This is a genomic window from Dysgonomonas sp. UBA7630 (assembly GCF_002483985.1).
Taxonomy (GTDB): Bacteria; Bacteroidota; Bacteroidia; order Bacteroidales; family Dysgonomonadaceae; genus Dysgonomonas.
In genome coordinates this window covers 147,128-204,798 of record NZ_DLIY01000018.1, presented here as the reverse complement: position 1 = coordinate 204,798, position 57,671 = coordinate 147,128, and the positions used below count along the sequence as shown (strand labels likewise).

40 protein-coding genes (1 of these 40 cut by a window edge) are annotated in these 57,671 nt (G+C 37.9%); 16 read left to right on the top strand and 24 right to left on the bottom strand.

Features of this window, described 5'->3' with window-relative positions; all coding sequences use genetic code 11:
* From B3P17_RS07985 to B3P17_RS07965, 5 genes are all read right to left on the bottom strand, one after another.
* Window positions 1-88: the beginning of an undecaprenyl-phosphate glucose phosphotransferase gene (locus tag B3P17_RS07985; RefSeq protein WP_252637750.1), read on the bottom strand. It extends 1,322 nt beyond the left edge of the window; the window shows 88 of its 1,410 coding nt (coding positions 1-88); it begins with the start codon at window positions 86-88; its stop codon lies off the left edge, out of view.
* A gap of 49 nt (window positions 89-137) precedes the next feature.
* Window positions 138-1,037 carry a CPBP family intramembrane glutamic endopeptidase gene (locus B3P17_RS07980; RefSeq protein ID WP_252637751.1) on the bottom strand — a complete coding sequence of 300 codons (900 nt, stop codon included), beginning with the start codon at window positions 1,035-1,037 and terminating at the stop codon, window positions 138-140.
* A 4-nt stretch (window positions 1,038-1,041) separates the two neighbouring features.
* Window positions 1,042-1,899: an N-acetylmuramoyl-L-alanine amidase-like domain-containing protein gene (locus tag B3P17_RS07975; protein WP_252637752.1), complete on the bottom strand. Its 858-nt coding sequence runs from the start codon at window positions 1,897-1,899 to the stop codon at window positions 1,042-1,044.
* Window positions 1,900-2,052: 153 nt separating this feature from the next.
* A complete protein-coding gene (locus tag B3P17_RS07970; protein ID WP_006841719.1) occupies window positions 2,053-2,457 on the bottom strand; it encodes a DUF5856 family protein in 405 nt (134 codons plus the stop codon).
* Window positions 2,458-2,748: 291 nt separating this feature from the next.
* The gene (locus tag B3P17_RS07965) at window positions 2,749-3,705 is read right to left on the bottom strand and encodes a tyrosine-protein phosphatase (protein ID WP_252637753.1); all 957 of its coding nucleotides are present in this window, start codon (window positions 3,703-3,705) and stop codon (window positions 2,749-2,751) included.
* A gap of 228 nt (window positions 3,706-3,933) precedes the next feature.
* Here B3P17_RS07965 and B3P17_RS07960 point away from each other — a divergent pair, with 228 nt between their 5' ends.
* Window positions 3,934-4,995: a tyrosine-protein phosphatase gene (locus B3P17_RS07960; RefSeq protein WP_006841717.1), complete on the top strand. Its 1,062-nt coding sequence runs from the start codon at window positions 3,934-3,936 to the stop codon at window positions 4,993-4,995.
* Between the two features lie 81 nt (window positions 4,996-5,076).
* Here the strand turns inward: B3P17_RS07960 and B3P17_RS07955 are convergent, their stop codons facing one another.
* The 3 genes from B3P17_RS07955 to B3P17_RS07945 all read right to left on the bottom strand — a co-directional run bounded on the left by B3P17_RS07955 (window position 5,077) and on the right by B3P17_RS07945 (window position 8,417).
* Complete coding sequence (locus tag B3P17_RS07955) at window positions 5,077-6,384, bottom strand: alpha-L-fucosidase (RefSeq protein ID WP_252637754.1); 1,308 nt, start codon at window positions 6,382-6,384, stop codon at window positions 5,077-5,079.
* A 197-nt stretch (window positions 6,385-6,581) separates the two neighbouring features.
* A complete protein-coding gene (locus tag B3P17_RS07950; protein WP_252637755.1) occupies window positions 6,582-7,445 on the bottom strand; it encodes an AraC family transcriptional regulator in 864 nt (287 codons plus the stop codon).
* A 258-nt stretch (window positions 7,446-7,703) separates the two neighbouring features.
* Window positions 7,704-8,417, bottom strand: coding sequence for a hypothetical protein (locus B3P17_RS07945; protein ID WP_252637756.1), 714 nt, complete (start codon window positions 8,415-8,417; stop codon window positions 7,704-7,706).
* Between the two features lie 281 nt (window positions 8,418-8,698).
* Here B3P17_RS07945 and B3P17_RS07940 point away from each other — a divergent pair, with 281 nt between their 5' ends.
* Entirely contained in the window at window positions 8,699-12,277 is a 3,579-nt protein-coding gene (locus B3P17_RS07940; RefSeq protein WP_252637757.1) for a glycoside hydrolase family 2 TIM barrel-domain containing protein, read from the top strand.
* Between the two features lie 576 nt (window positions 12,278-12,853).
* Here B3P17_RS07940 and B3P17_RS07935 read toward each other — a convergent pair.
* Both B3P17_RS07935 and B3P17_RS07930 read right to left on the bottom strand, forming a co-directional pair.
* Window positions 12,854-14,242, bottom strand: a complete 1,389-nt coding sequence (locus tag B3P17_RS07935; RefSeq protein WP_252637758.1) for an alpha-L-fucosidase — start codon at window positions 14,240-14,242, stop codon at window positions 12,854-12,856.
* A gap of 182 nt (window positions 14,243-14,424) precedes the next feature.
* The gene (locus B3P17_RS07930) at window positions 14,425-17,643 is read right to left on the bottom strand and encodes a VIT domain-containing protein (RefSeq protein WP_252637759.1); all 3,219 of its coding nucleotides are present in this window, start codon (window positions 17,641-17,643) and stop codon (window positions 14,425-14,427) included.
* Between the two features lie 323 nt (window positions 17,644-17,966).
* On the opposite strand from B3P17_RS07930, the gene B3P17_RS07925 reads away from it, so the two are divergent.
* The 7 genes from B3P17_RS07925 (at window position 17,967) to B3P17_RS07895 (ending at window position 31,219) form a co-directional block, all read left to right on the top strand.
* Window positions 17,967-19,613, top strand: coding sequence for a DUF6377 domain-containing protein (locus B3P17_RS07925; RefSeq protein WP_291104911.1), 1,647 nt, complete (start codon window positions 17,967-17,969; stop codon window positions 19,611-19,613).
* Window positions 19,614-19,919: 306 nt separating this feature from the next.
* Window positions 19,920-22,961, top strand: a complete 3,042-nt coding sequence (locus tag B3P17_RS07920; protein WP_291104908.1) for a SusC/RagA family TonB-linked outer membrane protein — start codon at window positions 19,920-19,922, stop codon at window positions 22,959-22,961.
* Entirely contained in the window at window positions 22,930-24,456 is a 1,527-nt protein-coding gene (locus B3P17_RS07915) for a RagB/SusD family nutrient uptake outer membrane protein (protein WP_291104905.1), read from the top strand. The genes B3P17_RS07920 and B3P17_RS07915 overlap by 32 nt, the downstream gene beginning before the upstream one ends.
* A gap of 24 nt (window positions 24,457-24,480) precedes the next feature.
* Entirely contained in the window at window positions 24,481-25,848 is a 1,368-nt protein-coding gene (locus B3P17_RS07910) for a DUF5016 domain-containing protein (RefSeq protein WP_291104902.1), read from the top strand.
* 71 nt (window positions 25,849-25,919) lie between these two features.
* Window positions 25,920-27,368, top strand: coding sequence for a glycoside hydrolase family 30 protein (locus B3P17_RS07905; protein ID WP_252637764.1), 1,449 nt, complete (start codon window positions 25,920-25,922; stop codon window positions 27,366-27,368).
* A gap of 74 nt (window positions 27,369-27,442) precedes the next feature.
* The gene (locus B3P17_RS07900; protein ID WP_252637765.1) at window positions 27,443-28,897 is read left to right on the top strand and encodes a glycoside hydrolase family 30 protein; all 1,455 of its coding nucleotides are present in this window, start codon (window positions 27,443-27,445) and stop codon (window positions 28,895-28,897) included.
* Between the two features lie 135 nt (window positions 28,898-29,032).
* Window positions 29,033-31,219, top strand: a complete 2,187-nt coding sequence (locus B3P17_RS07895; protein ID WP_252637875.1) for a glycoside hydrolase family 3 C-terminal domain-containing protein — start codon at window positions 29,033-29,035, stop codon at window positions 31,217-31,219.
* A 498-nt stretch (window positions 31,220-31,717) separates the two neighbouring features.
* On the opposite strand, the gene B3P17_RS07890 is transcribed toward B3P17_RS07895, so the two are convergent.
* Complete coding sequence (locus B3P17_RS07890; RefSeq protein WP_252637766.1) at window positions 31,718-33,511, bottom strand: helix-turn-helix domain-containing protein; 1,794 nt, start codon at window positions 33,509-33,511, stop codon at window positions 31,718-31,720.
* Between the two features lie 220 nt (window positions 33,512-33,731).
* Here B3P17_RS07890 and B3P17_RS07885 point away from each other — a divergent pair, with 220 nt between their 5' ends.
* The 3 genes from B3P17_RS07885 to uvrA all read left to right on the top strand — a co-directional run bounded on the left by B3P17_RS07885 (window position 33,732) and on the right by uvrA (window position 37,934).
* On the top strand, window positions 33,732-34,322 hold the full coding sequence (locus B3P17_RS07885) for a bifunctional nuclease family protein (protein WP_252637767.1): 591 nt from the start codon (window positions 33,732-33,734) through the stop codon (window positions 34,320-34,322).
* 203 nt (window positions 34,323-34,525) lie between these two features.
* Complete coding sequence (locus B3P17_RS07880; protein WP_252637768.1) at window positions 34,526-35,011, top strand: DUF5004 domain-containing protein; 486 nt, start codon at window positions 34,526-34,528, stop codon at window positions 35,009-35,011.
* A gap of 130 nt (window positions 35,012-35,141) precedes the next feature.
* Window positions 35,142-37,934: an excinuclease ABC subunit UvrA gene (uvrA, locus tag B3P17_RS07875; RefSeq protein ID WP_252637769.1), complete on the top strand. Its 2,793-nt coding sequence runs from the start codon at window positions 35,142-35,144 to the stop codon at window positions 37,932-37,934.
* Window positions 37,935-37,979: 45 nt separating this feature from the next.
* Here the strand turns inward: uvrA and B3P17_RS07870 are convergent, their stop codons facing one another.
* Complete coding sequence (locus B3P17_RS07870; RefSeq protein ID WP_291104895.1) at window positions 37,980-42,521, bottom strand: translocation/assembly module TamB domain-containing protein; 4,542 nt, start codon at window positions 42,519-42,521, stop codon at window positions 37,980-37,982.
* A 7-nt stretch (window positions 42,522-42,528) separates the two neighbouring features.
* On the bottom strand, window positions 42,529-42,888 hold the full coding sequence (locus tag B3P17_RS07865; RefSeq protein ID WP_252637771.1) for an arsenate reductase family protein: 360 nt from the start codon (window positions 42,886-42,888) through the stop codon (window positions 42,529-42,531).
* Between the two features lie 134 nt (window positions 42,889-43,022).
* Between B3P17_RS07865 and B3P17_RS07860 the strand changes: the two genes are divergently transcribed.
* Genes B3P17_RS07860 through B3P17_RS07845 form a run of 4 tightly spaced genes read left to right on the top strand, consistent with a single transcriptional unit; the run spans window position 43,023 to window position 46,229 of the window.
* On the top strand, window positions 43,023-43,895 hold the full coding sequence (locus B3P17_RS07860) for a YicC/YloC family endoribonuclease (protein WP_135105432.1): 873 nt from the start codon (window positions 43,023-43,025) through the stop codon (window positions 43,893-43,895).
* Window positions 43,896-43,910: 15 nt separating this feature from the next.
* Window positions 43,911-44,474: a guanylate kinase gene (gene gmk, locus B3P17_RS07855; protein ID WP_252637772.1), complete on the top strand. Its 564-nt coding sequence runs from the start codon at window positions 43,911-43,913 to the stop codon at window positions 44,472-44,474.
* Entirely contained in the window at window positions 44,471-45,064 is a 594-nt protein-coding gene (gene nadD, locus B3P17_RS07850; RefSeq protein ID WP_252637773.1) for a nicotinate (nicotinamide) nucleotide adenylyltransferase, read from the top strand. The genes gmk and nadD overlap by 4 nt, the downstream gene beginning before the upstream one ends.
* Complete coding sequence (locus tag B3P17_RS07845; protein WP_252637774.1) at window positions 45,054-46,229, top strand: M24 family metallopeptidase; 1,176 nt, start codon at window positions 45,054-45,056, stop codon at window positions 46,227-46,229. The genes nadD and B3P17_RS07845 overlap by 11 nt, the downstream gene beginning before the upstream one ends.
* A gap of 88 nt (window positions 46,230-46,317) precedes the next feature.
* Here B3P17_RS07845 and B3P17_RS07840 read toward each other — a convergent pair whose 3' ends face one another.
* The 11 genes from B3P17_RS07840 to B3P17_RS07790 all read right to left on the bottom strand — a co-directional run bounded on the left by B3P17_RS07840 (window position 46,318) and on the right by B3P17_RS07790 (window position 57,504).
* Window positions 46,318-46,674 (bottom strand): hypothetical protein, encoded by a 357-nt coding sequence (locus B3P17_RS07840; protein WP_252637775.1) that lies wholly within the window; start codon window positions 46,672-46,674, stop codon window positions 46,318-46,320.
* 48 nt (window positions 46,675-46,722) lie between these two features.
* The gene (locus B3P17_RS07835; protein ID WP_135105427.1) at window positions 46,723-47,280 is read right to left on the bottom strand and encodes an RNA polymerase sigma factor; all 558 of its coding nucleotides are present in this window, start codon (window positions 47,278-47,280) and stop codon (window positions 46,723-46,725) included.
* Window positions 47,281-47,282: 2 nt separating this feature from the next.
* Window positions 47,283-47,654, bottom strand: a complete 372-nt coding sequence (locus B3P17_RS07830; RefSeq protein ID WP_245530974.1) for a DUF6249 domain-containing protein — start codon at window positions 47,652-47,654, stop codon at window positions 47,283-47,285.
* A 420-nt stretch (window positions 47,655-48,074) separates the two neighbouring features.
* The gene (locus B3P17_RS07825) at window positions 48,075-49,262 is read right to left on the bottom strand and encodes an aminopeptidase C (protein ID WP_252637776.1); all 1,188 of its coding nucleotides are present in this window, start codon (window positions 49,260-49,262) and stop codon (window positions 48,075-48,077) included.
* A gap of 72 nt (window positions 49,263-49,334) precedes the next feature.
* On the bottom strand, window positions 49,335-51,401 hold the full coding sequence (locus tag B3P17_RS07820; RefSeq protein ID WP_252637777.1) for an HD family phosphohydrolase: 2,067 nt from the start codon (window positions 51,399-51,401) through the stop codon (window positions 49,335-49,337).
* A 76-nt stretch (window positions 51,402-51,477) separates the two neighbouring features.
* Window positions 51,478-52,719: a 3-deoxy-D-manno-octulosonic acid transferase gene (locus B3P17_RS07815; protein ID WP_252637778.1), complete on the bottom strand. Its 1,242-nt coding sequence runs from the start codon at window positions 52,717-52,719 to the stop codon at window positions 51,478-51,480.
* A gap of 7 nt (window positions 52,720-52,726) precedes the next feature.
* Window positions 52,727-54,241, bottom strand: a complete 1,515-nt coding sequence (gltX, locus tag B3P17_RS07810; RefSeq protein ID WP_252637779.1) for a glutamate--tRNA ligase — start codon at window positions 54,239-54,241, stop codon at window positions 52,727-52,729.
* Between the two features lie 148 nt (window positions 54,242-54,389).
* Window positions 54,390-55,082 carry a GIN domain-containing protein gene (locus B3P17_RS07805; RefSeq protein ID WP_252637780.1) on the bottom strand — a complete coding sequence of 231 codons (693 nt, stop codon included), beginning with the start codon at window positions 55,080-55,082 and terminating at the stop codon, window positions 54,390-54,392.
* Window positions 55,083-55,095: 13 nt separating this feature from the next.
* Window positions 55,096-56,400 (bottom strand): DUF4097 family beta strand repeat-containing protein, encoded by a 1,305-nt coding sequence (locus B3P17_RS07800; protein ID WP_291104881.1) that lies wholly within the window; start codon window positions 56,398-56,400, stop codon window positions 55,096-55,098.
* A 12-nt stretch (window positions 56,401-56,412) separates the two neighbouring features.
* Window positions 56,413-56,958 (bottom strand): hypothetical protein, encoded by a 546-nt coding sequence (locus tag B3P17_RS07795; RefSeq protein WP_252637782.1) that lies wholly within the window; start codon window positions 56,956-56,958, stop codon window positions 56,413-56,415.
* 15 nt (window positions 56,959-56,973) lie between these two features.
* Window positions 56,974-57,504: an RNA polymerase sigma factor gene (locus B3P17_RS07790; RefSeq protein ID WP_006841683.1), complete on the bottom strand. Its 531-nt coding sequence runs from the start codon at window positions 57,502-57,504 to the stop codon at window positions 56,974-56,976.
* Window positions 57,505-57,671: the final 167 nt, after the last annotated feature.

Here is a 57,671-nt window from a genome sequence, read left to right as displayed (position 1 = left end):
AAAATATGTTGATAAGAAGTAAATCGCCAATGCGAATTATCCAATCAATCATAAATCCATATCCGTCTTTTCCTTCTGTTACATTCATAGCAGTATACAAATATAAAGATGCAAATATAACTATTTGTCACTAAAACTTAACGTAATTCCGCATTTTCAGGAGTCTTATATCGCTTCTTGTACATAAATATTATAAGGATAACAGTAAAAATAAGGCTAAGTATCGTAATCCACATATTTTTCTCCAAAGAGTAAACACTCAAATCTTCGTATTGAGGTGTTCCATAATATACAAATGCGAGTACAACTCCTATTACATTATTTACAGTATGTACCACAACCGGAATCCAGATTGTCCCTGACCAAACAAACATATAGCCTAGAACAGCTCCGAGTAACACACGTGGTATAAATCCATAAAACTGAAAATGCATTGCACTAAAAACGATCGCAGCTATCCAAACGGCAAAATGTTGATTCTTTACTATTTTTTGTATAATCTGCTGCAAACACCCTCTAAAAAAGAGCTCTTCACCGAGCCCGGCAACCACTGCAATAATTAATAAATTTAGGATAAGCCCGGCCATTGATTTATCGAGGAATAAAAGACCTGTCGTTTTTTCTGCCGCCAGCTCATTCTCTTTCATCCAAGCCTGAATAGCAGACATCGATTCGGGTAATACGATCTGCTGATTATAGTATCCAATAAAATTGATAAGAGGCTGTATTACGACTATTAAACAAACTCCTAATAGTAGAAAAGTAAGATTGTAAGATTCATCTATTTTCAGATATTCTTTAGTATTGCTCTGTGATAAAAAAGCAAATACCAGCGAAGGTATGATAAAGAAAAATGCAGTCTGGACTGTCAATGCCATCCTTGTGATCTTTACAGATTGGTTCAATTCGTCCAAGTGTCCACTAAGAGAAATTATTAAAGTTGTTAATATTAGCCCTGAGAAAGCTAAGAAAATAAAAAAGAAAAGTTGGGCCCAACCACCCATTCCGTATAATAAGCCTTTGTTATTTTGCTCCATTTTATTAATTATTGATCCTGAGTATACTTATTCCTGAACAGCTTTTTGAGTCGGCACAATACTCAACCAAAGTCTTCTTCTCTATCACAACCTGCTTCTGCTTACTCGACGCATGTATAAAGTGAAGTTCTCCGTTTTGCCAATATGCAATACCTATATGAGAATAGTCGAGACCTTGAAGTGAGGTCGCAAATACAACAATATCACCACTCTCTATTTTTTCTTTATTTTTAGATATAGATTCAACAGGAATGATTCTATAATTATCCCTGTTATTCACTGTTCTTTCTATTTCTTTCATTTTTGAGACATTTGCCTCATTATCTTTCAGGTGCTTATACGATTGAGGATGTCCCGACATAAAACTCAGCGGATGATTTATAATTTTACCTCCTATATCTGTACTGATATTTCTTAATAAGTTGTTTCTTTCATTTTCATATATCCAATCACTTGTATAATGAAGACGAGAAGTATAGCCTTTAATTTCTCCACCACGATAACGCATATTGATTAAACAAGAACAGTAATTCTCGAAAGAACTATCTCCTGATTTTATGACACGTGTGAGAGCAATACAATTTTCGACAAAAGTAGTACAGTCCAGCTCTCTAAGATTTATAATGAGAGTTTCGTTGTCTGAAGCCTCCAGAGTAGATGCAACATAAGGCTTGCCAAGGAGGAACTTAGCAGTTTTTACCAATAGCTCATTAAAGAGAAGATCTTTCTGCGGTTTAAACTGTTCAATGTAGCGAACAAAGATTAAAGAGTCTTCTTTCTGATATATTACACCATTTTCTCCCTTCATTTGAAAAGAAAGTATGATTAAAAGAGACAAAGCAAAAAATCTATAGAATTTCATAGCCTACCATTTAATACTTAGGTATAGTTTTTACCTATTTGCAAATATATGAAATTAAAGATGTTCGTTTTCTCTTTTAAATGAAAAAACGGAAGTCTATTATTCTAGACTCCCGTTTTCAATATTATTATCATTGCGGAAACTATTGATCAATTATTGGAGACGTTTTAGGCGATAAAGCAATTGCTGTATAGCTTCTTGATAATCATCTATAATTGCCTGTGTAAAAGCTTCTGCAAACAACTCTCTCTGAGATTCAGTATATTTGAAAAACTCCTCGGCATGTTTTACTATGTCTGCAGGATTAGCTGTTTCAGGAATTACAATATCTAAATCGCCCTTTACTGCATAAGATGTTTCTACAAGACGATCTGTAACGTCAAGAAGGTCTTCCAAGGCTTGGTCTAATGCAATGTGTTGCGCATAGCTGCCCTTGCCTGTAACGTGCCAATGATAAAGTTTTAAACTATTGTTGAAAGAAAACATCTTTCCAACAAATTTTGCAATATCAGCATTTACTGATACATTCTTTTTTTCTTTTAATGTTGAAGTACTCATGATGATAAAATTTATTTATTAATATTGTTTTTATATAGACAAATATAATAACAAAAAGAGAGAATTCCAAATATATATAATTGAATATCTAGATACTGACATAGACGTCACCTATGATCGTTCTCTCGATACAAGTAATGCATTGCATATTATAAAACGATATAATGCAACTCTTTGTTTATTCTTTTAAGCCTATTATGGTGCTGAATGTTTAAAAAAACATAATTCAGGAAGATATTGATATATTACCCCTAGAGTGGATATGACTTTATATCAAATGCGGGAAGAACGTTAGTCTAGGTAAAGTCGTCTCATCTTTATAAGATCTACCTTCAATTCCTTAGTAAGGAAATTCATGATAGTCCCATAATCTCGTTTTATCTGGTTAATACCGGCTTGCAAAAACATACGCTTCGCTGTAAAAATAGGTTCCGCTCGTGGATACTTGGCAATGAATGCATCGTATTTATCACTCAGGTATATTTTAGAAGAAAGGTAATCTTGCATAATGGTTTCTTCATCAACTCCCAATGCGTATAGAACAAGAGCTGCTGCCATACCCGCCCTATCCTTACCTGCAGAGCAGTGAAAAACTAATGGAGCACTCAGATTATTCTGTATAATAGCAAAGAAGATCCGATAAGCTCGCACACATGCAGGGTCACTTACTAGCAGACGATTCATGTGCTTCATGTGGCTATCTATATTTGTTTTCAGAAGATTCGCTTGTATTCCCTCACTACTTAGGTTACCGGGAGTAATGGCAATGGGATACGTAAATTGTACTGTCGATGGTAAATTATCTCGATAACGTTTGGTTTCAGCTTGTGCCCTAAAGTCTACAACGGATATGATAGGAATACTTGCCAAATAAGCGACATCGCCCTCAGTCAGGCTGGACAATTCATCTGCACGAAACAATTTACCCCATTTAGTATATCTACCGTCTTTGGTCTTGAAGCCGCCTAAGTCCCGAAAATTATAACACCCTTCCATCGGAAGATGGCGTTCAGACATATTTAGAATTTCGCCATTGTTATGCAGCTCAAAATAGATACGAATGGATGTGCTCACATTCAAAGGATATATCCCACTACCATTACCGATAAGTATTGGCTCTTTATGGTTTATACTATCGAATGAATCGCCGGCGTATAAGGACCAATTACCTTCAGTTTCGAGTCTGAAACTTGCGGCTTTAGTATACTTATCACGTATTATTTGCGCCTTTAATATAGCCGTATCCATTGATTCCTTAAAGTTTCATTTCTTGATAATGATAGCAAATGCTAAAGAGGATTTTTATAAAACCATGACAAATATACAGAATTAGTTGAAATATTGCTAACTGCCCGATTAAAACAGAGAATATGTAAAAAAAGATAAATGTTTACAAAAAAGACACAAAGTGTTGATAAGGATTTACAACTAATGTATCTTTGTTGAAATACAACAGTGTGATAAATAGTTATTTTCATGAAGATTAAGCTAATAAGTTCGTTAATAAGCATACTATTTTTATACAACTGCTCCCCTAACCCAACGACGGTGACAGTAATGTGTGAACAGGATCGTAAAGGAAATTACATCCTGAAATGGGAGTTGTATCCCGAAGTAGACAACACACCTGTTGAAATATTCGTTTCGGATAATGATAGCTCTTTTCCTTCAAATGCAAAACTGATAACCAACTCGAATGACTACATTGCCGTTATAAAGAATGAATCGGACACTGTTGAAAAACGAAAATATTTCCGCATAAAGGTTGCAGGGGTACTCTCTGAGGTTGTTACAAACCGATTCTTTGAAATGGATAGCATTCAAAACTTCAGAGACATTGGCGGATACATCACAAACGATAACAAACGTGTGCGATGGGGTAAGATATTCCGTTCGGGAAACTTCTTCCGCATGACTACTCACGACAGTTTAGAGATGAGCAGTCTAGGAATAAAAACCGTCATCGACCTCAGGTCGGAGGATATAATGAAGAAGAATATAGAAAGATATACAGCCTTCAAGAACATCCGTATCCCTATCGCTTATAATGGATACAACTCTATATCACAAAAGGTGATGGAAGGCCGGTTTCTTCGTGGTGACGCTATTATATATACACAGGATACATACAAGGATATGATCAATAACTTCGCCAGTCAGTATGCAGAATTCTTCGACTACCTGTGCGATGAAAACAATTACCCGATCGCTTTTCATTGCTACTTAGGCAAAGACCAGTCGGGGCTGGCTACATTCTTCCTGCTCAGAGCGCTCGATGTACCTATGGATATAATAGAAGACGACTATATGGCTTCAGATATGGTGATCGACCGCACAAAGCTGGTAAGAAATGCTGATAGCCTTTCAGAGTCGCGGCAAGAAGCTTTCACAATGCTTTCAAGAACAGATTTAGCATACTTGAAATATGGTATCTCCTGCATCAGAGAGAAACGGGGATCGGTAGAAGACTACATGCTCCATGAATTGAAGCTGACTCCCGAGAAGAGGAAAAAGCTGAAAGCAATATTACTGCACTAAACGAAACAATAGACTTATATAATAACGAGACTTGGATGCAACGACAAATCCAAGTCTCGTTTTTGTATTTGCTATAGCGTGTTATTTTACCTCTACTTCTATAATCGAACTTATATCATCCAGCTTACCATCGATTGTAAATGTTACATCTCCGGTCTTTTTATCTCTATTCCAAACAAGCTTGGAGTCTACATTCAGCCATTTTGCCGACTTTATGTTAGGAATGTTTAATGTAATGGACGGAGTATCTTTCTCCAGAATGTGAATATAATAGGTCTTGCCCTTATTGGTTATTGCTCCCCACGATTGAGGGAGGGTAAAACCTTGCTTCGTTCCATATATAGTATATCCATACTTATCCATCCATTCTCCCATTTGCTGAAGCCTTTCTACACATTCCGTCTGAATCTTTCCATTCGGCATTGGACCTACATTCAACAACAGGTTTGCACCTGTCCCGGCTGTACGGATAAGCAAATGCAAAAGTTCCTTTGTCGATTTATATTTATCATCAGTAATATCAAATCCCCAAGATCCATTTATGGTCTGACATGTTTCCAACGGAAGTTTAGACACCTCTTGTCCACTCAGCCCTCCTTTATTTTCGCCCGGCACATCACGCTCAAATATCTGATAGCTCTCACCCTCAAAAGGAGGTAAGTGATGATTGTTTGCGATCAAACATTCTGGCTGTAGGCGATGGATCAGTTCATATATTTCAGGGTAATGCCAATCAACATAAGTAGACTGATCTGTTCTATTCTCATGTTCTGTCTGATCCCAATGACCATCAAACCAGATACCGGCTATTGGACCATAGTTCGTTAACAACTCGGTCAACTGCGCTTTCATAAAATTAATATAGCTGTTCCAATCACTTTTTTCTGTACGTCCCGATCCTTTTCCTGTACGTCCTGTCTCATACTGATAGTCGGAACGCATCCAATCCAGAATCGAATAATATAATACAAGCTTCATACCTTGCTTATGGCACTCATCAGCTAGCTGCCTAACAATATCCTTGCCATAAGGGGTATTCATTATGTTCCAATCCGACTGCTTGGTATCCCAGTTGCTGAAACTATCATGATGACGCGAGGTAAACGCAATATATTTCATCCCTGCGCCTTTAGCTATCTGAACCCACTCTGCTGCATTAAATTCCTGCGGATTAAAGAAATCTTGGAGTCGCTTATATTCATTTGTTTTTATCGGGCGGTTGTTCATCACCCATTCGCCATCACCTAGCACGCTATAAGGTCCAAAATGGACGAACATCCCAAAACGGGCATCTTCAAACCACTTAACATCGGGTTTTACGGCTTTCGATTGTGCCGACAAATTTGCCATAACGAATATTAAAGCAAGGGATAAAAAATACTTTTTCATTTTGTTTTTATTTTAGACATTAAGGTCAATTCTCAATTTAATTAATATGAGCTTTTTATATACCTGAGGTAGATACAAAAATAAACAATTAGCGTGTCACCCACTTCTACTTTTCCGATAAACCAATAGTACAAATTCGATATTATCTATTACCTATATTTCTCAATATAGTATAAAAGCGATCGGCAAGCGTTTGATTATAAATTGTTATATGTCTCTCTGTATTCGCTCGGAGTCTTTCCTATATGATGCTTAAAAACCCTGTTGAAATAAGAGATATTATCCAAAGACAGTTCCATCGCCACATCCCTTATTGGCATATCGGTAGTAAGCAGAAGTAGTTGAGCCTTTTCTATCTTTTTCATGTTCACATATCTGAGGGGTGTGCAGTTCATTTCTTTCTTAAATACCCGAATCAAATGATCTTCGGAAACACAAGCTACATTTGCAAGCTCGGCCAATGTAATATCCTTGCCTGTATTTTCGTGTATATATCGGAGTGTATTACTAATGCGTATGTCCTTATTATCCGATTTTGTTTTAGCTAATGTGAAAAATCTGGATATAAGCTGATACAAAATTCCTTGCGTTTCGTATCTCGAGTGTATCGACATCTTGCTGTTATCTGCCACATACTGATCAAATGTACGAGGGTTATCATACAGTTTGGGATCATAATGCCTTAAATGCCTTCCCGGATTGATTTCAAGCAATCGTTTGTTCAACATTAAGCCTAATGAGTCGGATTTAACTTCTATCGGAAAATCGTATTGATCGAATATCGATTCCTTTCTCACTGTTTCTTCATAAAAGTGAATATAGTAAAGCGAAAAGAAGCTATCGCACTCATTGTCGTGCATTGTAAACGGAGGAACAAGATATAGATGATCCGGTTTCAGAGAAAATGGCTCTCCGTTGATGTATGTGATCGCTTTGCCGCCGGTTACATAATATATACGGGCAAAAGGACTATACACTGACTTCCAGTTCCAGTTTGCATTTAGCTCCGAATAACCGACATTCAGCAATATAAATTTAGGTCTTTCTGCTGTTTTAGACATACAGGTTGTCGTTTTTATTTCCCGATTTTATGCAAAGATATTCATTTATTAGGAGAAATTTTCAGTATAAGCGAATGTAAACTTTTAATAAGTACTAAAAAGGATTTATATTCGTCTTTTTGGGATTACCCCAGCATGCTACAATCTTTCTATTAACTAATTAAAAAAAAAGAATCACGTATTTGTTGCATTAGAAGAAACGCTATATTGCTCTTTTTACGCTGTGGTCTGAGAAAAAGGTGACAAAAGTGACACTTTTCAGTCCGGTCGTATTATGTCACCTTCTTTTACTTCGCTCCTTTTCACTTTTCGGTACAGATGGGGCGGAGGGAGGCAATAATCCCTGATAAATACATATTCCGATTCTTCTTTCTCTTGGGTTACTGTTTCGTCCTCATCTTCAATCAGTGCATCCTGCAAATTATCAGAATCAGACACCGTTTCGGTTGGTTCAGAAATAAGCTCTTCCCTTTCTATTTTCTTTTCGCACGATGCACCACTCATCAGTTTTTCCCGCAGCTCATTCAAACTATCCTTAGTCTTCGGGTCTTGCACTATTATCGTTAAGGGTTGGCTGTGCTCTTTGTTCTCTTCTTCCTTTGTTTCGTTGTGCGACAATACCAGCCTGATAGCGTGTGTGTCGGGGGCATATTCTTTTTGCCTAACTACCCGGGTTTTCAGTACTAGTTTGTCGGGATTCTCTTTGTCAGGCACATAGGTCGTTCGCACTTCGGTGAGGGTATAGCCTTCCAGCTTTTTCCTTAACGATCGGCGGGCAGTAATTGCCAACGCCTCATCCCTGCTTTCCATTGCTGCTTCAATTGCCTTTCTAAACGCGGGTTTCTTGTCTCTCCATTCATAGAATGATTTGCGGGTTATTTTCAAGCGTTTGCAAATCTCTGTGATCGAATAGGTATCTTCTTCTATCAGCGAGACAATCTTTTCTGCCAGTCTTTCTGTATACTTTGCCATATCTGTTATAATTAGTTGTTTATAATAGATAATTATTTAGNNGAATAAGCACGAAAGAGGTAGGAGCAGTGGCTTGTCCCTGCCCGTTAGTCTGCCGGCGACCACAAGGGATCGCTCCTACAGTTGCCCAAAAAAAATAATTAGCTGACGATAGAATATACAATATACAGGGAATGTAAGGCAACAGTTAGTATTATTATGAATATAAATATTATCTTTAACATTCGAAAAAACACCCTTAAAGTATCAGAAAACAGAAATTTATTAAAAAATTAAAGCGAATGCGAATTATTTATTTTTGTTTTTTCCTGAGTATGTTAATATGCCCCAGACTCTACTCTCAGGAAATAAACCCAAACATCTTATACAAGATTGTTAGCCCTTCAGGTTTTGTAGTAGATAACAGAGACGTGCACGACAATGCAGCATCTCTTTATTTGTCCAAAAATGAAAAGAGCAGCCAAGGGCAAGTGTGGAAAATAGAAAAGTTGACAAACGGTTCTTACATGATCTCCAACCCCTTTATTTACAAAAGTATTGACAACAACAATACGACAACAGGGAATGGGAATCCAATCATTCAGTGGGACAGCAACAAATCGAACGTAAATCAGCAATGGCTATTGAATGTAACAGGTACAGGAGCTTTTGCCATCATTCATAAAGCAAGCCAAATGGCACTGGCTTTCACCGGAGAGGATGCTGTCGGCACACAGTTGTCGCAACTTCCAAACTCTTCCCAAACATGGAGGCTGGTTCCTACGAATATAAAACCGCCTAAAGAGGAAAAGTTAAAACCAAGTAAAAACGACTGGGAGAATGAAACAATCTTTGCAATAAACAAAGAACCCGGACATGTAACCTATATTCCCTTCCCTTCTGTAGAAAGCCTTAAAAAAGATAAAAGCTTTGATAAACCGTGGGAAGAACCGTCATCCTCCTTATATTTATCGCTGAATGGTGATTGGAAATTTAATTGGGTAAAAAAACCTTCGGAACGCCCTAAAGATTTCTACAAGACAAACTATGATGTTTCGTCTTGGAAAGAAATACCTGTGCCTTCCAACTGGGAAATGCACGGATACGGAACACCCATCTATACGAATATAACTTATCCATTCAAGAATAATCCTCCATTTATACAACCGCAAAAAGGGTACACCAACGAGATAGAGGTAAACCCCGTAGGATCGTATCGCCGTGATTTTTCTATTCCGGCAGATTGGGATGGCAAAGAAATCATCTTACACTTCGATGGTGTATATAGTGGAATATATGTATGGATCAACGGTAAAAAAGTAGGTTATAGCCAAGGCGCAAACAATGTTGCCGAATTTAACATTACAAGTTACGTTAAAGCAGGCACAAACACCATTGCAGCCGAAGTTTATCGCTGGACGGATGGAAGCTATATAGAAGATCAGGATATGTTCCGCCTGAGTGGAATTCATCGTCCGGTGTACTTATATGCAACACCTAAAGTACATGTACGTGACTACTTCTTACAGTCAGATTTTAAAGGTGATGATTACAGCTCTGCACTTTTCAAAGTGAAAGCTTCGATAAAAAATTATGATAAAAAAGCATCTCAAGCGACGACTCTAGGTGTATCACTTTTAGATACCAAAGGCAAAGAGGTAGCAAACATCACACAACCTGTTGGATCATTGAAGGCAAACCAAGAACAGGAGTATGATATACAGGCAAGTGTTACGAACCCGTCGCTATGGTCTGCCGAAAAGCCGAACCTTTATACTGCAATCATTATCCTGAAAGACAATAACGGGAATGTATTGGAAGCAATGTCCTCGAAGTTTGGATTCAGGAAAATAGAAATGAAGAACAAACGTGTTTATATCAACAATGAACAGGTTTTCTTTAAAGGAACAAACAGGCACGACATTCACCCTAAATTCGGAAAAGCTGTGCCTGTAGAATCGATGATACAGGACATCGTAATGATGAAGCAACATAATCTGAATACAATACGCACGAGCCACTACCCTAACGACCCAAGGATGTATGCCTTGTACGACTACTATGGACTGTATGTAATGGATGAGGCTGACCTCGAGAATCATGGCAATCATTCGATAAGTGGTATGCCTAGTTGGATTCCGGCATATAAAGACCGAATAGAAAGAGTGATACAACGAGACAAGAACCATCCTTCGGTGATCTTCTGGTCTTTGGGCAATGAAGGGGGGAATGGAGACAACTTCGATGAGATGTATAAAGTAGCTAAGCTGCTCGATCCATCACGCCCCGTTCACTACGAAGGCAAGAATGAAGCAGCCGATATAGACTCTCACATGTATCCCGATTTGGCACGTATGGCTGCCTTTGACCAAAGAGATACTGACAAACCTTACTTCTTGTGCGAATATGTTCACTCGATGGGGAATGCACCGGGCAATATCGCCGAATATTGGGATTATATAGAAAACAAATCGCAACGTATGATAGGTGGATGCGTTTGGGACTGGGTAGATCAGGGATTGAACATGTACGGAAAACCTGACAATCAATATTACCTAGGAGGTGATTTTGGAGACAAGCCAAATGACTTTGATTTTGTATGTAATGGATTAACAACTCCCGATCGTAGAGTTACAGCAAAACTACTGGAGATAAAGAAAATATATCAATACATCAAATTCCGTGAACTATCGTTGAATACAGGCAAAATTGAGATTGAAAATAAGTATGACTTTACCAATCTGAATGAGTTTAATATAAAATGGGAAGTTCTTAAAGATGGTGTTAAATCCGAATCGGGAACAATACCTTCGATAGACTTAGCACCGAATCAAAAAACAATAATCACTGTGCCATATAATAAAAATATGGATGCAGGAAGCGAGTATCTATTGAATATATATTTCACGCTAAAGAACGATACGAATTGGGAAAAAGCAGGCTATGAAATGGCATCAGCACAGTTTGCCCTGAACGGCAGACAGCCGATCTCTTCGGTTGACACATCATCTATGAGTGACGTGCAAGTGAGCACACAAGGCGATAACCTTGTAATAGGCGGACGTAATTTCAAGACTGCATTCAACTCACAAACAGGTATAATGACTTCTCTTCAATATGGAGGAAAGGAAATGATACACAACCAAAGCGGATTTAACCTGAACTGGTATCGTAGTGTGAATAACGACAAATACACCGATCAGAACTATTATACCACAGAGAATGACAAACCGATGTTCAGTTATCAACTGTCGCCGGACAAAAAATCTGTAACTATTCTGTCTGCCACTACGGCTACAATAAAAAGCCCGAAAGAAGTGCGAATTCCATATACTGTAAAGTATACGATCTACGGAGATGGAACAATTGATGTAGATGCGAATTTCACGTCTCCTTCTGCAGGTTCATTTGTTCACCGCTTGGGCTTGCAAGTCGTATTGCCAGAGGGAATGGAAAATGTTCGTTATTATGGACGTGGCCCTCACGAAAACTATTGGGACAGAAAACTTTCTGCATACATAGGGCAATATCAGACCACCGCAAAAGGAATGGAGCAAGAGCACTATGTGAGATCACAAAGCATGGGTAATAGGGAAGATGTAAGATGGGTTACCATCACAGACCAAAATAAGAAAGGGATTAAAATACAATCGAAAGACAGGTTAGGATTTAGTGCACTGCACTTCACCGATCAGGCGTTGTGGGAAGCCGTGCATGATTTCAAATTGGATGAGATCCGCAAACCCGAAGTTTATTTAAGTCTGGATTGTATACAACAGGGTCTAGGTAACGCAAGTTGCGGACCTCTGCCACTGCCGCAATACATGATTCCGGCTAATCAGAACCTAGGTTATTCGTTCAGAATACAAGGAGTAGAATAAGCAAACATTAACAGAATAGCAAAGGCTTGTAGTGAAAATTCATTACAAGCCTTTTTGTTTGGGGGTATGACATACTGTGAATACTCTATAAAATATTTGTAAATCTGCATTTTAAATCTTATATTTACTCTTAACCTAAATTAAAAACGATTCTAAAGAAAGGATTGCGTATGAATATACTTCTCGTTTGATCATTAAGAAAATACAATTTCTTATAGTTTGTAACATATTAAATGCCACTGATTATGGAAAGGTATAAGAAATATAGAACAATACAGAAAGCTTCATACATCGTGTTTTTCCTTTATTTGCTAATTCTGGCTTTAAGTAATTTCAGCTTTAACGGAAATGTAGAATATATTCCGTACTTTATAATTATCCCGTTTGTCGTTTATTGTATAACAATGATAACAACTGAAATTCTGATATATAAAGAAAGAGAGGCTTTTTTTGACACAAAACAGAGCCAGCTGAGCAAAACAAATTTCAGGAATGATAGAATAGACACATCTACTTTATCGAAAATATAGATATAAACGAAAGAGGAGATTTTTTAAAAATTTCCTCTTTTTCAATTTATCTTCGTTCGTTATAAACTCCAAATTCTGCTATAGTTGGAGAGCCCTTAGATTCCGCTATTGATATGCGGACTTTATTTCCCCATACCTTATCAAACCTATGAACTTTAATCACATCCGATTTTACTCCTGAAAAAATAGTCTGCCATTTTCCATTATGGAGGTATTCCAATTTATAGGATTGTATATCGTTCTTGTTATTTTTCTCAGTTATTGTAATCATATTGAATGGTTGCTCATTGTTTCCCAGTTCTATCTCCAACCATGGTTTGCTTACCAATGGATTTGACTCCCATCCTGTTTTGAAATTATCATCATTCGCAAAATCCATGAGCTGCATATCCCAGCTCCAACTCGAAGTTGCCGGCTTAAACTTTGCTATATTCGAAGAGATAATCGGAGCTTCATTCTTAGGCAAGTTATTTAATGCTCCTTCATTTTTCCACAATTTACCTATCCGGCGAAAAGCGGCAACAGCATTATCGTCGATCAATCCATCCCTGTTCGGAGCTGCGTTAAGAATAAAGTTGCAATAGACCTTATTGAATGGGATTATATTGTCATTAACCAATTTCACCGGATCTTTTACTGGCGTTTTAGGAAAATCTTCTTTCCAAAACCAAGCCGAATTTATTGGAAGACAAGACAGAGCCGGCAGAGAATTGCTGTCTTTAGAAATATGCTGACCAGCACCTTGTTCATACGATTTTATATCTGTATAAAATAGTGCTTGAGTAGGATACTTTGCTGCATTCAGATCCATCACAAGACAATTGGGTTGCAAAGACTTGATGAGATAGTATATATCTTCGAAAGGTATTTCGTCGTAAGAAATGCGTGACCACGGAGCATCCCACCCGTCGATTATCAGGGCTTTTATTTCTCCATAATTGGTAAGAAGTTCTGTCAACTGAGCTTTTACCATGTCTATATGCTTAGTACTAATAAAGCCCGGACGTAATTTATGGTGTGTGTCAAGAATCGAGTAATACAACATTACTTCAAGGCCTTCTTTTCTGAAAGCATCTACGTATTCCTTTACAACATCGCGCTTCAATGGGCTATTCATCACGTTATAGTCTGTAGTCTTGGTATCCCAAATACAAAAGCCGCTATGATGTTTGGTGGTAAGGCATCCATAAGTCATGTTGGCTTCTTTTGCGGTTTTAGCCCATTGATTACAGTCTAACTTTCGAGGATTAAAAATTGAGGGTGAAGCATCAGGATCGGCCCAATCATCGCTCATAAAGGTAGGGATATTGAAATGGATAAACATTCCAAAACGCAGGTTTATAAACTCTTGTTGGAGATCGGGTAATGATTTTACTTGAGAATAGCCGGACAAAATAAAAAACAGGCTAAGAATTAATAATGGGCATTTTTTCATAATAAATAAAGGGTTTTAATTTATGCGAATATAGCTATTTTGAAAGATGATGAAACAGAAAATAATATAGAAAATATATGTAATTATTTATTTCATTAATGAAGGGAGGAAGACTCATCTTAGAATCATAATCTCCACCCCCTTCAAAACAATATATATGTTATAAACTATAACATGTATCTTCAAAACTCAACTTCTCCTACATTTATCACCTCTTTATTCTGAGACAAACGTAAAGTAATTGTCTTCTTCTTTTCCTCACCCGTTGCATAATATGTGTAGATATCCAAATAAACTGTAGTTGGTCCTATAACGGTTTGCTCTTGTGAACCATAATAATTTGCCTGAATCATGTATTTTCCTTTGACGGCTTTTCTTATCATAAACTCTTCTGGCCCATATCCTCCGGTAAAATCACATGACATAAGACCACCTGTTTTAGTAAACCTATATTTATAATAGCACTTTTCACCATAAGGGTCTGTTACCCACAAATCCATATCGCTATCATCTGTATCCCAATTGAGAACTACGCGTATATCCATAGGCATGCTATATATCAATCTTTCATCTACATTCAATAAATTCAACGTCACTTTTTTACGATTTGCTTCAGCAATCACCTGATTCATTTCTTCAACGGCAATCACCTCTATTTCAGGAAATCTATCATCCCAACTTCCTTCTACTATTTTGTACAACATATCTACAGCCTCTTGATATTGATTATTCTGAGCATAAGCCAAACCTAAATCTCGATAAGATTGAGGTTCCTCAGGGCGTAGCCTTAATACTGTCTTAAATTGTTCTATGGCATACTCATTATAGCCAAGCTGTTTCAGGCGATAACCCAAGACTCGTAATAGTCTATAATTTTCTGCTTCCAACTCTGCCAGATTTGATAGAATTATTAAGGCTTTTTCTTTCAACCCTCTTTCTTCAAACAACGAAGCTACTTCTAAGAAGAAAGAAGGCGTTGTTTTATATTCCTCCTTAATAGCCAGATAGGCCGGATATAAATCTTCATCCGATTTCGATTTTAATTTGGCTATATATGGAGCATTCGATTTCCACGTTTTTAGTTCTATTGCAGCTTTCACATCTTCACTTTGATATCCTTGGTTGGAAATTCCGTTTTCAGTATTCTCTATCCCTATTTCATTGCCTGCTCCTGTGTCCTCTGTTATTTGAACACCTTGCATCCTGCCTTGCAAAGCGTTAGAGAGTGACTGTAGCTCATCTGCAGAGACAGTACTTACAGAGCCTGTCTCATCTACTCTTCTTTCTATACCATAACCTACTACTACCTCTTCGAGCATCATCTGGCTATCTTCAAGAATAGCATTTGCAACATTGTTCTCTATTTTTACGGCCTTCGGCTCATACCCAATAAATTTAAATACCAATATATCCCCATTCCGTGCATTAATAGAATATTTTCCATCTAGATCGGTTATTGATCCGGTATCTGTTCCTTGTACTATTACCGTAGCACCTATAATAGGCACACCGGAAGAATCTACAACAACACCTCTCACCGAGCCACTTTGAACATTTAGAAAAGGGGAGGCTATTGAGCGCGGCTTAGATACTACTTTTTCAGGTTGTTGAGTAAAATCTTTTTCGAACCATGTTTTCCTACCGTTAAAAAGGGAGATTACTCCGTTTATTTGTCTTTCTCTGGCTGCTTTTTCATCGTTTTCTATCTGCATTACACTCTTATTATACTCTTCAAGCAATTCGGCTGGAGGCACAATCCTGTATTGTATATAATCAGAAAGATTTTCGAGAACAATCAATGATGTATTACGAGTAACAATATTATATCTCTTTCCAAGTTCTTCGATTTCTTCCTTATTTCTATCAAATAACATATCCAGCTGAGTTATTTTCTTTTCAGCCCACACTCGCTCTACTATATTTCCATAATTAGCCACATCTCGGGAATCTATAGTTAGAGTTTTTGTATATGTAATTTTATCACCTATTCCAAAATTAAGATTAATAGAAGCTTTTGCGGCTTTCAATTTTCCTGTTACCGAAAACCCCGATTCGGAATTTAGAATAAGAGTTGACGCTGTAAAGTCACTAATTTCTTTTTTATTATAGAGAGCGGATATCAGTCTGAAGTTTTGATTCAACAGTAACTTTACGGCATCAGACGGAGCCTGTTGTAAAAGATTTATATATTTTCCTCCACTGGCAGTTGCCAAGTACGTCAACAGACTATGGTCTGCACTTAAAGAAGAACAAACGACAGAGATTGGTGTACCACCTATCTGTTGTATCTGTTCTCCAAAGTTGCTTAACCCGTCAGAGAATAAAAATATCTCATCCGCATTCACATCTGCAAAATCCAAAGCTCCTAACCGAGTAGCTCCATCATAAGAAACCTTCTCTAATGTTTCTCTAAGGGCGTTCCAATTTCCATTCCGAATATTGAAAGTCTGAGCCTTACCCAGAAAACAGTTAAAAGTATGAAGATCTACAGTAACATTTCCTATTTCTTTAAAATAGCCGGACAGCATATTAGCCTCCAAATCAAAGTTCCGTCTATCCATCGACGATGACGCATCCCAATACAAGGCAATACGCTTTGGCACCTCTCGAGATTGTTCTTTCAGCGGGGGGAAAACCTGAGAATAAAAAATAGTTTCACCGCTAATAATACCTTTTTCAAGAAAAGTAAGAGCATCGTTTTTTACAGCAACAGAAAACACGAGTTGTCCTTTTCCTTTATACTTTTGAGCAGAATAAGATGCCTGATAAACATCTCCCTCATTACTAAAAGTAAAGCCTCCCCAAGGTGTTTTATCTATTTTTGGTTGGGTTTCTTTTCCAAATACCGTAATATGAAGATTAAATTTATCAAGCTCGTTATTTCCGTATTCTACGGGAAGAAAGAAACGATAATTATCACCTGTTTTCGGCAATTCTTGTTCATAAGCAATCACAACCTTTCTTGTCCCTCGGGCAAACAAAGGATATACCCTTGTTTTAAAATTATTTCCCTGTGTTTTTTCCAACAATCCGGGGTCTACCCCTCGTCTGACTATCGATTCAAACACTTCCTGCCCTTTAGCTTTCTCTACAACGACTCCTTCTCTGAGCTTTCCATTTATATCGAGAGCAAACCGCGAAATATTTTGTCCTTCTGCCAAGGGAAATTGTAATTCGCCTTCCAATACACGTTTATTGGGATTATAGAGAGTCATTTCAACTGTAGTAACAGCAAGTGGACCTACTACTTTTATATCTATGTTTACGTTCGATATACGAATCGGCAATTCGGTTGCTTGCAGATCCTTCACTTGTATTGTAGGACTACCAGGATTTACCTGTTGGGCTAAACAATAGATGCCTATCCATATAAAAGTGATTAACAAGAGATACTTTTTCATAGTGTTCAGATATTTATTTGTTTTCATAGTCAGAATATCGTTTTATCAATAGACAAATCTTAAACTAAATGCCCCTATAATATTACATAATAATTCGCAAACAAAGTCAATCTATAGTCGATATAATACTATAATATCCTGTCATGCTTACTTATTCGGGATAAAAAAGATGCAAACAAATTCTTATTTGTACTTATAGCTCATAATTTTTATCTTTTTTGAATAAATGAAAAAATTAAATAAAATATATTGATACATTTTTTTGATTAACTTCGCACTATTAAGTAAAAAAGTCTGATCCTGTTTCATAAGCTCTTTATGATATGAGAAAACTCCCAATCATCCTATTTTTATATTCTCTTGCTACTATCGTGTCTGCAAACGATATAGGGAACAGTTATATTAATGAACTGAATAAAGCAATAAATAACAAAAAATACTATGATGAAAAGAAAGAGCAAAAGATAAATAGCCTTAAACAGCTCTTACACATATCAGATCTCTCTCTTGCTCAAGAATATGATATAAATTTCAAACTGTCGAAAGAATACAGGAAATACAGAATGGATTCGGCGGTTTACTATATGGAAAAGAATCACGATATAGCGAAGAAGTTAAATAGCATGGACGTTATCAACGAAACCAATCTAAACTTGTCGCTATTATACTCTGCAACAGGCATGTACCTCGAAGCAAAGGATATATTAAATCATATTGACAGACAATCATTATCCGAAAAATTAGTTCCTCTTTACTTTGAATCCAATAGTCAGTTTTATGGACACTATGCCCAAAGCAATGACAGGCACGCTTATTTTCAGATAAATGAAGCTTACAGAGACTCACTGCTTACAGCTTTAGACCCCAATTCTGTAAGGTATCGGATAACCTATGCCGAGAAGATATTCTATCAGGGACAAATAGAAATTGCCGAAAACCGGCTTCTAAAACTCATGGATGAGATAGCGGAAGATGATCCAGATTATGCCTTTGTCGCATATCTATTGGGTAAAGTCTACGAGAATAAAAAGAAACAAGACCTGCAAAAAAAATATTTTGCTCTTTCAGCTCTATCGGATATTAAAAACTCAATAAAAGATAACGCTTCCTTGCAAAGTCTGGCGTTGGTTTACTATGAAGAAGGAGACATAGATCAGGCTTATAAATTTACCAAGTCGTCTATCGATGACGCTGTTTTTTGCAATGTAAGATTCAGGACGATAGGTATTTCAGAGTTTTATTCAATTATCAATACAGCCTATCAGGCGAAAGAGGCAAAACAAAAAAGTAAACTGCAATTATACCTTATACTTATTAGTATCCTCACGGTATTCCTTATCGTTGCTGTGATATATGTATACAAACAAATGAAGAGAGTTTCGCGAATAAGGAAAGAATTGTATCGAGCGAATGTAAAGCTGATCGACTTGAATCAGGGAATTACGGATACCAACAAGCAGCTCAAAGAGGTAAATATTCAGCTATCTGAATCAAATCATATAAAAGAGGAATATATTGCGCACTTCTTCGATTTGTGCTCAACATACATCACCAAACTGGAGGATTATCGTAAGTCTCTGAATAAGAAAGCTGCGAATAATCAGCTGGATGATTTGTTCAAAACACTAAAGTCAACAGCATTTGTTGATAATGAGCTGGAAGAATTATATAAGAATTTTGATAATATATTCTTAAGTCTTTATCCCACATTTGTAGAAGACTTTAATACCCTTCTTATAAGCGAAGAGCAAGTAATTCTTAAGCCCGGAGAATTACTCAATACCGAATTGCGGATATTTGCCCTGATCCGTTTAGGAATAACAGATAGTGTAAAGATTGCAAGCTTCCTTCGCTATTCATTGAGCACCATCTATAACTACCGCACCAAGGCCCGCAATAAAGCCGCTGTATCGCGTGACGAGTTTGAAAACTTAGTGATGAGAATTGGCATAATACAGAAAAACAGATAAGTTAAAACACCTTAAGATCACTACTTTTTAAGCCTACAGAACAAACCTCAATACACTGTAATACAGAAACATAAATATATCGAAACACTACTTTTTTGGTTCAAAAAAAAGTTACAGGCATTTATACCCATAATTTTGAGATAATTAATACCGGAAAATAAATATTTCCTAATCAATAATCTAAATTTTTATAATACCATGGCATGACTCTCAGTTATAACCTCTAATCTGTACATTTTACAGTAGTATTAGTATACACTATTATGTAACCAAAAATCCAAAATCACATTTAAACCTAAAGAAATCATGAAATGTAATAAAAAACGAACAAGTAAACAATTCTTGTATAAGATTTGTCTAATTTTTGCTTTGTTGGTTTCCGGTACAGTAATGGCTCAAGATGTAGTAAGCATCTCGGGTATTGTTACCGACCAAACCGGAGAACCTATTATCGGAGCTAGTGTAGCTGTGAAAGGCACTACTACCGGAACAATGGCTGATGTTGACGGAAAATATTCTATTTCTGCACCAAACAACGCTACACTTGTATTCTCTTATGTGGGAATGAAGACTAAAGAAATTGCAGTAGCGGGCAAAACAACTATCAATGTCACTTTAGAAGAAGCATTACAAAATCTGGACGAAGTTGTTGTTATCGGTTACGGAACTCAGCGTAAAGCCGACCTCACCACATCTGTAGCCAGCGTATCTGCCGACGAATGGGCAGACAGACCAATTATATCGGCACAACAAGCTCTTCAAGGAAAAGCAGCCGGTGTACAAGTAATACAACCATCAGGAAAACCCGGAGTAGGGATACAAGTTCGCGTGCGTGGAGCATCTTCACTTAATGCAGGCAATGACCCGATCTATGTTGTAGATGGTATCATAACGAATGACATTACCAATATTTCTCCAACTGACATTGAGAGCATGCAGATATTAAAAGACGCTTCATCTGCTGCTATCTACGGTAGCCGTGCAGCAAACGGTGTTGTTCTTATTACAACCAAAAGAGGAGCAAAAGGAAGAACTCAGATAGACGTGAATATGTATGCAGGGTTCTCAAATGTTACAAAAAAAATAAAAACACTCAATACAAATCAGTACTATGATTTGATGAGTGAAATCGGCATAAGTGTAGACCGCACAAATCAGAATTATACAGACTGGGCCAAAGAAATGTATGGAACAGGTATTCAACAAAACTATCAGGTTTCTATTTCGGGCAGCACAGATAAAACCAATTATTATGTATCGGGAGGCTACCAAAAAGAAGAAGGTATTATTTCTCCTGCCGACTATGACAGGTACTCTTTCAGAAGTAATCTTTCTACCGAAGTTAAGCCTTGGTTCAAAATCGCATCAAACCTAAGTTTTGCTCGTAATTCACGCATGGATGCAACAGACAATGCAAACTCTGGTCGTGGCGGTGTTATTATGTCTATACTCAACACACCTCCATTTATGCCTATATGGGATCCTGAAAAACCAGATCAATATTCGACAAATCCATTCCAATCGTCATGGGAAAATCCTTATGCGCAAGCAAACACTTATGACAAGAACGAAGAATACCGTTTTATGGGTAATCTGGAATTAGATTTTACCCTAGCAGAAGGACTACATTTCAAGCCTAGATTTTCAGTAGACTATACTTCACATACTTGGGATAAATTTATCGATCCGATTAAAACTCAATATGGTCGTCAAGCAAATGGACGTGGAGAACATGCAGATGATGGTTATTTGACATGGCAGAGTGAAAATATTTTGTCCTACAGCAAAAAGTTCAATGACAAACATAATTTCTCTGCTTTAGGAGGTATTACTATGCAACGCTACAGACACAACAACTCTTACATGTCTGTAGAGGATTTTGTAAAAGGTACTACTTTCAAAACAATGACTCTGAATATGGCGAACAAAATAAATAATGCTTATACATCTAAAGAAGGTAACTCCCTAACGTCTTATCTTGCCAGAGTACAATACGACTATGAAAGCCGTTATTTATTCACTGCAAATTTCCGTGCGGATGGATCTTCAAAACTTTATCATAAATGGGCATACTTCCCGTCACTATCTGCCGGATGGCGTTTCTCTAGTGAGAAGTTCTTTGCACCTCTAACCTCAGTCGTTGACGATGCTAAATTAAGAATCGGATGGGGACGCAATGGTAATCAAGGAGGAATTGGCAATTACGATTTATATGATACATTTGAAATAGTTAAACAAGAAGCTACAGGACAAGGTCCTGCTTTAAAGCCTGGAAGACTAGGTAACCGTGACCTGAAATGGGAAGTTACGACTCAATATAATGCAGGATTAGATCTGTCTTTATTTAATTCTCGCTTAACAGCTGAATTTGACGCTTATTACAAAAAAACAACAGACCTATTGTTATATATCACAATACCGTCTACCATAGGAGGAGCAACACTACCGATGCGTAATGACGGAGAAATGGTAAATAAGGGTTTCGAGTTTAACCTGAATGGACAGATACTAACAGGTGGATTTAAGTGGGATGCAAACTTGAATATGTCATTTAATAAAAATAAGCTTACTAAACTAGGTTTAACTCCTCAGTTTACTACTGGCTATATAGAGAGTACTGGTGATGATGTAATCATGATTAAAGAAGGATTACCTTTGGGTGCATTCTATGGATACGTTGCAGAAGGAGTTAATCCGGACACAGGAAACATTATCTATAAAGACCTCAATAACAATGGAGTTGCAGGCGTAGACAACGACGGAGTGATTGATTCAGGAGACAGAACAATTATTGGTAATGCACAGCCTGATTTCACATTCGGATTTACACATAACTTCTCTTGGAAGAATTTCACTCTGAGTGCATTCTTCAATGGATCTTATGGCAATGATATTTTCAACGCCTCTAGAATTGATTCGGAAGGAATGTTCGATTCCAAAAATCAAACAACAACTGTACTTAATAGATGGGTTCGTCCGGGTATGATTACAGACGTACCAAGAGCAGGAGCTCTTACCAATTCATTAAACTCTTCACGCTTTGTTGAAGATGGTTCATTTATTCGATTGAAATCCCTGACTTTATCTTATGCATTCAATCAAAAAACGTTGAGACCATTGGGTCTATCTAAGCTGAGTGTATATGGAACAGTAAATAATTTGTTTACATTGACAAAATACAGAGGATACGATCCTGAACTAAGCTGGACAAATAAAGATAATGCAGCACAATTAGGTATAGATTATGGAACTTACCCACAGGCTCGTACTTTTATTTTTGGTCTTAATTTAANNCACATTCTAAAAACTAAATACGATGAAATACAATATAAAGAATATATTATTTAGGGCTATTATATGTATGGTATTTATCCCATTTATCTCATGCGATAGCTTCCTTGATGAATCTTCGACAACGGTTACAAATGAAAACACAGGAGGAGGAGGTAAAGATAATGCGACACAATATACCACAGCCACTCAGATGGAACAGTTGTTAGCAGGTGCATACAGTGATTATGCTAACGAATTTTGGCAACTAGACTGGTATATAATGAATGATGCTCAATCGGATAACGCTTATGCCGGTGAACCGAAAGAGATGACCATGCAATTTGATGAGCTTAGAGTTTCAGCTTCGAATGGTGGTGTAAAGCGCGACTGGGGATATCTATATTCTCAAATATCGAAGGCAAATACAATTATAGAGTGGATTCCTAAAATTAAAGATACAGCTCTAACAGAGCAACGTAGAGGCCAAATAGCAGGTGACGCTCATTTTATGAGAGCATTGTGTTATTTTAATCTTGTTCGCATATATGGAAGCGTACCTTTAATTACACAGTATGTACCTGAAATAAGCATTAGCAATATTGATACTATATACCCATTGTTGTATCCTAAACAAGAAACTGTAGAAAATATCTATACCCAGATTGTAAATGACTTGGCATATGCCGAAGCAAACGTGATGGATTATTCAGCAAACAAGTTTAAAATTACCAAAGCTCTTGTACATCTTATACAAGCACAAGTATATGCTACCAAAGACGGCTTTGAAAATACAGACTGGAACAAAGTAAAACAGTACGCCAAAGCGGTTGTAGACGATACTCGTTATGGATTAATGGATAATTACGATGACTTGTTCGCCGTTGCCGAAACACCTTCTAACGGAGTACTTCCTAGTGTGAATCTGGTAAATGAACATTGCAAGGAATCCATCTTCGAAGTAGATTACAATAGCTGGTCTACTTTAGGAAACTGGGGAGCCCAGATGTTCTACGGCATCGACTGGAAAAAATTCAATACGCCAAGTCAGGATTTGTACAAAGCATTCACTTCTGCGGGAGATGTAGTACGTAGAGATGCATCTATCATGTTTGGAGATGTTACAGGTAAATGGACAGACAAGTATTGGCCTTCTAACAAATATCCTTATTGCTATAAACTCAGATCTCAAGAGGCCGGCAATATCGTTATATTCCGTCTTCCGGAAGCAATATTATTATTAGCCGAAGCAGAAAATGAGCTAGGTAACATAGGTGAAGCAAAAAATCTGGTAAATAAAATCAGAAAACGTGTCGACTTGGCTGACACACCGGCTAATACGAAAGATGCTATGCGTCTAGCAATAGAAAATGAGAACCGTTTTGAGTTTGCTTTCGAAGGAAAACGCTGGATGGATCTTAAACGCAGAGGTCGTTTTATTCAGGTAATGAGATCCGCTTCCGACCATCAGAACGCTTATGCATCTCGTCTGAATGAAAATAAACTTGTGTGGCCGATTCCTCAAAGCGAACTAGACCTGAATGTTAATCTTGTTCAAAACCCTGGCTATTAATCTATAAATTAAATGCAGAAAAATATGAAATCTATATATAAAGCAATTATGTGCGGATTGTGCTCATGTATTCTCCTCGCCTCATGTGAGGAAGAAGATACAAGAAAAGTATTTCCGCATTCAACACCGGTAATTGAGTCGGCGGCAATCAATCCATCTACATTTTCTTATGGGGATTCTGTTACTATCACGGCGAAAGTTTCTGATCCTACGACTCCTCTTTCGACATTGGAAATGAAAATGATAGTGAATGACGTGCTTGTTGCACAGCAATCAATACGCACTGCTGGTAATAGCACCGAGGTATCTTCTAAATTTAAGGTGGCCTATACAAGCGAGCTGCCAGAAGACGCAAGCGTTGAAGTTCTTTTAACCCTAACCAATGTTGAAGGAGATCAAACGACAGGTACTATCACAGGAGTAAAAGGAAAAAGGACTTATTATAGCAAATTATATCTTGTACTGGATAATGGACAGGTAATTACCTTAACTCCTGAAGCTTTGAAATCTGATAAGTACAAATCATCTGAACTTAAGCTCAAGGCAAATAGTATCCGTTACAGAATAGCGGAGAAAATTACTACAGATAATCAGATCGATTTCTCAGGACATGTATGGGGAAGTAAATCAGGAGCCGTTCAATTGGTAGATGAAACCGGTGACTATATTACTACTGCGAACACAAGTATTGACTATATTACAAATATTGTATTTGACAACTATAAGTTTACAACAAGCTTAGCCGGAGATAAATACAATCCGAATGACCTTGTAATAGATAACTTTGGCAATGTAACAGCGAGTGGTGAAGCATTTAAGAAACTATCACGCACGTTTGAGAAAGATCAGGAAATAAACCTATTCGCCGATCTTGCTTCTACAGATATTGTATATGATCTCAATTACTTTGTACGTACAGCTGACGATAAGATCAAATTTATTGGCGACACAGGGAGCTATGATCTGTATTATAGCGAAACTCGCAAAGTAGCCATAATAGATCCTTCGGTAAGAGAATATCCAAACGTATTGCTTGCCGCCGGAGAAGGCCTTGGTTATCCGTCGAAAGTGAAACCCGGAGCACATACAGCATGGGACTTCAACGCCCCATTGCAAGCTATTGTTTTCCGTAAAGTGGCAGCAGACACATATCAGGCTGTAGTCTACTTCGATGCATCTAAAGCAAACTTCAAACCATTTGAAAACAGATCTTGGGCTAATGAGAAGAAATCAACAAACTTCACGATGCCTTCTATCTTGGCCAAAGATACAGATTTAGGGAAGACTGATGGTAACTGGTATGCTGCAGAAGGAGCGGTATCAGGCAACTATAAAATAACGATCAATCTGGCAACTAAGGTAGTTACAGCAGAGAGTGTAACTCTTCCTTAAATTAAGCACAACTTAGATCCTTATTGGCCTGTACGAAAAACGTACAGGCCAATAATAAAAGATAAAAAAACATGAAAAAATATTTAATACCTGTATTATCTCTACTTCTGGCTATAGCATGCACCGATCATAATACCGATCCGGGATCAACAGATGATGATCAGAATGGGCCTACGGAGAATAATGACGTAAGAATGTGGCTGACTACTCAATCGAAAGTTTATATGATGAAAGAGCTTCCGATCAAGTATTCGAATGACATTACAGACGTTGTATTGCGCCTCGATCCCACTGTGAAATATCAAACAATAGATGGATTTGGTGGTGGTCTTACAGGCTCATCGGCATATCTCCTCCAACAAATGAGTTCCGAAGCTCGGGCAAAGGTACTTAAAGAGCTTTTCGATCCGAAAGAAGGTGCAGGGTTAGAGAGCTTGCGACTATGCATTGGAGCTTCAGACTTTTCAATGGCACTATATACATATTGTGATAAAGAAGGGATAGAAAACTTTGCAATTCCTGAAATTGACAGGCGTGATTTATTGCCTGTATTGAAAGAGATATTGGCTATTAATCCTAAAATTAAGCTGATAGCAAGCCCATGGTCACCTCCAGCATGGATGAAGAGTAGTGGACAATTAAATAAAGGCAAACTTAAAGGACCTGAAGTATATGATGCTTACGCTACCTATTTTGTAAAATATGTAGAGGCAATGAAAGCTGAGGGAATTACAATTGATGCTATTACATTGCAAAACGAAGCCGATTTCGAATCAGGCGTTCACCCTTCTATGAAAATGACATGGCAGGAACAAGCAGAAATAATAGGAAAATATCTCGGCCCTAAATTCAAAACGGCGGGTATTACAACTAAAATATTAATACTAGATCACAACTTCGACATTTACAACTACGCAATCAACGTATTACGAGATGCTACCGCAAATCAATATATCGCCGGAACAGCATTTCATGGTTATGCAGGGAATCCATCGGCTATCAATCCTGTTAAAGCAGAATTTCCTGATAAAAGTATATATGAAACAGAATTATCGGGAGGAGGATGGAATACAGGTACAGAAATGGAAACCCTATTCTATTATCTTACAGACTTTCTTGTACCATGTATACAAAACGGATCTAGCAACTATATGATGTTCAACGTTGCGCTTAATTCGCAACATGGACCCGTTACTCCGGGAGGAGTCTTTTGTGAAGATTGTAGAGGAATTGTAACCATAGATGGAGATATATATAAGAAAGAACTCGAATATTATCTATTGGGGCACTTTGGTAAGGTATGCCGAAGCGGAGCAAAAATGATTAGTACTTCATTTCTTGGGACACTTCCTGATGGAGTTACAGCTACTGCTTTCTTAAATCCTGATGGCACCAAAGGCCTTGTGATTGTGAATAAATCGGGCAATAGTATTAATCTTACAGTAAAAGATCAAGCAACAAGCAAACGGTTCGTGTATAACGTTCCGAATTTGGCTATTGCGTCATTTATATTGAAATAAGATTGTTTGGTGGAGTCTGTATAGAATTCATTCTATGCAGACTCCTTTTTGAAATTTGAATAATTTAAATGCTCATGAAAAAAATTGTTTACGCAGCACTTTTCTGTTCTATCCTATTCTCTTGTACCGAGAAGAAGGAGTATGTAGAAATATACACTACTACGGCAGATAAAGAAAAGACAATGCAAAAAGACTCGGTAGCGTTTTCTGCTAAATCAGACGCAAAAGCTACTGACAATATAATAACACTATATCCTGAAGAGAAATATCAGGAAATGGACGGTTTTGGTGCAGCCATAACCGGGTCAAGTTGTTATAATCTTTTAAAGATGACAGCAGAGGACAGAACTACACTACTGAAAGAAACATTCGATCCGGTGAATGGGTACGGATACAGCTATATCCGCATATCACTGGGGGCTTCGGACTTTTCGTTAGACGAATACACATATTGTGACAAACCGGGAATAGAAAATTTCGCTATGCATGAATATGACAAACGAGATCTGTTTCCAATTCTGAAAGAAATAAAGGCGATTAATCCGGCTGTGAAAATTATGGCCTCTCCTTGGTCTTGCCCTAAATGGATGAAGGTAAACAACCTGCAAGAGCTAAAACCTTTCGACTCTTGGACAAGCGGACAGTTAAATCCTAAATATTATCAAGATTATGCTGCCTACTTTGTAAAATATATTCAGGCAATGGAAGCAGAAGGCTTCAAGATAGATGCTGTAACAATACAAAATGAGCCGTTGAACAGAGGTAATTCCATGTCTCTATATATGACTTGGCAGGAGCAACGAGACTTTGTAAAATCTGCACTAGGCCCGGCCTTTGAAAAAGCAGGCATAAAAACTAAAATATTGGTGTATGATCATAATTACAACTACGATGAAGATAAAGCCGAAAACTTCGATCAGAAACAATATCCACTGAAAATATATGAAGACGCGGATGCTGCAAAATATATCGATGGTGCTGCTTTTCATGCCTATGGAGGTGATAAAGAGGAGTTGCTGAAGATTCACAACGGACGTCCTGACAAGAATTTATATTTCACAGAAATGTCAATCGGGCTTTGGGGTGAAGGATATTCATTTGCAAAAGACTTAATGTGGAACATGCGTGAGGTTTGTATCGGTACGATCAACAACTATAACAAAGCAGTTATCATGTGGAACTATATGCTTGACGACAAGCATGGCCCCGACCGTCCGGGCGGATGTGATATTTGTTTGGGTTGCATCACGATAGACTCTAACGATTATAAAACAACAGACAAAAATAGTCATTACTATACAATGGCTCATCTGTCAAAGGTTATAAAACCGGGTAGCCATCGCATTAAGTCGGAAGGACAAACAGTAGAAGGGATCTATTATTCGGCATTTGAAAATCCGGACAAAACCTATTCTATCGTATTGCTAAATGACGCCCCTGCACAGCGCACTGTTACTGTACAACTTGGGAACAAATCATTCAGCTACAATGTACCGGCGAGTTCTGTAATTTCGTGCATTTGGAAATGAATCGGTTCAAATATTAAAAGCTGAATAATAAAAAGATTATATTTGCGACCAATTTTTGCAAAAAGAAGAAAATACTAAATTATTAATTACATACTTATGCTGAAAAGAGGAAAAACGCTGTTAGGCATCCTAATCATGGGAGCTATAAGCTTAAATATGATAGGGCAAAACAAAACACCTATCTATTTAGATGAAACAAAACCTATTGAACAACGAGTTGAAGATGCACTCTCCAGAATGACTCTGGAAGAAAAAGTCGCCATGTGCCATGCACAATCTAAATTCAGTTCGGCAGGAGTTCCCCGTTTAGGCATTCCTGAGAATTGGGCAACAGATGGACCTCACGGTATTCGCCCCGAAGTTTTGTGGGATGAATGGGATCAGGCCGGATGGACTAACGATTCGTGTATCGCTTTTCCGGCTCTTACATGCCTGGCTGCAACATGGAGCAAAGATATGTCTGCGCTGTATGGAAAAAGCATCGGAGAAGAAGCTCGATATCGTAACAAGAATATACTACTTGGCCCGGGAGTAAATATCTACCGTACGCCACTCAATGGAAGAAACTTCGAGTATATGGGAGAAGATCCTTATCTGGCTTCACATATGGTAGTGCCTTATATACAGGGAGTACAGGCCAATGGAGTAGCAGCATGTGTAAAACATTATGCTCTCAACAATCAGGAAATAGATCGTCATACAGTAAATGTAAATGTAGATGATCGTGCACTATACGAGATATATCTTCCGGCTTTCAAAGCGGCTGTACAAGAAGGAAAAGCTTGGGCTATAATGGGTGCATACAACAGATATAAAGGACAATGGGCTTGCCACAATCAATATTTACTGAACGACATTTTACGAGGAGAATGGGGCTTTGATGGAGTGGTTGTATCCGACTGGGGTGGAGTAAACAGCACAAAGGAAGCTATTTATCATGGTCTGGATATGGAATTCGGTTCGTGGACTGATGGACTGAGTGAAGGGGCAAGCAATGCCTATGACAACTATTACCTGGCAAAACCATTCTTGAAACTATTACAATCGGGAGAAGTAAAGGTAGAAGAAGTAGACAAAAAAGTTCGTAATATTCTTCGTCTTGCATTCCGTACTACAATGAACACAAAACGTCCTTGGGGCTCTTTTGGAACGCCGGAGCATGCAGCGGCAGGACGCAAAATAGCAGAAGAAGGAATTGTATTGTTGAAGAACAACAACGGGGTATTACCAATCGACCTGAATAAAACGAAAAAAATACTCGTAGTTGGAGAAAACGCAATTAAGCCAATGACAGTAGGAGGAGGCAGCTCTTCATTAAAAGCTAAATATGAAATTTCTCCACTGGACGGAATCATCAATCGTGTGGGAGCACAAGCGGAAGTTATATACGCTCGTGGCTATGTAGGTGACCCTACAAGCGAATACAACGGCGTAAAGCTAAAGAGAGACCTTCACGACTCACGCTCAGCAAGCGAACTGATAGCAGAAGCAACAAGCCTTGCCAAGACGGCTGATCTGGTTATATTTATCGGAGGATTAAACAAAAGTGACAGACAGGATAGTGAAGGCAATGACCGCGAATCATTGAGCCTCTCTTATGGTCAGGACAAAGTAATTTCAGAACTGGCAAAGGCAAACAAAAACTTTGTTGTTGTAAATATTTCGGGTAATGCTGTAGCAATGCCTTGGATAAACGAAGTTCCGACTATTGTTCAAACATGGTATAACGGTACTGAATCAGGTACGGCTTTGGCTTCAATTCTTACAGGTGATGCAAACCCTTCGGGAAAACTGCCTTTCACATTCCCTGTGAAGCTCGAAGACAACGGAGCTCATAAGCTAGGCGACTATCCGGGTGTAGACAAAGAAGCTACTTATAAAGAAAGTATCTTCGTGGGATATCGTTGGATCGATAAAGAAAAAATCAAACCTTTATTCCCTTTCGGACACGGACTTAGCTATACTACTTTCGAGTACGGAAAAGTATCTGCCGATAAGAAAGAAATGACAGCAGACGGAAAAATTACATTCTCTGTAAATGTAAAAAATACAGGAAGCAGAGACGGAGCAGAAATAGTGCAATTGTATATTAGCGATCTGAAATCATCTCTTCCCCGCCCTGTAAAAGAACTTAAAGGTTTTGAGAAAATAAACCTGAAAGCAGGAGAAGAAAAAACCGTGACTTTCACTATCGACAAGTCAGCCCTAAGCTTCTTTGATGCGGATAAACATGACTGGGTTGCCGAAAATGGAGACTTTGAAGCAATCATCGGAGCATCTTCAACAGATATAAAATCGAAGGTAGGATTTAAACTAAAATAAAATTCTTACATAACGACAGAAAAGCACAGGTCAAATGATCTGTGCTTTTTTCTTTTTGTATAAAAGCACGCAAAAGCCTAGCATCAAATAAAACACTAGTAATAAGCATAATAAATATAAGTATTTATAAATATTTACAGATTGCCTCACATTTTGCCATATAATCCTAATAGTCAAAGTATGTTGGGAACTTACATAAGAAGCTCAAGCATATGTATATATAATGCCTCATATAAACTCTGAAAAAATGAAAGGGCAAATCTTTTTCGATTTGCCCCTCATACTGAGTTTGTTTTGTAAAGTGTGTTGTGTAATTGAGAATAATAATTCAATTAACGAAGGTTGGGACCTCTGTTATGGAATTTAATAATATCAAAGGTAAGTTATAAATTCAACACATTGGTTAATATTTATAATTCCTTACCACAAGATGCATAAATGCATAATAAACAACAACTTATAAGCAAATATAAGATTATTAGACAGACCTTTAGAGGCTTATACAGTAGGTTTATTACTTCTAAAGTCAGAGGGAGAAAGCCCCGTTATTTTCTTAAAGGATTGATAAAAAGATGTGCGGTTATTAAACCCGACATCAAAGGCTATAGCATCAATAGAAATGACATCAGACTTTTCATTTGATAAAATCTTTATAGCTTCTTTTACTCTGTATTCGTTGATATAGGTATTAAAATTTTTCCCTGTAGTTTGGTTAATTGCTTTCGACAAATAATTTCTATTTATACTCATTTGTTTAGCCATTAAGTCTAAAGTCAAATCAGCATTTTTAAAAATCTTTTCTTTCGAAACTAGTTCATGTACTTCTTTCATCAAAGCAACATCTTCTTGTGTAGGTTGCTCCTCTTCTATCGCTTTTTCTTCTGATTTGTCTTCTTCCTCTAATACATCCGCAGACTCATAAGTAGCATAAGGCAACATCTCGCTTGCCCACTCTTGGTTTTTATATACCAGAGCTCTATATGCCATCCTATTTCTATGATACAATACGATAGAAACGATAAGTCCAACCGAAATAATCAGTATAATTATGCTTCCATACAATATTTTGTATTTAAAAGCATCTTCCTTGGCTTTCATATCCTCATTCATTACCCGAGCCTTGGTCTCATATAAGTCTTGTTCAGCCTTTAGAAGTATCAGGCTACTATACTTATCCTGAAAATATTTATTAATCATCAGCGTAGAATCAAAAAAAGCAAGTGCCAGCTCTTTATTCCCCACTTTGGAATAATAACAACACATCAGAGGATACAATGATTGATAAAGATCTGTGTTTTCGGTTCTTCGTATAAAAAGCTGAGTAGAATCTATTAAGGTCTTCGTTTTTTTAAAATCATTCTTCAAAAGGTAGCTTTTGGCTAATTCTAAACTAACATCAGACGCCAGCTCATAATCATTATCCATGAGCATCCGGTTTAGTCCGGCACGAAGATATGGGATTGCATCATCCGGCTTACCTCTACTAATCAAACATTTTCCTATATTACTAAGCGATACTGCATCGATAACCGGCTTCAGCTTTACATTATCTACACTAAAATATGCCGATCTGAAATAATACTCTGCCGAGTCTGTATTCCCAATCAAATTATAGTACGAGCCAATTGCATTTCGAGCCAACAAATTGGAACGATCGAAATAATATTTTGGAGGCTTTAAAGCTTGCCGCAGATATGGAATAGCTTTATCATAGTTACGAAAAAAGTAATATGCCCTCCCTATTTGATAATAAGCATACCCTCTTCCGGGATATTCTTCACCGGTGATATTTTTTAGTTGTTCGTCTATAACGTAAGTTTGAGCAAAGGCTTTAGCATATAAAGAAGACTTCCAGTATATATTAAATATGGCTTCCATTGCCCTAATTTTCATTACTATATTGTTTTGTCTCTCTGCCTTTTTAACAACCTCCTCCATTTTGGCTATTTTGTAAGAGATATCATTATTTTCACCCACGGGTAAAACTAAAGCATACATATAGTCTGCTTCTATATCCAACTCTGATGAATTATACACCTTTGCATCTTGTCTTACCTTTGATATTTCCTGAAGTTGTCTGTCTAAAGGAAGATAATTAAATATATCCTCGTAATAATCCGACAAGTCATCCACGCTTTTAATAAATCCATGATGAGCTAATTTATAGAAAACAGAATCAGAGCAGAAGTAGTGCACTCTGTTGTAGTGTTTCACATATATACTGTCTATGCTAAAAGCATTGACGGTAGATACTGCTAATAAGAAGAAAAGAATCAGAAATAGTCTTCTCATCCTTGTGTAGTTTATAAGTTTATAGGGCACCTCTTAATTTGTGTTATTGTCTTATTATTTTGTTATATACCAAAATCAATGCAAAATATAATAAATTTTGCTATTAACATAAGAAAATCTCAAAAAAATAGAATCTAGAGATATTCTGAAAGTAAAATGTTTTAAAACAACGAGGCTTTGTATCAAAGTAATGAAATAAATATATAATTTTGAAATAGAAATGGAAAACAAAATAAAACTATCTGTGCTTGGCTTTTCTTTCAACCAGTCTCAATCCGGAACGTATGGACTAGTATTGGCTGAAGAAGATGGGTTACGCCGCTTAATGATCGTTATAGGCACACCTGAAGCCCAATCTATCGCTTTCAAACTACAGGGGTCAATACCCCCTCGTCCGTTAACACATGATCTCTTTCAGACTTTATTGGCACAGCTTGGCATTCTAATGCTCGAGGTGAATATTTACAAATATGAAGACGGTGTATTTTTCTCTAAAATGATACTGCGCCAGGGAACAGAAATAATAGAAATAGAATCGCGAACATCGGATGCAATAGCCATTGCCTTAAGAACCAAATCACCGGTATATACCTCCGAAATTATTATGCAAGAACAAGCGGTTGTATTTGATGACAATACGTCGGAAGATAATGCGTCGGAAAACGAAAAAGATAATCTGGCATTAGATTACTCTTTATTAAACGAAGAAGAATTGGAGAGCCTTCTTAAAGATGCTATTGATGGAGAAGACTACGAACTGGCATCATTGCTCAGAGACGAATTACTTAAGAAAAAAGATGACCCTAAGTAATTTTTACAATTAGCTTATAATAAATACACTACACCCACTATTTCCATAACTTAAACCTTTTTTAAGCTTTATAAGGATTCGCTTATGCAACGAAAAGCGTGTCCCGATCATCTTTTTATAAGAAACAAATCCGGAGGTTTCTTTTTAGAGGTTGATATCACTCTTTGAGTAAAAAATTATTTGTTAATTATAAAGAAAAAATTATGAAACTTAGAAAGATTCTAGGATTAGCTTTGTGCGCTTCTATTTTTAGTTTTGGTGCTATGTCGTGTAGCGATGACGACAAAGACAACGGTAATGATGTAGCTGTGATTTCCGGGACGTGGAAACATGCAAAAACAGATGCTGAAGTAGAAGTCACCAAGCCGGAGATAAAAGAAAAAGTAGTAGCTGCTATTAAAGAAATGAATGATGTTGCAAATAACGTGTATGTATTTAAGCTCGACAGCACATTCAAAGCTAAGATAGCTGTCAACGAGGAAATGGTAGAAATAGAAGGCAAATACACATTGAAAGATAACATCCTAACATTGAAGCACGAGCAAAGCTTACAAGCATTATCTTACAAAAATACTGATATTATCACTTCGGAAGATGTAAAAGAAAAGGTTGCGGAAAAACTGGAAATAGACAAAGCCGATATCAAGAAAGCCATACGAGTTGATACATTCAGCAAGATAACAAAATAAAAAGCTGTTTGTCAATATTGTAAAAAGCCACTCTCTAAAAAAGGATGGCTTTTTCCTTTTATGTCAAAGTTTGTAATGAGTATAAATATGCGCTTAATTTTTCGTATTTTTGTATCCATTTTTTAGAACTATGGCAGCAGAAAAAAATATTTTCATAAAAGGAGCAAGGGTTAACAACCTTAAAAATATAGATGTCGAAATTCCTCGAAATAAATTTATTGTTATCACAGGTGTTTCGGGTTCAGGAAAATCCTCTTTGGCATTTGATACACTCTATGCGGAGGGACAACGCCGCTATGTAGAGAGCCTATCGTCATACGCCCGTCAGTTTCTTGGCAGGATGAACAAGCCCGAAAGTGACTATATTAAAGGTATTCCGCCTGCGATAGCCATCGAGCAACGAGTGAGCGCACGCAATCCACGCTCAACAGTAGGCACATCAACAGAGATATACGAATACCTGCGATTACTATTTGCTCGCATCGGAAAGACCGTCTCTCCAGTATCAGGCGAGGTGGTGAAAAAGCATCAGGTAAGCGACATTGTAGAAAAGATGCTCTCCTTTCCCGAAGATACCCGTTTAGCCATATTGACTAAGATAATCCTTCGGAACGACAGAACACTGACCGAACAGTTGGAGATATTACTCAAAGAAGGATTCTCCAGAGTTGAAATTTCAGGTCAATTCGAACGGATAGAAGATTTAATAGCCTCAAAAAAAGAATTAAACCCTGATGATCTGCTTCTTCTGATCGACCGCCTTACATGTGATAAAGATTCTGCGAATATCAGCCGTTTTTCGGAATCCATAGAAACAGCTTTTTACGAAGGTGAAGGGGATTGTATCGTCCGCTTTTATACGGGTGATAAAATTCAGATGTTCAATTTTTCTAAACATTTCGAAGCTGATGGAATTCAATTTGAAGAACCCAGCGATCTGATGTTTAGCTTCAACAGCCCTGTAGGTGCTTGTCCTGTATGCGAAGGATTTGGAAAAGTAATGGGTATTGACGAAGATCTGGTTATCCCCAACAAAGGCTTATCTGTTTATGAAGATGCTGTTGTATGCTGGAAAGGTGAAAAAATGAGCGAATGGAAAAAGGAATTCATCCAATCTGCAGCACGCTATGATTTTCCTATACACAGACCTTACTTTGAACTATCGGATAAAGAAAAAGACCTATTGTGGCACGGAGCTATAGCACTACATGGGATTGACGCATTTTTTCAGATGGTTGAAGAAAACCAGTACAAGATTCAATATCGTGTTATGCTGGCTCGCTATCGTGGAAAAACTACATGCCCTTCGTGTAAAGGAGCACGGCTAAAACCTCAAGCTCTGTATGTAAAAGTGGCAGGAAAGACCATCGCTGATTTGGTTCTGATGCCTATTACAGAATTACAAGAGTTTTTCCAGAACTTAGAATTGGACGAAACAGACGCTGCAATCGCCAAACGCCTGTTGACTGATATAAACGTACGAGTTCAGTACCTCGTTAATGTAGGGCTGGGTTATCTTACCCTTAACCGTCTTTCCAATTCATTGTCAGGTGGAGAGAGCCAGCGTATCAATTTGGCAACGTCTCTCGGCAGCAGCCTTGTGGGTTCGTTATATATATTAGATGAGCCAAGTATCGGCTTGCATTCCAGAGACACAGACCTGTTGATTAACGTCCTGCAAGAACTAAAAGCTATCGGCAATACAGTGGTAGTAGTGGAGCATGATGAAGAAATAATACGTGCAGCAGACTATATAATAGACATAGGCCCTAAGGCGGGACGCCTGGGAGGAGAAGTCGTATATCAAGGAGATGTAGATGGACTTCGCAAGCATACCGACAGCTATACGGTACGCTACCTGAATGGAGAAGAGAAAATAGAAGTTCCGAAAATTCGCCGTAAATGGAACAATTACATTGAGGTAAAAGGAGCACGACAAAACAACCTTAAGAATATCAATGTAAAGTTTCCTTTGAATGTAATGACCGTAGTAACGGGGGTGAGTGGTTCAGGAAAATCATCGCTGGTTACGGATGTGCTCTATACAGCATTGGAGCGTCATTATAAAGGAAAAGGAGACCAAATCGTACAATACAATGGACTGGAAGGTGATCTGAATTTGATAAAAGAAATCGAAATGGTAGATCAAAACCCGATTGGCCGTTCGTCTCGTTCAAATCCGGTTACATATATCAAGGCTTACGATGAAATACGAAAACTCTTTGCCGAGCAACCGCTTGCCAAGCAGATGCATTTTACTCCCGCTTATTTCTCTTTCAATGTAGAAGGGGGAAGGTGTGAAGAGTGTGCCGGTGAAGGTAAGATTCTGGTAGAGATGCAATTCATGGCAGATGTGATGCTCGAATGCGAAGTATGTAAAGGACGGAGATTCAAACAAGACATACTCGATGTACAATACCGAGGCGTAAATATCTATGAGGTATTGGAAATGACAATCGATCAGGCGATCGAATTCTTTGAAGGAGGAAAAGGCAATACCGAAAAGAAAATAGTAAAACGTCTGAAACCACTACAAGATGTGGGATTGGGTTATGTAAAACTAGGTCAGTCGTCTTCATCTCTGTCGGGAGGAGAAAATCAACGTGTAAAGCTTGCTTTCCATTTAGCCGATGAGAAGCCGGAACCGACTTTCTTTATTTTTGACGAGCCAACCACAGGTCTTCACTTCCATGATATAAAAACATTACTGAAAGCTTTCGACTCTATGATTAAAAGAGGGCATACAATAGTTATTATAGAACATAACATGGATGTAATCAAATATGCCGATCATATCATTGACATTGGTCCTGAAGGAGGAAAAGACGGTGGAAACATTGTTTGCGAAGGCACACCCGAGCAAGTAGCTCAATGCAAAGAGTCTTATACGGGTCGCTTCTTAAAAGAAAAATTGAACCAATAATAAAATAGATATCTCTTAAATAAAAAGAAACAGTAAATAGCTTATTTACTGTTTCTTTTTTTGTTCATTTATAATAGGTTGCTGTTCTACTTTTACCTGTGTCGAATCGCTAGGCAATGGTGTTTGTGCTGCTCCATTTTCTGTCTGTTGCTGCTGTACCCTACGCCTTCTCGGCTTGAATGATTGAAACAAGCGCTTCAACGTTGCAGCCTCTTTACTGTACTCTATCCCTACCCCTTGCGTAGTAGGTGCTTGACGATAAAACTGATTATTCATATGGCTATACGCCTTGAGAGTCCATAAAGAGCTTAATTGATACTCTAAATCAAAGTCGCCAATAAAAGAATTGTCAGCAGCTGTTGCATGATCTGTGCGCATGCCCAAGTTCGTATTAAATGTCAATCTATCGTCCAAAAATTTACGAGAAAGATTCACACTCATGTCCATATTCGATAATGAGCCGTCATCAGATTCTACATTAGCCCCTATTTGCCATTTATCGCCCAGCATGTTACCCACCAATGCCGTCAATCCTGCCGAAAGGGTACTGGAAGCAAGTGACGACCACAAACTATTGGTGAAGTTAACCCCACTATTCCCCATACTTGAATAGAATGACCCCGTGGCAACTAAAGACGCAAACTGTCGCACCCTTTGCTCATCAGTACTAATCAAGCTGTTTATCCTCTGTCTTGTGTCGTCATCAGCACCCGGAAGACTAATATTATAAGACACATCCATCTTATCTATATTGCCCGTTATTTTAAGAATACAATCAACATCTACCTTGGTTGTACTTCCATTAAGGGCAAAACTATTGTCCAATGTATTCAAGTTGGCTCTTACTCTCCGATAAGCCGTTATATTAAACTTGGTTTTCAAAGGATCTCCTGTAAAATTGAGCTTGCTGCCATCCTGTATCTTAAAGTCTAGCTTTTTTATACCTTGCAGATTGAGTCGAACAGAGCCGTCATTCAGTGTATAGTCTCCATACGCAAACATGTTTTCACTCTGCATATCATATGTAAAATCTATTCGTCCTGCTCCTTTCACATGCATTTGATCTCCTGTAAGCGGATCGATCACTATTCCCAGATTAATATCCGGCGTCACATCCAGCCTGATTTTCAATTTAATAGGCAGAGGGGCATCCTTCACGATATTACCAATCGTATTTTTCAATTTTTCTTCAGGAACATTAATATAAACAATACTCTTGTAATCAGAAGCTTCTGATCGCTGAGGTAATAGAATATTCAGAGTTGAATTTTTATCATTCTTTATCTGCATATCCAAATTTATATTCTTTTCATCACCTGTTATTTTCACCTGCCCGGATGCAAAAACCCGCCCATAAAACAAACTGTCTGTGCGATGCTCGGTATCTAATACCATCAGCTTATTCATACGCATATCAAGCTGATACTTCATGTCTGCAAAATTCTTGTGAGTCAACGTCGCATTTAAATTAGCCGTATTTCCCCTACTATCTTTTAAGGTAAGATTATCAAACCCTATCTTATCGGGACTAACACGTATAGTATCGGATATCGTATAAACTACATTCGTATAATCCACTCCTATCTGAGTATCGTTAAACCCGAGAAATCCTCGAACTTTAGGAGCTTTAGTCGATCCTTCTATCATCAGATTGGTGCTTATGCTTCCATCTATTTTGTTTAGCATATCGGCAACAAATGGCTGCATCCATCTGAGTGGCATTTGCTGCATTCTGACTTGCAAATCGAGAGAATCCTGATTGGTATATACTGTACCGTCTACCTCGGCATAAGTTTTATCTCCTTTTTCCAATATAGCATCTAACCTTACTCCTCCGTAGCTATCACTCCAATGGCTATCTACAGTCATTGTTCCCAACGTATCTGCGAATATTACAATGTCTCCTATTTCCAGATTGCGGGTATAGAGTTCAGGCTGATCAAGCATTTTTGTCATCAGCACATTTCCATGTATACATCCCCTGATATTCTTTACATCAAATGCTTCTAACAATTCCCCTATCTCAGCATGGTTGAAATCAATATTCAAGCTATCGCCTACTTCTCTGGAAATAACTCCGTTTAACCCGATGTATTTTTTCTTGTTGACGCCTATTCCCAAATTGTGAACTTCGGTACGCTCTCCTTTATTCCAGACTTCTGCAGGGAGTAGATTTAGAGCAAGCTTATCTATCATTATATCAGACGGGCTAACCTTCAGGTAAGAGAGTAACTCATTCTTCTCATCTCTGCTAAACTGTGCTAATACATCTACTTTTCCGCCAATATCTATATCCGTTTTATTACTCATTACATTGACCACAGAACGCATCACATTATTTGCACCTCTGACATTTAAGGCCAATGAATACATGCCTTTTTGCATAAGAATATCACTTCCGGCCGAGATACTGAAAGCAGAGTCGAGATTAATTACATCAATGGTCGTACTTTTTATATCATATTCTCCAAATTTGACATATGGAATATTTCCTTTAGCGGTGATTACATTATCTATTGTATTTATCTTCCCGCTTATGCTTGCAGGTTCAATAATATCAACAGGCAGTGATAATATTCGACCCAGCTCTTCGGTGTTATTTGCCGTTAGATTGAAAGTAAAATTATTCTGATCTTTTTTTACCCTTTTTACTTTTGGGAAAACTGCCGGAAGGTACTTATTCATCAATTCAGAAAATTCATCTGAAAGAGATGTGAATTTATATTGCCCATCAATATTAGCGGTAAGAAGAGAAGAAGTCAGTTTTATAAATTTATCATTCTCTGTTCTTTTACCCATTTCCAATGTAAACTTTCCAAGCTTAAAATTAAAATTAGCATCGTATAGATTAAGACTGTCAATTACAACCTTGCCTTCCATCTGATCTATATCCAACCCTTTCATACTTCCTTCCAGCACAAGAGATAAACGTGGATTAACCCAGTTTTCATCTTTATAGAAGCGATCGATATGCAGGGTGTCTACTTTCAATCTCAGATTAATGTCGGGCACTCGCGCCTGAGTCATACTAGCTCGTGCATATACCTTTCCTACAGGAGAATTTATTTTTGCGGATGCTCCCATTTCAGAGGCGTTATAATAAGCATCAAAAGGGATATTTCGATAAGTATCTTTTCCGTACTCTATAGATGCAATTTCCCCTTGTAGCTGTGCTATCAGTGGTCCTTTTTCCGCCTGTCTTGCTCTCACATCTATCTTAGCAGACAAACGTTTCAACCCTAAAGTATCTCCCAGCAATTTGCCTAGATTGAAGTTCTGAGTATTTAATGTTGCAGCAACATTGAAGCGTGAAAATATACTATCTGCCCCTCCGCTTACCTTCGCCGTGATAGCTCCCTGACGGCACCAAGCCTCAGCATCTAGCTTAAACTTGCTCAGTTGTCCCTTTACATTTCCTTTCAGGTAAAGATCTCCAAGCTCCCTGAATATGTAAGGGGCTATAAAAGTAGAATCTCCAACTCTCGCAAAAGAAGTGACAGAAGAGGTAGAAGCCTTGAATTTATCGATTGAAAGGAAAATATCAGCACTTCCATATCTCTCGTAATTTGAGATTGAAGCCTTTGCTGCTAATAATGCCTCATTGCCATAAGCAATATTTATATTTTCAACATTTACGGCGGGTAATGTTCCCTTAATACTCGTAGAGAGAATAATATTATTCTTTAGAAACTTCAACTGAGGAAGAAAAGATAATAAGTCGATCGGAGATATCTCGGCACTCTCCGTTTGAATTTCAAATTCGGACGTGGATAAGTTATACCTCACTTTATCGGTCCTGAGATGCGAATTAGGCAGGTTTAAAGATAAATTATCTACCCAGAGTTGCGATTTATCCGAATAAAGTTGCCCCTCCAGCGTTTTGATTTCAAGACCGGTCGTTTCTTTCGCCGAAAGATTATTTAAAGCAATATCCAATTTATCGGGGTCAATAGAATTCAGATCAAGATTAATATTCAGATCGTATAATGAGATATGAGAAGCGTTGAATAGGTGAGGGGTTACCGAACCTGAAAGGACATCATAATTCAGTCTGCCATTTCTTATATCAACATCTGTGATGACAATCTTCAGTGTGCTTTTTGTTGTATCTGCCTTAACCGTATTTCCCGAAAAAGCATCTATAATAAACTGAAAATTGAAATCGCTAACACTATCTTTTTTATTAACGTTGATAAGAAAATTATCGAGGCTTATACTTGTAATGGCTAGTGTATTGCTCTTAATTAATTGCCACGGACTTAGTTTTACATCCAAATGCTTGGCATAGAGCAATGTGTCTTTTGCCTGATCTTCTATATATATGCCATTTAGGGTTGCATGATTGAATAGGCTAAGACGAACTTCATCGATGGAAACTTCTGTTTTGAGTGTGTTTTTTAGAATATCTACCGCATAGTTAGCAACTTTCTGTTGAACAAAAGGAATAGAAAGAAGTACATAGAGAAGAATATTAAGTCCTATCAGCGATAGAACTATATACATCAGAACTTTGAAAAACTTCTTTATCAAGCTCTTCTTCTGTGGTAATTCTTCGTGTATATGAGTATTCTGATCTATTTCCTCCATACTTATTTCATTTCAGCTTCTGAATCCATTCTTCCTCATTAAATCCTACCAGAACAAAATCCTTTCCTACTACAATTGGACGTTTTACTACCATTCCGTCAGAAGATAGTATATCTATTAATTCTTCTTGCGATGCTGATTTCACCTTCTCTTTGAGGTTATTCTCTTTATAGATCCTCCCCGAAGTATTGAAAAATCTGGAAATAGGAAGTCCGCTTTTCTTTATCCATTCAGACAATTCTGCCTTCGACGGATTTTCTTTGGTAATGTCTCTGCTGTTTACTTCTACATTATTTTCTTTAAGCCATTTAGCGGCTTTTTGGCAAGTACTGCATTTAGGGTATTGTAAAAAGAGTGTTGTTGTCATTGTATATGTCATTTTATATTTAAACAATATACAAAAATAAAAGTTTACGGATGAATAACGTAGTTTAATTAGCTAAAGTTGACTTCTCACGTAATAATTTGTGTATTTTTGTACCTAAAATTAAAAATTACAGCATGATACAATCAATGACTGGTTTTGGCAAATCAACTGCTGAACTTCATAAAAGGAAAATTACTGTTGAAGTAAAATCCTTAAATAGTAAACAACTCGACTTATCGGTACGTTTACCAAATCTGTATAAGGAGCACGAAATGGAAATCCGCAATCTGCTATCTCGCCAACTAGAGCGAGGAAAGGTAGATTTTCTAATATATATAGAAAACATAGGCAGCGAAACCGCTACACAGATCAATCAAAGTATCATAGAAGGATATTATAATCAGATCAAAGAATCTTGCGAAAAGTTAGGGGTTGCTGTTCCTCAAGATTGGTTTCAAGTGTTGCTACGTTTACCTGACGTTTTGAAGTATGAAGCACAGGAAGTAGACGAGGAAGAATGGCTTATGGTATCGAATGTCATCAGCGAAGCAATTGATCAGTTGCATGCATTCCGTAAGCAGGAAGGCGCAATGCTTCAGAAGCTATTCGAAGAAAAAATATCTAACATAAAAACCCTTCTGACCGATATAGAACCGTTCGAAGCAGAACGTGTAGACAAAATAAAAGGTCGTATCTCAGAAGCCCTACAAAAGATAGAGGATTTCGATTATGATAAAAACCGTTTCGAACAGGAGATGATTTATTATATCGAAAAGCTGGATATAAACGAAGAAAAGAATCGTTTGAACAACCACCTTAAATATTTTCTGGAAACAATGACATCAGGATCAGGACAGGGTAAAAAGCTTGGTTTTATAGCTCAGGAAATAGGACGTGAAGTAAATACAATGGGCTCGAAATCGAACCATGCCGAGATGCAGCAGGTTGTTGTAAAAATGAAAGATGAGCTCGAACAAATAAAAGAGCAGGTGTTGAACGTATTGTAAGGAATAAGCGATAGAATGGGCAAATTAATCATCTTTTCGGCTCCTTCGGGTGCAGGCAAATCAACTATTGTAAACTACTTGCTTTCGCAAAATCTAAACCTCCGGTTTTCTATCTCGGCCACAAGCCGTTTGCCTCGCGGAGAAGAAAAACATGGAGTAGAATATTACTTTCATACACCCGAAGAGTTTCGTCAGAAAATTGAGAATAACGAATTCCTTGAATACGAAGAAGTATACAAAGATAAATTCTATGGAACGCTAAAAGCCGAAGTCCAAAGAATCTTTGATAATGGCGGTAATGTAATCTTCGATGTCGATGTGGTAGGAGGATGTAACATAAAGAAATACTACGGAGAGAAGGCGCTGTCTATATTTGTAGAACCGCCATCGATCAGTGAATTACGCAACCGACTGATAAGCAGAGGAACGGATTCTCCCGAGATAATAGAAGCAAGGGTAGCAAAAGCAGAATATGAAATGACCTTCGCTTCTCACTTTGATGTTATTATCAAGAATGACAATCTGGAAGAGGCAAAGGCAAAAGCATTACAAGTGGTAAAAGAATTTCTTGCAACATGAAGATAGGCATATTCTCCGGCTCATTCAACCCTATTCACGTAGGGCATCTTATTCTGGCAAACTACATTGTAGAATATACCGATATAGAAGAAGTCTGGCTGCTGGTAAGCCCTCTTAATCCTTTAAAATCGGCAAATGAGCTCTCGGATAAATATGTACGCTTAGAAATGACGAAGCTGGCTTTGGAAGGTTATCCCAAAATAAAGGCGAGCGACTTCGAATTCGATCTACCCAAACCATCATATACGATCAATACGCTGGATGCTTTGAAAGGAAAATATCCGGAGCATGACTTCACACTTGTTATTGGAGCCGACAATTGGGCTATCTTCGAAAGCTGGCATGAAACAGATAAGATTCTCGAGAATTATAAACTTAAGATATATCCTCGCTTAGGCTTTCGGATAAAAATACCCGATAGATTAAAGCAAAAGGTAGAAACCTTAGACTCGCCAATCATAGAAGTATCATCGACCTTCATACGTGAGGGCATAGAGGCAGGTAAGAATATGCGTCCTTTTCTTACCGAAAACGTATATGACTATATTATAGAAAAAGGACTATATAAACACTATAAAAATGAGCTATAAGGAACATTTATCAAAAGACTTACTGATTCGTCAACAACGCTTGCAAAGTACCATGCAGTCGATGAATATCGAAGGCTGTATATTGACTACTGCCGTAAATGTATTCTACATGACCGGAATGGTATATAATGGTTACTACTATTTACCGATAGAAGGGCAACCGGTACATTTCGTAAAGCGCCCCGAAGATGTCAGTTTCGATAATACAATCTATATCCGCAAACCCGAACAGATAACTGATGAGCTAAAGAATCTCGGACACCCCATTCCTCAATCCGTCTTGATTGAAACAGATGTGATTTCCTTCGGTGAATGCAGCCGTTTACTCAATACATTCGGGCTGAAGGAAGCTGCGAATGCATCTGCCCTGATGCGTAAAGTACGCAGTGTAAAAACCGAATTCGAGTTGGAGCAAGTAAGGCTTTGTGCCCGCAAGCACGAAGCAGTTTACAAGATGATCCCTTCCGTTTATAAAGACGGCATGACGGATATAGAGTTTCAGATAGAAATAGAACGTCTGATGCGTCTGCATGGATCATTAGGACTTTTCCGCAGCTACGGCGAAAACATGGATATCTACATGGGTAGCCTTCTTACAGGAGAAAATGCAGAAGCCCCATCTCCTTTCGACTTTGCTCTTGGCGGAGCCGGAACAAGCCCCATTTTACCTTTAGGTGCGTCGGGTCAAAAGATAAAGAAAGGGAATACCATTATGGTAGATATGGCCGGAAACTACACCCCATGGATGACAGACATGACCCGTGTGTTCTCTCTAGGTAAGACACTCGATCTGGCTTATCGTGCACATCAGGTCTCTATAGAAATCAGCAATAAGGTAATGGACATCGCAAAGCCAGGCGTAAGCTGTGCCGAGTTATACAATATAGCGATGGAAGCGGTGGTTAAGAACAATCTGGAACCTTACTTTATGGGAACAAAACAGCAAGCTAAATTTGTTGGTCACGGTGTAGGATTGGAGATCAATGAGCCTCCCGTACTAACCCCTCGTTCCAAAGAGTTGCTGGAACCAAACATCGTTTTTGCCCTCGAACCTAAATTTGTGATCCCAGAAGTAGGAGCTGTAGGTATTGAAAACACATACTTGGTAACACAAGATGGCCTTGAGAAGTTGACAATATTGGAAGAAGAAATTATAGAACTTTAATCGCTGATTTCTTTTCCCATTTAAAATATATATAGGGCTTAGAGCAAATGCTTTAAGCCCATTTTTATATCTCACACCTTCGCTACTATCAGCTCACAGCTTTATGCTTACTCCTGCGTCGATCGTCATATACCGAAATAAATCCGAACATGCCGCAAGCAGAAGCGATTAGCAATATAGGAGCAAAAAACATGGCAGACTGCAAAGCATCTTTCCCTGCTGCAAAATAGACGACTAAAGCAACTATCGCAATCAGGGCATACATTACACCGAAAATAGCAAACATATTCCCGATGAAAGGGCTTGAGCTTTGCACTTTAGCTTTTTCATGCATTAATGCTCTTTCAGCTTCTATCTGATGCATGATCCTGTATTTAAGATTGTCGCTTGCTTTCATTCTGGTGCCCGAAAGAAGCTCTCTTATTTTATCATCCTGCATATTCATATCCTTGTATTTATATTTATTATTATTCAATTCTATATTTTAATATCTCTAAGAGGTTTCGTACCGCATCATCTGTTCCAGAATATCTGCGAAACGCTTTCGTGCCCTATGCATCTTCACTTTCACATTTACATCCGTCAGCCCTGTTATTTGTGCTATTTCTTTCACCGAGTTATCTTCCAGATAGTATAATGTGAGCAAAAGCCCTTCATCTCTAGGCATCTTATCCATAGCCTCATTTACAATAGCCTTCCTCTCGTTATCCTCTACCTGAGACATTGTATCCCAATCCGAGAAAGAATTATCCAAATCAATCTGTTTATAATCAACAAACTCTGTATTGTAAACCGTATTACGGGTTTCTGTAATTGCCGTATTATAAACAATTCTGTAGAACCAAGTCGAAAACTTACTGTCAGCTCTAAATGTATGCAAATTATGAAAAGCCTTAACAAAAGCATTCTGCACAATATCTTCTGCATCCTGCCTGTTACCACATACACGATAGGCTATAGTTATAGCCATATCCTGATATGTGTCTACAAAATACCCGAAGGCAGACGTATCTCCCTTCAGGACTTTGTGTATAAGTTGCTTTTCATCCATCCTTATTCAGCGTCTTCAAATTCTTTCTTGTCTTTCACCACCAAGTAAAACACAACGTAAGCAAGACCAAGGAACAACAGCACGCTACTGCTTATTACCAGATATTGAAAATCTAAAGACAAAGCAAAGTTTGGTGCGATGAAAACCCCTAAAGCCAACCCGATAGCGATTCCGACACACAGAAAACCATTGCGAAGAGATCTGTATTTGTTCGGAGCTGTTTTTACTTCGGGTGGAGGTATAATCCCTTGTTTCGCCAATTCCATACGAACTTTCTTATCCGAAGATAAAAGTTTTAAAAGAACCATTCCACCTAAAACGACCGGCAATCCTACTGCACATAAAATTGCAATTATTGGTACTAATTCACCCATGATATTTCTATTTTTTGTTGTTAATAATCTGTTTTCGAATATATGACTACACATAGTCTCATGTGGTTACAGATTTTATGTAATATTTTTCTGAAATAGTTATTTTAACCTTTACCTCTATATTTTACTACCCAAAAGGTGACAATAAAACAAATCACAAAAACGCATACAAACATCTGACAACAAAACACATAACGCCACATGAACAATAAAAAGGTGACAAAAGTGACACTTTTTGATATGTTTTGTATCTGTCACTTTCTACACACTAAAAAAGAGAATACAATATAAGACAATTTTATATTATTCTCTTTCTAGCTATTAAACAAATACTAAAAGAAATTTAGAGCTGCTGCACATAGAAATAAAATAGCCGCAGGAGAAACCTCCCACGGCTATATACTATATAATAAAAATCTATTAGTTCAGATTCAATTTTTTCGCAAGTGGAGCTGGAACGGCAGCCTTGTTAACCATTATATTGGTTGTTTTGTACTTCACAAATGTTTCTGAAGCATACCATATTCCTTTATATTTACCTGCTTCACCCCATGAGTTTTTCACAAGATAATATTTTGTACCATTCTGATCTTTTACAATCCCGAATATTTGCATACCATGATCATCAGTAGTTTCCTGGCTATCAAATGCAGCCTGACGCATTGCTTGCGTAACTACTTTTTCTTTTACAGGACCTTGATCTACTTTTGCTTTCAAACGGGTAGTTTTTTCGCTTTTTGACAATCCTAACCAATGAGCCTGATCTGAACCAATGTTCTCAGGAGCCTCATCATCGGGGATAACAGCGATACCATTGCGGGTAAATCCAATTTCGCTTACATCCGAAGCCCATGCCACAGTGTAGCCGTTATTTATTGCATTGTCTATTACTTGTATCATTTCATCCATAGGTACATTATACGACAGAGCCCAACGCCAGTTGTCAGGTATTTCTATAGCAAACGGAGCATAGAACGGATGATGTGTGAATGAAGTGATAGACACATAATTTTTGCTTGTAAGCCCTAAAGATTGAGCTAAAGACTGCGGAGTATATGTTTTGCCTTTGTATTGGAATTCTTTTGGTACAGCACCCAGATAAGCATCCAACACACTGTTGAAACCAACACCCCATACCGGAGAAATGCGGCTTGATTTCTTGTCGGCAATTCCTTTTACATAGCCACTCAATGCAGCTTCCAATTCACCATGATTATGAATAGTCTCACCATAGTTAAGACCGGCATACACTTCATTAGGAACTACGCCGTATTCATCTAAAGTTTCTACAACATCGGCAAATGCACCACCTTGCGCAAAGTTTAGATTACCTCCTACTCTTACATACTTATCCGCTTTATCGGCATAATTACGACGAACAATATACATCTCCGAAAGATCGTGATCTCCTTTGTTCATTTTAAGGAGCTCAGATTCAAGAAAAGCTACTCCCGAAAAACTCCAGCAAGTTCCGCTATTCCCCTGATTTTTGATCGATGTTATCGGGTTTTGTTTCACCACAGTGAACTGATACGCTGTGTTTTCTTCCTGAGCAAAAACAATCAGATTGATAAGCAGGAATAAAGGCAAAATAAGTAATTTTCTCATAACAAGTGAATGGATTAAAATTTTATTTAAAATTGAGCACATTATTGTTCTATTTCTCGGGTTACTTTATTCTCATTCCCTCTTCAGCTCGGGATAGGCAACACGTAAGTGACGCATGCTGACCAGCTTGTCGCAAAACACTTCTTTCACCTGTTCTATATCCTTAAAGGTAATCGGGGCATTCTTGAACAAACCATCACTCAGTTGAGAATCTATAAGACGGTTTACCAATTCGGTAATAGCTTCTTTCGTATTCTCCTTAAGGCTTCTTGATGCGGCTTCCACCGTATCAGCCATCATAAGAATAGCCGTCTCGCGTGTAAACGGATTTGGTCCGGGGTAAGTAAAATCTTCTTCATCAACGATCTCGTCAGGATGATTATTCACATACGAATTATAAAAATATTTTGCTTTCCCTTTACCGTGGTGAGTTTCTATGAAATCTATTATCTGTTGCGGCAAGTTATTCTTTTTAGCTATTCTTACCCCTTCAGCTACATGATCTATTATAATGCGGGCACTCTCTTTTTCTGTCAGTCCGGCATGTGGATCGATCCCTTCAACCTGATTCTCTGTAAAGAAAATAGGATTTACCATTTTACCGATATCATGATACAAGGCTCCTGTACGCACCAGCGTAGCATTAGCCCCGATACGATGAGCAGCAGCTACAACCAATGTAGACACCTGCATAGAATGTTGGAATGTGCCGGGAGCAACCTCCGAAAGTTGCTGTAAGAGAGGCCTGTTTGTATTTGAGAGTTCTATCATACTCACCTCCGACATAAAGCCAAAGACTCTTTCGCAAACATAAACCAGCAGATAAGCGAAGGTGACAAACACAAAGTTGATACAGAAATAAATATACACTCTCGAGTTTTCTTTTATCAATGCAATATCTCCTTCGGTACATAAAATCCAGCCCGTAAACGACACAATATATGTAACGAGTATCAGAAGGGCGCATACAACCAGCTGGGAACGCTCAGATAGATTCCGCAAGCTAAAGATACACATATACCCCACCAACATCTGAACTGTGATAAACTGAGCCATCTGAGCCAGAGGAAACATAATGGCACATATCAGTATTGTAATGGTATGCGTGGTAATAGCTGTACGCGAGTCTATAAATGTACGTATGAGAATGGTAGGTATCGCAAAAGGAATGACATACATCAGAGTAAACATCTTCGAGTCGCCCATTATTCCCGTTATCACCGGGAAAATAACAACCATAAGCAACATAAAGATGACATTCTTTTTATTTCTGTACTCCTCAATACGATAGAAACGGAGATAAATCATCAGAGCCATTACAAAGAGGGTAATCATAACCAACTCTCCCATGATAAGCCATCCCGGTTTAGACTTTGTTCCTACCTTTCCTTCTGCTTCTTTAATATAAGAATCGAGAATATTTTTGAGGCGCGCATCTACAATCTCTCCCCTGTCTATAATCTTTTCGCCATATTGTACTTCTCCGTCATACAAAGAAACCTGTTGTAGCATATCATTCTTGATACCCAACGACATTCTCTCGTCGTATATAATATTAGCTATCAGATAATTGTTGAGATTAAAAGTTTTGAGACGTCCTATATCAATATGGGCGGGAGCGTCATCAATGATCTTTTCGTAAGCTTGGCGTGGTGTATAAAACGATGCAATATGCCTGGTTGCAGCAATTTTGTTTGCTGTTTCGCTGCGAAGTATTAATTGTTTTTTATTCAGTTGCTGAATACGCTCATAATCTTCGGCAGAGATCACTCCGGCTTTGTATATTTCTGTAAACTTCCTGTTTATATAGGTTATATAATCCTCCGGAATACTTCTAGCCCTGGCATCCTGAACAACCTGAGATATTGCTTTCTTTTCGATTGTCGCATCTGCCAGATAATAGGGCTGATAAGTCTGCATGATGCTATCTTTCTCTTCTTGTATCTGTGCATCAGACTTATGTATATGAAACTTAAAGGGTGCTGTAAGCAAGCCGTATTGCCATGGCCGGTTATCTTCATAACTGTATTTATATTTACCCTCGCGCGGTAAAAAATATACAATAATAATGATTGCAGCGATGAACAAGACAGATGTAGGTATCTTTATCTTGCTGATATAATAGTCGATTTTTGCCATAAAAACTATGGTTTAAATTACAAATCTACAAGATTATTTTTATTCTAAGAAAAGATACAGGCCAAAATCGAAGCCTCTAAAGATTGATTACCGCCATTACACGTTTCACAACCCCGGCATTGGAGCGTACATAATTACCGGCATGTAACCCGGCAGCATTCAGCGTTGCCTCATACTGAAGAAACTCATCCATCAAACCACGGAATGCCTGATAATCAGAAATAGAGTAACCTCCTCCACATTCTATCATTTGCTGAGCTTCACGAAACTTTTTAAAATTCGGGCCAAATATCACAGGTAAATCGTAAACCGCAGCTTCTAATATGTTATGTATACCAACACCAAACCCTCCTCCTACGTATGCTACTTGTCCGTAGCTATATATAGACGAAAGGAGTCCGAAATTGTCAATAATCAAACAGTCATAGTCTGCCATCATTCCGGGCGTTGCCTTCGAATAGCGGATATGAGGACGTTGCAGGTTGCTTTCGATGTACTTCAAGTGAGCTTCATCAATCTCGTGCGGAGCTATTATCAATTTAAGGTCTGTAGTCATATTAAAGTATGGGATCAGTATATCCTCATCCTTTGGCCAGGTGCTTCCGGCAACAAATATCTTCTCATTCTCAGACTTGGCTTTCTTCTCGAAAGCCTCGGCTATAGGTAGTTGCTTGGCTTGTTTTTGAATATCCAGTACTCTATCAAAACGGGTATCGCCACAAACTTCAACATTTGTGATACCTATATTTGATAACAGTTTCCGGGAGTTTTCATCCTGCACGCATATACATGTATATTTTTTGAGCAACTTGCGCATATCGCTTCCATACCAGCGGAAAAATATCTGATTGGGACGGAAGATCGCTGAAACCATGTACACCGGAATATTCCTTTTATAAAGCTGATTTACAAAATTGTACCAGAATTCATATTTTATAAATATCGCCATCTTTGGCTGAACAATCTTTAAGAAACGCTTTACGTTCCGTTTCTTATCAAAAGGCAAATAGCAAACCACATCTGCCAGCGGATAATCTTTCCTTACTTCGTAGCCCGAAGGAGAAAAAAATGTAAGCAATATCTTATATTCAGGATGTGTTCTTTTCAGCTCTTCCATAATCGGACGACCTTGTTCAAACTCGCCTAAAGAAGCTGCATGAAACCAAATATATTCAGCATTTGCATCTATGTTCTGCCTCAATATCCGATAAGTTTGCTTGTGCCCTACAATCATCTTTCTGGCTTTCTTGTGGAAAGGAGAAATAAGACGGACAATCAACGCATATAGATATATAGCAAAATTGTAAAAAAACAGCATCTTCTTGTTATTTAATATTTAAGATTGCCTTTTCAAGTCGGGCTATTGTTTCTTCTTTTCCAATAGTTGCCGTAATATCAAACATATGAGGGCCTTTCGACTCCCCTACAACAGCCAGACGGAATGCATTCATTATATTGCCGAGATGATAGCCTTTCGATTCAATCCAGCCTTTCACTATTTCTTCCTGATTGTGAGAAGAGAAGTCTTCAATTCCTTTCAGAACTTCTGCCAACTCGCTCAATTGAGACGGCGACTCTTCTTTCCAACGTTTCTTGACAACCTTCTCATCATAGGTAGTTGGAGCCACAAAGAAGAAAGAAGCCTGATCCCACAATTCTTTTACGAAACTTACTCGTTCTTTTACCAGACCGACAACTGTTTCTATATATTGTAACGGACATTCTATTCCTTTATCTTGCAGTATAGGATAAAAAATTGCGGCTATCTCGCTATTTGGTCTTAATTGGATGTATTGGTGGTTGAACCATTTCCCTTTTTCGTAATCGAATTTGGCTCCGCTCTTACTACATTTATCCAATGCAAAAAGTTGAATAAGTTCTTCCATCGACATTATTTCCTGATCATTACCCGGATTCCATCCCAGAAGAGCAAGGAAATTGATTACAGCTTCGGGCAGGTAGCCGCTTTCACGGTAGCCTGACGAAATCTCACCACTCTGCGGGTCTTTCCATTCTAATGGAAAAACAGGAAAGCCTAGGCGGTCGCCATCACGCTTGCTCAATTTTCCATTTCCTTCGGGCTTCAGCAAAAGCGGAAGGTGAGCAAATTGAGGCATAGAATCTTCCCAGCCAAAAGCCTTATACAATAACACATGCAAAGGAGCTGAAGGAAGCCATTCTTCACCACGGATAACGTGTGTTATCTCCATCAGGTGATCGTCTACGATATTCGCCAAATGATATGTAGGCAAATGATCTGCCGATTTATAAAGAACTTTATCATCGAGTACCGATGAGTTATATTTTACTTCGCCACGAATAACGTCATTGACCAACACTTCTTGCCCTGCTTCGATCTTGAATCGGACTACGTACTGATTGCCGGCATCTATGAGTGACTGTACTTCTTCTTGAGAGAGGGTCAACGAGTTTCGCATCTCTCCTCGTGTAGAAGCATCGTACTGAAAGTTACTCACAGCCTCACGCTTAGCCGTCAGTTCCTCGGGAGTATCAAACGCAATATAAGCTGATCCTTTTTGGATAAGTATATCTACATATTTTTTATAAATCTCTTTTCTCTCCGATTGCCGATATGGAGCATGAGTACCTCCAATATGTGTACCTTCATCAAACTTTAAGCCCAACCATGTGAGAGCTTCGATGATATATTCTTCTGCACCCGGCACAAAACGTTGCGAATCGGTATCTTCTATACGAAGGATAAAATCTCCGTTATTTTTTTTTGCAAAGAGATAATTATATAATGCCGTACGTACCCCGCCAATGTGAAGTGGTCCGGTCGGGCTCGGTGCAAAACGCACCCTAACTTTTTGAGACATACTTTATTTTTTTAAAGAGGCTACAAAATTATACAAAATATTGCAATATAGTAAGAATAGTGGCAGAAGAAATAAAAACAATGCCAGAGATGAAAATAAAAAAAGCCGGAAATTTGATTTCCGGCCGTATATATTCACTCAATTACGATTATCTTCTTTGAATACGTCCTCTACCTGTGGTATTTGCCTGAATGTCTTTATATTTAAGATTTACAATATCTACATTGGCATTTCCCGAGCTAATAACCGAAATACTCTCAACTGATCCTGTCAACACAATATTAGAGCCTCCGCTTACCGCCACACTTGCAGTCCTCGCACTCTTTATATCCAAAGACGAAGTACTTCCACCGGAGGAGGCAATATTTAACGTTTCTGACCTCACTTCATTTATATTATAACGAGAGCCACCCGAGACTGCAATATTAGATACCCTCGATTCCAGTCTCTTTATATCAAAACTGGAACCTCCTGAAGCTGCAATAGATATTCCTGTCTTATTTTTGAGTTCGTCGGTAGAAAACTTTGATCCTCCCGAAAGTGCTATGGATTCTATATTGTTTGCTGTAAGATATACTTTCACTCTCTTATTGCTTTTACCTTTTCTATTTACTTTCAAAATGCCATTTTCCACATATACATTTATAGGCTCCGGGCTATCTATCTGAGCAGTATAGCTTCTTCCGTAAGAGAAATAAACCTCAATACCCGACTTAACTTCAATACCGCTATACGGACTCAGATTTATTTTTTCAACATGTGAGGTTTTAGACGATCCGCACGAGACAAACAATACGATGATACTTAATATAGAGATACCGATAAATTTCATAATATTCATTTCTAGTTTAGTTTTATTTTATTTTTACATCTGCATAATTGCTCGATACGGTAATGGTAGCTGTTGGTCTTTTAGTTCCTATCTGCCCTTTTTTAATAACTGTAGTCGAGGTTTCGGTTTGCTCTGTGTATTTCACCGTATATTTTTTCGCCACAGCCAAATCTCCTTGCACCAGTACAACATTAAATGAAGCTCCTACGTTATCGGGAACGCTTAATACCACATCAGAGTAATTACCTTTTACATTGATATTTGTATTTGGAGATATTGAATTAACCTTTACATCAGAATAGTTGCAAATTACATTCATTCTGGAGCGGAGATTATCAATCGATATGTCGGCATAATTAAACTTACCATCCATCTCTCCCAACGAGCCTATTTTAAAATCGCCCGAAGTAGAAGACAACTGAGCCGAGATCGTTTGTACATCATTCAATACAAAATCACTATAAGCTCCCGACAAGTCTAATCTATTCGCCTTATCTATCTTTACTTTCGAATAAGATGTCGACAAAACGGCATCCTGCAATTTGCTTATCGTTACTTTTCCATACTTATCCTTAATGGTTGGTCTGGCTCCCGAAAAGCTTTCTGCATCGAAGGTGCTATAAGACAGATTGGCTGAAAAAGGTGCATTAAACTCATTCATTTTCAATCTGCCATATTTTAGATCTACATTAAGTTTAACATTGCGTGGAATACTTATCACTAAGTCGATTTGATTTACACTGGAACCAAGACTAGCTATAGCCAACACTCCTTTATCCTCTGAAATTCTAACAGGATTTCTCTGATTAAGTTTGTTAAAATATTGAATTTCTAACTCTACATTCTTCGATCGGGATTCCCTTACAAATATATTCCCATATTTATGAGAGATATCGATTTCTGAAATATTAGAGTACGTTTTAGTCTCAACTCGATCGGGAGTTTTGCCTTTCTGATTATTTGAAAAGACACTCAAATTATCATTATTGGATCTGGACTTCAGATTTTTACACAATTCCGACAATCTTTCTTTATTCACTTTCAAGTTTTTCTCCAATTCCTTGAGGTTTTTGACACCGGATTTTTCAAAATCTTCCTTCCATGCCAACCACTGGGCAGTATCAAAGTCGAAGTCAAACTTATAATCAAAATTAAGGGCATCGAAGTCCAAATCCATATCCGGAATCTCTATGTTCGGAATTTCTATATTAAATCTTCCTTTTCCATTAATAGAGTCTTGAGGCAGATCACCCTTTATCTTTTCCGATGCTCCTAATTGAATTAGAGCAAGGCTGCACAAACCGATAAACAATATATACTTTTTCATCCCTTAATTATATTAGCATTTGGTATATTTTCCTAATTTTTGATCTATATTCTCGAGTACATGGATATTCGTTTTATAGTGCTTCACCAAAAAATGAATAGCCATATCCTTATCTTCATTTTTAGAGATTTCGTTGATAAAATCATTATTCCCATCTACTATTCTCTGTATATCCTTGGTCAGTCGCGCCTGATTTTCGGTATCTGTATATGCCAGTTTACACATTATATCGGCAATCTTAGCTTCCATTTTCTGATTATAATAATCATTTGTTGTTTTAAATTCATCTGTTGCTCCAATGACCTCCGGTGCAGGAATATTGCCTCCTGTATTGTCAGGTGTAGAGAATCTAACAACAACGGCTATTAGTATGGCAATGGATGCCGCCACAGATATGGCACTTATAAACCGTACCCGTTTCACTCGTTTTTCGTTCTTCAAGCTTTCTTCATTCTTACTTTTCAATAGCGCTTCGAATCGCTCCATGTGTCCGAATGATGGTTCTTGGTCGTCAAACAAATCTCTGTTTCTGTCTATTTTTTTTCTTATGTCATTCATACCTTCCCTCCTTTTTTAGACGAGTTCCAATAATTTTTGTTTTGCCCTCATATATTGTATACGCACCGTTCCGGGTGCTATATTCAGAATCTCACTAATCTCTTCGTGGTCATACCCCTCTATAAGATAAAGATTTACAATCAAACGGCTCGACTCCGGCAGCTTCGTTATTGCAGTTTTCACCTGCTCTACACGATCCAATATCTGCTCCCACTCTTCGCTATCATCCGAGTCTACTATATCATAGTTGATATTCTCGTTGAAATCGACAGTTTCCAAGTTTCTTTTCCTCAGCTTGTCAATAGATGTATTAATGCCTATCCTTACAAGCCATGCCTCGAAAGGAACTGAATTTTTATAGTTGTCCAAACTCGAGAACGCTTTCAGAAAGCTCTCTTGCATTGCATCCTCTGCCTCGAGACTATCATACAGAACCCTATAGCATGCATTATAAACTCTCTTATAAAAAGTAGAGTAAATCTGCATCTGAGCCAAATGTTGACCCTTTCTACACTGATCTATAATATTAGAATCGAAGCTTATCATTTAATGTTTTAGGTTACCCTTCTAATAACATCTACGAATCGAAAATAGAAGTGTTACAAAAAAAAGAATTATTTTTCAAGAAAATGATAAATTTAAGAATTAAGCATTCAATAATAATTCAAATACTTCCGTACTTTTATTTTTTCTCATAATTAAAAAGGATTTGT

Excerpts from the sequence above, each read along its gene's own strand:
- gltX (WP_252637779.1), bottom strand. The coding sequence starts at position 54,241 with ATGTCTCAAAAAGTTAGGGTGCGTTTTGCACCGAGCCCGACCGGACCA.
- B3P17_RS07940 (WP_252637757.1), top strand. The coding sequence starts at position 8,699 with ATGCGAATTATTTATTTTTGTTTTTTCCTGAGTATGTTAATATGCCCC.
- B3P17_RS07790 (WP_006841683.1), bottom strand. The coding sequence starts at position 57,504 with ATGATAAGCTTCGATTCTAATATTATAGATCAGTGTAGAAAGGGTCAA.
- B3P17_RS07815 (WP_252637778.1), bottom strand. The coding sequence starts at position 52,719 with ATGCTGTTTTTTTACAATTTTGCTATATATCTATATGCGTTGATTGTC.
- uvrA (WP_252637769.1), top strand. The coding sequence starts at position 35,142 with ATGGCAGCAGAAAAAAATATTTTCATAAAAGGAGCAAGGGTTAACAAC.
- B3P17_RS07800 (WP_291104881.1), bottom strand. The coding sequence starts at position 56,400 with ATGAAAAAGTATATATTGTTTATCGGTTTGTGCAGCCTTGCTCTAATT.
- gmk (WP_252637772.1), top strand. The coding sequence starts at position 43,911 with ATGGGCAAATTAATCATCTTTTCGGCTCCTTCGGGTGCAGGCAAATCA.
- nadD (WP_252637773.1), top strand. The coding sequence starts at position 44,471 with ATGAAGATAGGCATATTCTCCGGCTCATTCAACCCTATTCACGTAGGG.
- B3P17_RS07905 (WP_252637764.1), top strand. The coding sequence starts at position 25,920 with ATGAAAAAATATTTAATACCTGTATTATCTCTACTTCTGGCTATAGCA.
- B3P17_RS07865 (WP_252637771.1), bottom strand. The coding sequence starts at position 42,888 with ATGACAACAACACTCTTTTTACAATACCCTAAATGCAGTACTTGCCAA.
- B3P17_RS07930 (WP_252637759.1), bottom strand. The coding sequence starts at position 17,643 with ATGAAAAAGTATCTCTTGTTAATCACTTTTATATGGATAGGCATCTAT.
- B3P17_RS07805 (WP_252637780.1), bottom strand. The coding sequence starts at position 55,082 with ATGAATATTATGAAATTTATCGGTATCTCTATATTAAGTATCATCGTA.
- B3P17_RS07975 (WP_252637752.1), bottom strand. The coding sequence starts at position 1,899 with ATGAAATTCTATAGATTTTTTGCTTTGTCTCTTTTAATCATACTTTCT.
- B3P17_RS07955 (WP_252637754.1), bottom strand. The coding sequence starts at position 6,384 with ATGAAAAAGTATTTTTTATCCCTTGCTTTAATATTCGTTATGGCAAAT.
- B3P17_RS07825 (WP_252637776.1), bottom strand. The coding sequence starts at position 49,262 with ATGAGAAAATTACTTATTTTGCCTTTATTCCTGCTTATCAATCTGATT.
- B3P17_RS07925 (WP_291104911.1), top strand. The coding sequence starts at position 17,967 with ATGAGAAAACTCCCAATCATCCTATTTTTATATTCTCTTGCTACTATC.
- B3P17_RS07935 (WP_252637758.1), bottom strand. The coding sequence starts at position 14,242 with ATGAAAAAATGCCCATTATTAATTCTTAGCCTGTTTTTTATTTTGTCC.
- B3P17_RS07910 (WP_291104902.1), top strand. The coding sequence starts at position 24,481 with ATGAAATCTATATATAAAGCAATTATGTGCGGATTGTGCTCATGTATT.
- B3P17_RS07860 (WP_135105432.1), top strand. The coding sequence starts at position 43,023 with ATGATACAATCAATGACTGGTTTTGGCAAATCAACTGCTGAACTTCAT.
- B3P17_RS07840 (WP_252637775.1), bottom strand. The coding sequence starts at position 46,674 with ATGAATATGCAGGATGATAAAATAAGAGAGCTTCTTTCGGGCACCAGA.
- B3P17_RS07880 (WP_252637768.1), top strand. The coding sequence starts at position 34,526 with ATGAAACTTAGAAAGATTCTAGGATTAGCTTTGTGCGCTTCTATTTTT.
- B3P17_RS07945 (WP_252637756.1), bottom strand. The coding sequence starts at position 8,417 with ATGGCAAAGTATACAGAAAGACTGGCAGAAAAGATTGTCTCGCTGATA.
- B3P17_RS07895 (WP_252637875.1), top strand. The coding sequence starts at position 29,033 with ATGGGAGCTATAAGCTTAAATATGATAGGGCAAAACAAAACACCTATC.
- B3P17_RS07980 (WP_252637751.1), bottom strand. The coding sequence starts at position 1,037 with ATGGAGCAAAATAACAAAGGCTTATTATACGGAATGGGTGGTTGGGCC.
- B3P17_RS07890 (WP_252637766.1), bottom strand. The coding sequence starts at position 33,511 with ATGAGAAGACTATTTCTGATTCTTTTCTTCTTATTAGCAGTATCTACC.
- B3P17_RS07820 (WP_252637777.1), bottom strand. The coding sequence starts at position 51,401 with ATGGCAAAAATCGACTATTATATCAGCAAGATAAAGATACCTACATCT.
- B3P17_RS07870 (WP_291104895.1), bottom strand. The coding sequence starts at position 42,521 with ATGGAGGAAATAGATCAGAATACTCATATACACGAAGAATTACCACAG.
- B3P17_RS07915 (WP_291104905.1), top strand. The coding sequence starts at position 22,930 with ATGAAATACAATATAAAGAATATATTATTTAGGGCTATTATATGTATG.
- B3P17_RS07830 (WP_245530974.1), bottom strand. The coding sequence starts at position 47,654 with ATGGGTGAATTAGTACCAATAATTGCAATTTTATGTGCAGTAGGATTG.
- B3P17_RS07960 (WP_006841717.1), top strand. The coding sequence starts at position 3,934 with ATGAAGATTAAGCTAATAAGTTCGTTAATAAGCATACTATTTTTATAC.
- B3P17_RS07900 (WP_252637765.1), top strand. The coding sequence starts at position 27,443 with ATGAAAAAAATTGTTTACGCAGCACTTTTCTGTTCTATCCTATTCTCT.
- B3P17_RS07950 (WP_252637755.1), bottom strand. The coding sequence starts at position 7,445 with ATGTCTAAAACAGCAGAAAGACCTAAATTTATATTGCTGAATGTCGGT.
- B3P17_RS07970 (WP_006841719.1), bottom strand. The coding sequence starts at position 2,457 with ATGAGTACTTCAACATTAAAAGAAAAAAAGAATGTATCAGTAAATGCT.
- B3P17_RS07885 (WP_252637767.1), top strand. The coding sequence starts at position 33,732 with ATGGAAAACAAAATAAAACTATCTGTGCTTGGCTTTTCTTTCAACCAG.
- B3P17_RS07835 (WP_135105427.1), bottom strand. The coding sequence starts at position 47,280 with ATGGATGAAAAGCAACTTATACACAAAGTCCTGAAGGGAGATACGTCT.
- B3P17_RS07845 (WP_252637774.1), top strand. The coding sequence starts at position 45,054 with ATGAGCTATAAGGAACATTTATCAAAAGACTTACTGATTCGTCAACAA.
- B3P17_RS07795 (WP_252637782.1), bottom strand. The coding sequence starts at position 56,958 with ATGAATGACATAAGAAAAAAAATAGACAGAAACAGAGATTTGTTTGAC.
- B3P17_RS07965 (WP_252637753.1), bottom strand. The coding sequence starts at position 3,705 with ATGGATACGGCTATATTAAAGGCGCAAATAATACGTGATAAGTATACT.